53 protein-coding genes and 1 tRNA gene (2 of these 54 only partly in view) are annotated in these 57,671 nt (G+C 62.9%); 14 read left to right on the forward strand and 40 right to left on the reverse strand.

Annotation, left to right across the window (positions count from 1 at the left end; translation table 11 throughout):
* Positions 1 to 504 carry the 3' end of a GGDEF domain-containing protein gene (locus BN3789_RS07225; protein WP_066832172.1) on the forward strand. It extends 609 nt beyond the left edge of the window, so 504 of the gene's 1,113 nt are visible here — the last part of the coding sequence; its start codon lies off the left edge, out of view; it ends in the stop codon at positions 502 to 504.
* Positions 505 to 620: 116 nt separating this feature from the next.
* Here the strand turns inward: BN3789_RS07225 and ppdK are convergent, their stop codons facing one another.
* The 9 genes from ppdK to rpsP form a co-directional block, all read right to left on the reverse strand.
* The gene (gene ppdK, locus BN3789_RS07230; protein ID WP_066832175.1) at positions 621 to 3,356 is read right to left on the reverse strand and encodes a pyruvate, phosphate dikinase; all 2,736 of its coding nucleotides are present in this window, start codon (positions 3,354 to 3,356) and stop codon (positions 621 to 623) included.
* Between the two features lie 345 nt (positions 3,357 to 3,701).
* Positions 3,702 to 4,559 carry a pyruvate, water dikinase regulatory protein gene (locus BN3789_RS07235; RefSeq protein WP_066832178.1) on the reverse strand — a complete coding sequence of 286 codons (858 nt, stop codon included), beginning with the start codon at positions 4,557 to 4,559 and terminating at the stop codon, positions 3,702 to 3,704.
* 114 nt (positions 4,560 to 4,673) lie between these two features.
* Positions 4,674 to 6,767 (reverse strand): glycine--tRNA ligase subunit beta, encoded by a 2,094-nt coding sequence (gene glyS / locus BN3789_RS07240; RefSeq protein WP_066832180.1) that lies wholly within the window; start codon positions 6,765 to 6,767, stop codon positions 4,674 to 4,676.
* 1 nt (position 6,768) lies between these two features.
* Positions 6,769 to 7,671: a glycine--tRNA ligase subunit alpha gene (locus BN3789_RS07245; RefSeq protein WP_066832182.1), complete on the reverse strand. Its 903-nt coding sequence runs from the start codon at positions 7,669 to 7,671 to the stop codon at positions 6,769 to 6,771.
* Positions 7,672 to 8,323: 652 nt separating this feature from the next.
* Positions 8,324 to 8,884, reverse strand: coding sequence for a signal peptidase I (gene lepB / locus BN3789_RS07250; RefSeq protein WP_066832184.1), 561 nt, complete (start codon positions 8,882 to 8,884; stop codon positions 8,324 to 8,326).
* Between the two features lie 9 nt (positions 8,885 to 8,893).
* Positions 8,894 to 9,664 carry a tRNA (guanosine(37)-N1)-methyltransferase TrmD gene (trmD, locus tag BN3789_RS07255; RefSeq protein WP_066832186.1) on the reverse strand — a complete coding sequence of 257 codons (771 nt, stop codon included), beginning with the start codon at positions 9,662 to 9,664 and terminating at the stop codon, positions 8,894 to 8,896.
* The gene (rimM, locus tag BN3789_RS07260; RefSeq protein WP_229254253.1) at positions 9,655 to 10,167 is read right to left on the reverse strand and encodes a ribosome maturation factor RimM; all 513 of its coding nucleotides are present in this window, start codon (positions 10,165 to 10,167) and stop codon (positions 9,655 to 9,657) included. Before rimM ends, trmD begins: the two co-directional genes overlap by 10 nt.
* Before the next feature lie 32 nt (positions 10,168 to 10,199).
* Positions 10,200 to 10,469 carry a KH domain-containing protein gene (locus tag BN3789_RS07265; RefSeq protein ID WP_066832593.1) on the reverse strand — a complete coding sequence of 90 codons (270 nt, stop codon included), beginning with the start codon at positions 10,467 to 10,469 and terminating at the stop codon, positions 10,200 to 10,202.
* A 38-nt stretch (positions 10,470 to 10,507) separates the two neighbouring features.
* Positions 10,508 to 10,861, reverse strand: coding sequence for a 30S ribosomal protein S16 (gene rpsP / locus BN3789_RS07270; RefSeq protein WP_066832190.1), 354 nt, complete (start codon positions 10,859 to 10,861; stop codon positions 10,508 to 10,510).
* Positions 10,862 to 11,159: 298 nt separating this feature from the next.
* Between rpsP and dinB the strand changes: the two genes are divergently transcribed.
* Complete coding sequence (gene dinB / locus BN3789_RS07275; RefSeq protein ID WP_066832192.1) at positions 11,160 to 12,431, forward strand: DNA polymerase IV; 1,272 nt, start codon at positions 11,160 to 11,162, stop codon at positions 12,429 to 12,431.
* An 81-nt stretch (positions 12,432 to 12,512) separates the two neighbouring features.
* On the opposite strand, the gene rsfS is transcribed toward dinB, so the two are convergent.
* The 19 genes from rsfS to BN3789_RS07370 all read right to left on the reverse strand — a co-directional run bounded on the left by rsfS (position 12,513) and on the right by BN3789_RS07370 (position 32,684).
* Complete coding sequence (gene rsfS, locus BN3789_RS07280; protein ID WP_187119131.1) at positions 12,513 to 12,920, reverse strand: ribosome silencing factor; 408 nt, start codon at positions 12,918 to 12,920, stop codon at positions 12,513 to 12,515.
* 71 nt (positions 12,921 to 12,991) lie between these two features.
* Positions 12,992 to 13,609, reverse strand: coding sequence for a bis(5'-nucleosyl)-tetraphosphatase (symmetrical) YqeK (gene yqeK / locus BN3789_RS07285; protein ID WP_066832198.1), 618 nt, complete (start codon positions 13,607 to 13,609; stop codon positions 12,992 to 12,994).
* Between the two features lie 17 nt (positions 13,610 to 13,626).
* Complete coding sequence (gene nadD / locus BN3789_RS07290) at positions 13,627 to 14,319, reverse strand: nicotinate-nucleotide adenylyltransferase (protein WP_066832201.1); 693 nt, start codon at positions 14,317 to 14,319, stop codon at positions 13,627 to 13,629.
* 4 nt (positions 14,320 to 14,323) lie between these two features.
* On the reverse strand, positions 14,324 to 15,691 hold the full coding sequence (gene obgE, locus BN3789_RS07295) for a GTPase ObgE (protein WP_066832203.1): 1,368 nt from the start codon (positions 15,689 to 15,691) through the stop codon (positions 14,324 to 14,326).
* A 141-nt stretch (positions 15,692 to 15,832) separates the two neighbouring features.
* Positions 15,833 to 16,093: a 50S ribosomal protein L27 gene (gene rpmA, locus BN3789_RS07300; RefSeq protein ID WP_066832207.1), complete on the reverse strand. Its 261-nt coding sequence runs from the start codon at positions 16,091 to 16,093 to the stop codon at positions 15,833 to 15,835.
* 35 nt (positions 16,094 to 16,128) lie between these two features.
* Complete coding sequence (rplU, locus tag BN3789_RS07305; protein WP_066832210.1) at positions 16,129 to 16,482, reverse strand: 50S ribosomal protein L21; 354 nt, start codon at positions 16,480 to 16,482, stop codon at positions 16,129 to 16,131.
* Between the two features lie 98 nt (positions 16,483 to 16,580).
* Complete coding sequence (locus tag BN3789_RS07310; protein ID WP_066832213.1) at positions 16,581 to 17,399, reverse strand: TIGR03936 family radical SAM-associated protein; 819 nt, start codon at positions 17,397 to 17,399, stop codon at positions 16,581 to 16,583.
* The gene (locus tag BN3789_RS07315) at positions 17,396 to 19,273 is read right to left on the reverse strand and encodes a TIGR03960 family B12-binding radical SAM protein (RefSeq protein ID WP_066832216.1); all 1,878 of its coding nucleotides are present in this window, start codon (positions 19,271 to 19,273) and stop codon (positions 17,396 to 17,398) included. The genes BN3789_RS07310 and BN3789_RS07315 overlap by 4 nt, the downstream gene beginning before the upstream one ends.
* Positions 19,270 to 20,202 carry a hypothetical protein gene (locus BN3789_RS07320; protein WP_066832219.1) on the reverse strand — a complete coding sequence of 311 codons (933 nt, stop codon included), beginning with the start codon at positions 20,200 to 20,202 and terminating at the stop codon, positions 19,270 to 19,272. The genes BN3789_RS07315 and BN3789_RS07320 overlap by 4 nt, the downstream gene beginning before the upstream one ends.
* 20 nt (positions 20,203 to 20,222) lie before the next feature.
* Positions 20,223 to 21,419 (reverse strand): FtsW/RodA/SpoVE family cell cycle protein, encoded by a 1,197-nt coding sequence (locus BN3789_RS07325; protein ID WP_066832221.1) that lies wholly within the window; start codon positions 21,417 to 21,419, stop codon positions 20,223 to 20,225.
* Between the two features lie 16 nt (positions 21,420 to 21,435).
* Entirely contained in the window at positions 21,436 to 23,493 is a 2,058-nt protein-coding gene (gene mrdA, locus BN3789_RS07330) for a penicillin-binding protein 2 (protein WP_066832222.1), read from the reverse strand.
* A gap of 12 nt (positions 23,494 to 23,505) precedes the next feature.
* Positions 23,506 to 24,060 carry a hypothetical protein gene (locus BN3789_RS07335; RefSeq protein ID WP_066832224.1) on the reverse strand — a complete coding sequence of 185 codons (555 nt, stop codon included), beginning with the start codon at positions 24,058 to 24,060 and terminating at the stop codon, positions 23,506 to 23,508.
* 12 nt (positions 24,061 to 24,072) lie between these two features.
* Positions 24,073 to 25,023 (reverse strand): rod shape-determining protein MreC, encoded by a 951-nt coding sequence (mreC, locus tag BN3789_RS07340; RefSeq protein ID WP_079989173.1) that lies wholly within the window; start codon positions 25,021 to 25,023, stop codon positions 24,073 to 24,075.
* Positions 25,024 to 25,112: 89 nt separating this feature from the next.
* Complete coding sequence (gene mreB, locus BN3789_RS07345) at positions 25,113 to 26,144, reverse strand: rod shape-determining protein (RefSeq protein WP_066832225.1); 1,032 nt, start codon at positions 26,142 to 26,144, stop codon at positions 25,113 to 25,115.
* 120 nt (positions 26,145 to 26,264) lie between these two features.
* On the reverse strand, positions 26,265 to 27,761 hold the full coding sequence (locus tag BN3789_RS07350; RefSeq protein ID WP_066832227.1) for a tetratricopeptide repeat protein: 1,497 nt from the start codon (positions 27,759 to 27,761) through the stop codon (positions 26,265 to 26,267).
* Positions 27,761 to 28,303, reverse strand: a complete 543-nt coding sequence (locus BN3789_RS07355; protein ID WP_066832229.1) for a peptidylprolyl isomerase — start codon at positions 28,301 to 28,303, stop codon at positions 27,761 to 27,763. Before BN3789_RS07355 ends, BN3789_RS07350 begins: the two co-directional genes overlap by 1 nt.
* A gap of 204 nt (positions 28,304 to 28,507) precedes the next feature.
* Positions 28,508 to 29,623, reverse strand: a complete 1,116-nt coding sequence (locus BN3789_RS07360; protein WP_066832231.1) for a zinc ribbon domain-containing protein — start codon at positions 29,621 to 29,623, stop codon at positions 28,508 to 28,510.
* Between the two features lie 122 nt (positions 29,624 to 29,745).
* A complete protein-coding gene (locus BN3789_RS07365) occupies positions 29,746 to 32,526 on the reverse strand; it encodes an HAD-IC family P-type ATPase (protein ID WP_066832234.1) in 2,781 nt (926 codons plus the stop codon).
* Positions 32,527 to 32,607: 81 nt separating this feature from the next.
* Positions 32,608 to 32,684: transfer RNA gene (locus BN3789_RS07370), tRNA-Arg, on the reverse strand.
* Between the two features lie 259 nt (positions 32,685 to 32,943).
* On the opposite strand from BN3789_RS07370, the gene aroF reads away from it, so the two are divergent.
* Genes aroF through BN3789_RS07415 form a run of 9 tightly spaced genes read left to right on the forward strand, consistent with a single transcriptional unit; the run spans position 32,944 to position 43,240 of the window.
* The gene (gene aroF, locus BN3789_RS07375; protein WP_066832236.1) at positions 32,944 to 33,969 is read left to right on the forward strand and encodes a 3-deoxy-7-phosphoheptulonate synthase; all 1,026 of its coding nucleotides are present in this window, start codon (positions 32,944 to 32,946) and stop codon (positions 33,967 to 33,969) included.
* The gene (locus BN3789_RS07380) at positions 33,966 to 34,865 is read left to right on the forward strand and encodes a prephenate dehydrogenase (RefSeq protein ID WP_066832238.1); all 900 of its coding nucleotides are present in this window, start codon (positions 33,966 to 33,968) and stop codon (positions 34,863 to 34,865) included. The genes aroF and BN3789_RS07380 overlap by 4 nt, the downstream gene beginning before the upstream one ends.
* 18 nt (positions 34,866 to 34,883) lie before the next feature.
* Entirely contained in the window at positions 34,884 to 35,987 is a 1,104-nt protein-coding gene (aroB, locus tag BN3789_RS07385; RefSeq protein ID WP_066832240.1) for a 3-dehydroquinate synthase, read from the forward strand.
* Entirely contained in the window at positions 35,981 to 37,300 is a 1,320-nt protein-coding gene (gene aroA / locus BN3789_RS07390) for a 3-phosphoshikimate 1-carboxyvinyltransferase (RefSeq protein WP_066832247.1), read from the forward strand. The genes aroB and aroA overlap by 7 nt, the downstream gene beginning before the upstream one ends.
* Positions 37,301 to 37,303: 3 nt before the next feature.
* The gene (gene aroC, locus BN3789_RS07395; protein ID WP_066832250.1) at positions 37,304 to 38,407 is read left to right on the forward strand and encodes a chorismate synthase; all 1,104 of its coding nucleotides are present in this window, start codon (positions 37,304 to 37,306) and stop codon (positions 38,405 to 38,407) included.
* Positions 38,408 to 38,458: 51 nt separating this feature from the next.
* Complete coding sequence (locus tag BN3789_RS07400; RefSeq protein WP_066832252.1) at positions 38,459 to 39,604, forward strand: bifunctional chorismate mutase/prephenate dehydratase; 1,146 nt, start codon at positions 38,459 to 38,461, stop codon at positions 39,602 to 39,604.
* Positions 39,605 to 40,843 (forward strand): shikimate kinase, encoded by a 1,239-nt coding sequence (locus BN3789_RS07405; RefSeq protein WP_066832259.1) that lies wholly within the window; start codon positions 39,605 to 39,607, stop codon positions 40,841 to 40,843. It abuts the gene before it with no gap.
* Between the two features lie 35 nt (positions 40,844 to 40,878).
* The gene (aroQ, locus tag BN3789_RS07410; RefSeq protein ID WP_066832261.1) at positions 40,879 to 41,319 is read left to right on the forward strand and encodes a type II 3-dehydroquinate dehydratase; all 441 of its coding nucleotides are present in this window, start codon (positions 40,879 to 40,881) and stop codon (positions 41,317 to 41,319) included.
* 19 nt (positions 41,320 to 41,338) lie between these two features.
* Positions 41,339 to 43,240 carry an FUSC family protein gene (locus BN3789_RS07415; protein WP_066832264.1) on the forward strand — a complete coding sequence of 634 codons (1,902 nt, stop codon included), beginning with the start codon at positions 41,339 to 41,341 and terminating at the stop codon, positions 43,238 to 43,240.
* A 96-nt stretch (positions 43,241 to 43,336) separates the two neighbouring features.
* On the opposite strand, the gene recN is transcribed toward BN3789_RS07415, so the two are convergent.
* The 9 genes from recN to BN3789_RS07460 all read right to left on the reverse strand — a co-directional run bounded on the left by recN (position 43,337) and on the right by BN3789_RS07460 (position 52,025).
* Positions 43,337 to 44,956: a DNA repair protein RecN gene (gene recN / locus BN3789_RS07420; protein ID WP_066832266.1), complete on the reverse strand. Its 1,620-nt coding sequence runs from the start codon at positions 44,954 to 44,956 to the stop codon at positions 43,337 to 43,339.
* Entirely contained in the window at positions 44,949 to 45,809 is an 861-nt protein-coding gene (locus BN3789_RS07425; protein ID WP_066832269.1) for an NAD(+)/NADH kinase, read from the reverse strand. The genes recN and BN3789_RS07425 overlap by 8 nt, the downstream gene beginning before the upstream one ends.
* Complete coding sequence (locus BN3789_RS07430) at positions 45,806 to 46,609, reverse strand: TlyA family RNA methyltransferase (protein WP_066832271.1); 804 nt, start codon at positions 46,607 to 46,609, stop codon at positions 45,806 to 45,808. The genes BN3789_RS07425 and BN3789_RS07430 overlap by 4 nt, the downstream gene beginning before the upstream one ends.
* Positions 46,609 to 46,866, reverse strand: a complete 258-nt coding sequence (locus BN3789_RS07435; RefSeq protein WP_066832274.1) for an exodeoxyribonuclease VII — start codon at positions 46,864 to 46,866, stop codon at positions 46,609 to 46,611. Before BN3789_RS07435 ends, BN3789_RS07430 begins: the two co-directional genes overlap by 1 nt.
* Positions 46,859 to 47,380, reverse strand: coding sequence for a transcription antitermination factor NusB (gene nusB / locus BN3789_RS07440; RefSeq protein WP_066832279.1), 522 nt, complete (start codon positions 47,378 to 47,380; stop codon positions 46,859 to 46,861). Before nusB ends, BN3789_RS07435 begins: the two co-directional genes overlap by 8 nt.
* Positions 47,381 to 47,385: 5 nt before the next feature.
* Positions 47,386 to 47,748, reverse strand: a complete 363-nt coding sequence (locus BN3789_RS07445; protein ID WP_066832597.1) for an Asp23/Gls24 family envelope stress response protein — start codon at positions 47,746 to 47,748, stop codon at positions 47,386 to 47,388.
* 167 nt (positions 47,749 to 47,915) lie between these two features.
* Positions 47,916 to 48,479: an elongation factor P gene (efp, locus tag BN3789_RS07450; protein ID WP_066832283.1), complete on the reverse strand. Its 564-nt coding sequence runs from the start codon at positions 48,477 to 48,479 to the stop codon at positions 47,916 to 47,918.
* Positions 48,480 to 48,721: 242 nt separating this feature from the next.
* Positions 48,722 to 49,303, reverse strand: a complete 582-nt coding sequence (locus BN3789_RS07455; RefSeq protein WP_147569603.1) for a hypothetical protein — start codon at positions 49,301 to 49,303, stop codon at positions 48,722 to 48,724.
* 115 nt (positions 49,304 to 49,418) lie between these two features.
* Positions 49,419 to 52,025 carry a LuxR C-terminal-related transcriptional regulator gene (locus BN3789_RS07460; RefSeq protein WP_161938987.1) on the reverse strand — a complete coding sequence of 869 codons (2,607 nt, stop codon included), beginning with the start codon at positions 52,023 to 52,025 and terminating at the stop codon, positions 49,419 to 49,421.
* A 404-nt stretch (positions 52,026 to 52,429) separates the two neighbouring features.
* Between BN3789_RS07460 and BN3789_RS12725 the strand changes: the two genes are divergently transcribed.
* The 3 genes from BN3789_RS12725 (at position 52,430) to BN3789_RS07465 (ending at position 54,021) form a co-directional block, all read left to right on the forward strand.
* Positions 52,430 to 52,885: a hypothetical protein gene (locus tag BN3789_RS12725; RefSeq protein WP_147569605.1), complete on the forward strand. Its 456-nt coding sequence runs from the start codon at positions 52,430 to 52,432 to the stop codon at positions 52,883 to 52,885.
* A gap of 87 nt (positions 52,886 to 52,972) precedes the next feature.
* Positions 52,973 to 53,419, forward strand: a complete 447-nt coding sequence (locus BN3789_RS12730) for a hypothetical protein (protein ID WP_147569606.1) — start codon at positions 52,973 to 52,975, stop codon at positions 53,417 to 53,419.
* Positions 53,420 to 53,436: 17 nt separating this feature from the next.
* Positions 53,437 to 54,021 (forward strand): hypothetical protein, encoded by a 585-nt coding sequence (locus BN3789_RS07465; RefSeq protein ID WP_066832291.1) that lies wholly within the window; start codon positions 53,437 to 53,439, stop codon positions 54,019 to 54,021.
* A gap of 990 nt (positions 54,022 to 55,011) precedes the next feature.
* Here BN3789_RS07465 and BN3789_RS07470 read toward each other — a convergent pair.
* The 3 genes from BN3789_RS07470 to BN3789_RS07480 all read right to left on the reverse strand — a co-directional run.
* Entirely contained in the window at positions 55,012 to 56,142 is a 1,131-nt protein-coding gene (locus BN3789_RS07470; protein ID WP_066832295.1) for a M24 family metallopeptidase, read from the reverse strand.
* A gap of 93 nt (positions 56,143 to 56,235) precedes the next feature.
* Positions 56,236 to 57,354, reverse strand: coding sequence for a hypothetical protein (locus BN3789_RS07475; RefSeq protein WP_066832298.1), 1,119 nt, complete (start codon positions 57,352 to 57,354; stop codon positions 56,236 to 56,238).
* Positions 57,351 to 57,671: the 3' portion of a shikimate kinase gene (locus BN3789_RS07480; protein WP_066832301.1), read on the reverse strand. Its footprint extends 213 nt past the window's final position; the window shows 321 of its 534 coding nt (coding positions 214–534); the start codon falls outside the window, past its right edge — the gene reads right to left on this strand; it ends in the stop codon at positions 57,351 to 57,353. The genes BN3789_RS07475 and BN3789_RS07480 overlap by 4 nt, the downstream gene beginning before the upstream one ends.

Genomic DNA, 57,671 nt, shown 5'->3' on the forward strand with positions numbered 1-57,671 from the left:
AGTGTGCGCGATACGCTGTCCAACCTGTACAACAAGCGCGCGTTCTACGAGAAGGCGCATGCGTACCTGGAGCGCACGAACCCCTCCTCCACCTGCGCGATCGCGTTTATCGACCTCGACGACTTCAAGGCCGTGAACGACACGCTGGGCCACCGTGCGGGCGACGAGATCTTGATCGGCATGGGCAATATCCTAAGCGAGCTGTTCCGCCCGAACGACATCATCTGCCGGTTCGGCGGCGACGAGTTCCTGATCCTGTTGGATGGACTCGTCGATGAGCGGATCATCCGGCGCCGCTTCAGCTTGGTGCTCGACCGGTTCGCCATGAAGAGCCGGGAGCTCGCGGGCAGAAAGCTCACCTGCAGCGTCGGCGTCGTGTGCGCCGAGAACATCGACGTGAAGCTCGACAACATGGTCGCCATGGCGGATATCGCCCTCTACGAGGCGAAGCACGCCGGCAAGAACAACATCGTCATCACCTGGACCACGTCGCTTTCCAACTAGCGATCATTCGGGGACGGAGTAAATCTGATCACAGCAGCGCTGTGATCAGATTTACTCCGTCCCCGAATGATCAGCCCAGGGCCCCTCTGTGGGGCCCTGGGCGAAAAGGGGGAAGGCTAGCGCTTCAGCTTCGCGTGGGCGGCGGCGAGACGCGCCACGGGCACGCGGTAGGGTGAGCAGGACACGTAGTCCACGCCGGCCACGTTGAAGAACTTCTCGATGGACGCCGGGTCACCGCCGTGCTCGCCGCACACGCCGAAGTGCATATCGGGGTTCGCCGCACGGCCCTTCTCCACCGCCATGCGGACGAGCTCGAGAACCGCGTCGTCGATCGTCTCGAAGGGGTTGGCCTTGAGGATCTTGCGGTGCAGGTAGATGGGGATGAACTTCGCCTCGGCATCGTCGCGGGAGAACCCGAACGCCGTCTGCGTGAGGTCGTTGGTGCCGAAGCAGAAGAAGTCGGCGTGGCGGGCGATATCGTCGGCAACCAGGCAGGCGCGCGGAAGCTCCAGCATGGTGCCGACCGGGATGTCGAGCTTGACGCCGCAATCCCGCTCGACCTCTGCGATCACCTGTTCGATGATCTCACGCGTCTGCACGTGCTCTTCGGTGATGGCGACCAGCGGGACCATGATCTCGGGCCGCGGATCATAGCCATCCTTGATGAGCTGAGCCGTGGCCGTCGTGATCGCGCGCACCTGCATGAGCGGCAGATCGGGATACACGACGGACAGGCGAACGCCGCGAAGGCCCAGCATGGGGTTAGACTCCGACATGGCGTCGATTCGACGCAGACGGTCGCGAAGAGCGGCCAGCTCCGCCTCATCGGCTCCATCGGATTCGCTCTTGGCTATCGAGATCTCAAGCGCGCGCGGATCATCAAGGAACTCATGCAGGGGCGGGTCGATGAGTCGGATGACCATCGGTCGCCCGCTCATCGTCTTGAGCATCTGGACGAAGTCCTCCGTCTGCACGCGCAGCAGCTCCTGGAGCGCCTCGGCGCGCTCGGCATCATCATCGGAGAGGATGTAGGTCTGGATGATGTTCTTCCGATCTCCGAGGAACATGTGCTCGGTACGGCACAGGCCGATGGCCTCGGCACCGAAATCGAGCGCGAGCTTGGCATCTGCGGGGTTGTCGGCGTTGACGCGAACATGGCAGGGACGTCCGCCATCCTCGGACAGGCGAATCTCGTCCGACCACGCGAGAATTGTCTCGAGGTCTCCGGTCAGCTCCGCGGAGACCAAGGGAACGGCTCCGGCAACGACGATACCCGTCGCACCATCGATGGAGATGATATCGCCCTCATGCAGCACGATTTCCGTGCCGGAGACGCGAACCTCCTTCTTTGCGGCATCAATCTGGAACGCCTCGACACCGCAGACGCACGGCGTGCCCATGCCGCGCGCGATAACGGCGGCGTGGCTCGTCTTCCCACCATGGCTCGTGAGGATGCCCTCGGCCGCCACCATGCCCTTGAGGTCGTCGGGATTGGTCTCCCAGCGCACGAGCACGACGGGATGCTCCTCGGCAGCACGGGCGACGGCATCATCGGAAGAGAAGACGATCTCGCCCACGGCGGCACCGGGGCTTGCGTTCAGGCCGCGCGCCAGGATGTCGAGCTCGGCGCTCGCATCGAACTGCGGGTGCAGCAGCTGATCGAGCTGCGCGGGATCGACGCGCCCGACAGCCTCCTCGCGCGTGATGAGCCCCTCGTCGACCATGTCGATGGCGATCTTGAGGGCAGCGGTCGCCGTGCGCTTGCCGACACGGGTCTGGAGCATCCACAGGCGCCCCTGCTCGATGGTGAACTCGATGTCGCACATGTCGCGGTAATGGTTCTCCAAGACCGTGAAGACGCGCTCGAGCTCCGTACCCGCCCTCTCGAGGCCTTCAACCGTCTTCAGGTCGGAGATGGGCTCGGTGTTCCGGATGCCTGCCACGACATCCTCGCCTTGAGCGTTGACAAGGAAGTCTCCGTAGAACTCACGTGCCCCGTTGGCGGGATTGCGCGTGAAAGCGACACCGGTCGCAGAGGTCGCGCCCTTGTTGCCAAACACCATGACCTGGACGTTGACGGCCGTGCCGAGGTCGTCGGGGATGCCGTTTTGCTTGCGGTAGAGGATGGCGCGCTCGTTCATCCAGCTGCCGAAGACGGCCTGGATCGCCAGGCGGAGCTGCAAAGTGGGATCTGCCGGGAAGACGATCTCGCCGTCGACGAGGAGCTCCGGATGGTCGGTCGCGTCCACATGCTCGGAGAAGATCTGCTTGAACTCGGCGACGAGCTCTTCGAGATCCTCGGCGGAAAGCTCGGCATCGCTTCGGACCCCTGCGATGAGCTTCTTCTGCGTGATGGCGTTCTCGAACAGCTCGGCATCGACGCCGAGCACGACATCGGAGAACATCTGGATGAAGCGGCGATAGGAGTCCCAGGCGAAGCGCGGGTTTTCGGTCTGCGCGATGAGGCCCTGGACGGATGCATCGTTGAGCCCGAGGTTGAGGACCGTGTCCATCATGCCGGGCATGGAGAACGGCGCGCCGGAACGGACGGAAACTAGCAAGGGGTCGGCCGGATCGCCCAGGCGCTTGCCCATGCGGCGCTCGAGATCCGCCTCCGCCTCGGCGATCTCATCGAGAGCGCCTTCCGGCCACGTGTTGCCGGCAGTTGAATACTCCACGCAGGTCTGGCACGTGATGGTGAATCCCGGAGGCACGGGGAGCCCGATGCGAGCCATCTCGGCCAGGTTGGCGCCCTTGCCGCCCAGGATGTAATTCATGCTTGAGGAGCCCTCGGTCACATCGCGTCCATGCTCGTCCGTGCCAAAGCGATAGATTCGCTGCTGTGCGCTCACGATAATCCCCTTTCTCGCGTACCCCCGTACGCACTATCGTGGTATCTGCCGGACGCCCATCCGCATCCGGTACCGGATATCCTAGCCGTTCGAGGGACTGCGCAATACGGCACGACGCACGTTTAGCCAACTGCGTAACTGGTTTAGTACCAGTCGATAACGGTAAAAGGTTTAAGCATGGAGTCTTAGTATGTGTACCATGGTGATACCATGCAGCGATTGTTTCACAATGGTTTCCGTACCATCCCAGGCAATGCAAATCGGGGACGTGCAAATCGGGGAGGTACCTGTTTCTTGCATGCATGTGCAAGAAACAGGTACCTCCCCGATTTGCACGCACGACGGTTAACGGTTGCGGCGTTTCGCTCGGGCTTCCTGGACCGCTTCCAGGCGCCCGATGATCTCGGAGGCTGATTCCTCGATCGCCTTGTTGTCCGTTCTAACGACAAAGCAGCCGAGGCGCTTCATGAGCGCTCGCGCCTCCTCGAGTTCATGCGCGATGGCCTCGGGGTCCGCATAAGACGAAGCGACGGCCCGGGTCATGTCGTCCCCGAGCCGGCTGTCGCGGATGCTCGCGATGACATCGGTCGTCGACAGCAACCCGAACAGCCTCATGGGGTCGACGGCGTAGATCGAAGACGGCGGTTCCATACCGTGCGCCAAGGGGATGTTCGCGACCTTGTAGCCCTGGAACGCGAGGTACATGGACAGCGGCGTCTTCGAGGTCCTGGAAACGCCGAGCAGCACGATGTCGGCATCGGAGAGGTCCACGGCTCCGCGTCCATCATCATGTTCGACGAAATACTCCATCGCCTCGATGCGATGGAAGTAACGCTCGTCGGTCCGATGTATGGTGCCGGGAGTACCAGCGGGATCCATGCCGAGCAGATCGGAGATGGTGTTGAGCGCCGATCCCAGCAAGTCGACCGATGGCACTCCGAGATGTTGGAGGGTGAAGGCGAGGTTGTCTCGCAGGCCGGGGTCGACGATCGTATAGAAGACGGCTATGGGCTCACCCGAAGCGATGCATGGCGCGATATAGCGTTCAACCTGGCCGATGTCAGAAACTTTGGGTAGACGGGCGATGCGTATCGATCCTTCAGGAAACTGGCCCGCGGCTGCAAGCACCATCTCGCAGGCGGTGTCTCCGAGCGAGTCGGAGATGACGTGGACGGTGGCGGATCTCGTCGGCTCTGTTCCCATGGCGCTACCTTTCCGAAAACCAGTGGACCACCAGTATCGCACGGCCGGAAAGAAAAGCGCGGCGGACACCCGTGAAGGGTATCCGCCGCGCTGGGAGGATTCGTGCCGAGACGCTTACTTCTTCTTGGCGAGCGCGCCCATGTCGGCGATGTCGGTGAAGACGGCCTCGAAGCGGTTCAGCAGGCGCAGGCGGTTCTCGCGGAGGGCCTGGTCGTCATCCATGACCATGACGTCATCGAAGAAGCGGTCAATGGGCTCACGCAGGGCCGCGAGCCCGGAGATGACCTCCTTGAAGTCCTTGTTGCCCAAGGCGATTCGCACGTACTCGAGCGCAGCGTCGGTTGCATGCATGAGCGTGCGCTCGGCATCGCCCATGATGGACTCGTCGACATCGATGCCGAGGTCCGAGTCCGAAAGGTGGCTTGCACGCGCGTACGCGGTGGCAAGGTTCTCGAACGTATCGGGATCGCTTTCGCGCGCGTTCTCAAGCTCATGGGCCAGGGCGAAGTAGTCGACGGGCGCCGACACGGATCCGGCGGAAACCGCAGCGACCGTATCGGGGGCGATCTTCTCGTCACGAGCCATCTGCTCCATACGGCCCTTAATGAAGGCGCACACGGCGGCGCAGACGGCGTCCTTGTCGAAGGCGAGGCCCTGTTCGGCGTAGGCGTCGAGCGCGGGGCCCACAAGCTCCTCGTAGCCGCAATGCAGGCGCTCGCGGAGGATGTTCAGGATACCGATGGCACTGCGGCGCAGGGCGAAGGGGTCCTTGGAACCGGTCGGCGGCTCGTCGATGGCGAACATGCCTACGATGGTGTCGAGCTTGTCGGCCACGGCTACGATGCAGCCCGCGATGCCCTCGGGCAGGTCGTCGCCGGCGAAGCGGGGGCGGTAGTGGTCGCGGATGGCGGAAGCGACCTCATCGCTCTCCCCTGCGGCCTTGGCGTAATAGCCTCCCATGACGCCCTGCTGGCTGGTGAACTCGACGACTGCGGAGCTGACGAGGTCCGCCTTGGCGAGATGGGCGGCGCGCTGGGCGTCGGATGCCGCATGGGCCCCGATGTGGGCCGCGCTGGCGATGGCGAGCGCAAGATCCTCCATGCGCTCCGATTTCTGCAGGACGCTGCCGAGCTTCTCCTGGAAGGCCACGTTTGCGAGGCGCGCGCGGAACTCCTCCATTGGAACCTTGAGGTCCTCGTCGTAGAAGAACTTCGCGTCGTACAGGCGGGCGCGAACCACGCGCTCGTTGCCGTCGACGATGCGCTCGGCGTTCTCGGGCCGGCCGTTGCCGACGACGACGAACTCGCGAGTCAGCTGGCCCTGCGCGTCGTAGATGGGGAAATAGCGCTGGTTGGACAGCATGGACTCGCAGATGATCTCGTGCGGGACGTGCAGGAACTCCTCGTCGAAGGTGCCGACGAGCACGGTCGGCCACTCGCAGAGGTTCACGACCTCGTCGAACACCTTCTTGGGCATGTCGACGCGCGCTCCACCACGCTCGGACTCGATGGCCCGGACGCCCTCGAGGATGACCTCGCGGCGGCGCTCCTCGGACAGCACGCCGTTCTCCTCGAGCACCCGCTCGTAGGACTCGGGATTCAAGACGACGTGGTCGCCGGGGCCGAGCACGCGATGGCCGCGCGTCGTGTTGCCGCTCTCCACGTCGGCGTAGCTCACCGGGACGACCTCGTCGCCCAGCAGGGCGCAGATCCAGCGGATGGGCCGCACGAACGTCTCGTGAGTGGAGCCCCAACGCTGGCTGCGGTAGTTCGGCCACTCGAGGTCGGAGATGATGGAGCGGCAGAGATCGGAGAGCAGCGGCAGGGCCGGCGCGGCGGGAATGTCCTTCTCGGCGAAGACGTACTCACGGCCGTCGGTGTCGACGCGGCGCGCGAGCTCGGAGGCGGCCAGCCCGCACTTGCGGGCGAAGCCCTCGGCGGCCTTCGTGGGGTTGCCGTCCGCGTCGAAGGCGATGTTGGCGGCAGGGCCGCGCTTGACCTCGTGAATCGCCTCGGTCTCGGTCGCAACGGTAGTGAGGATGGCGAGGCGGCGGGGTGAGGAGATGACGCGAATATCGCCATGAGCGAGGCCGGCTCCGTCGAGCCCCGCGGCAGCCAGCTTGGGAAGCTGCTTGACCGCGTTCATAAGCGGCGCCGAGGGCATCTCCTCGGTGCCAATCTCGAACAGGAAACTGCGGGTTTCAGCCATGTTAGGCGACCTCCCCTTCCGTAGTGTCGGCGCCGGCGACCTCGGCGAGGTACGCCTCGCAGCAGGCCTTGGCGACCGTGCGAACGCGCAGGATGTAGTTTGCGCGCTCGACGGCGGACAGCGCGCCGCGCGCATCGAGGATGTTGAACGCATGGCTGCACTTCATGACGCAGTCATAGGCCGGAAGCGGGAGCTTGGCCTCAAGGCAGCTGTGGCACTCGCGCTCGTAATCATCGAACTTCTCGCGCATCATCTCGACGTTGGCGACCTCGAAGTTGTATGCGGAGAACTCGCGCTCGTTCTCGAGGAAGACGTCGCCGTAGGTCATGGGCGTGCCGTCGGGCAGGTAGCTCCAGACCAGGTCGTAGACCGAGGTGACGTTTTGGACGTACATCGCCAGGCGCTCGAGACCGTAGGTGATCTCGACGGGAACGGGATCGACTTCGATACCGCCGACCTGCTGGAAGTACGTGAACTGCGTGACCTCCATGCCGTTCAGCCAGACTTCCCAGCCGAGGCCCCAGGCGCCGAGCGTCGGGCTCTCCCAGTCGTCCTCGACGAAGCGGACGTCATGGTCCGCGGGATCGAGGCCGATGGCCTTCAGGGAGTCCAGATAGAGCTCCTGGGAGTTGGCGGGACTCGGCTTGATGAGGACCTGGAACTGATAGTAGTGCTGCATGCGGTTGGGGTTCTCGCCGTAGCGGCCGTCAGCGGGACGGCGGCAGGGCTGCGCATAGCAGGTGCGCCACGGCTTGGGACCGAGGCTGCGCAGCGTCGTTGCGGTGTGGAACGTGCCGGCACCGACCTCGGAATCGTAGGGCTGCATGATGACGCAGCCATGGCTTCCCCAGTACTGCTGGAGACGGAGGATAATCTCCTGGAAGGAGAGGGCGGAATTTTCCATCCTTACATTCCCCTCGACGATACTGTTCATACGGTCAAGATGATAGCTTATACGCCTGGCTGTAGATGGAAAAATAGGAGCTGGCACCTTATTCCCACGCGTTCGGGTTCTAAGGCGGAGCCGATCAACGGTACCGTCCTTCCTTCTATGGGGCCAGAGAGCCACCGGATGCCTGCGTCCCCGAGGAAAGTGGCTGAAAATTTCTGTTTTGCTGTAAGCAGACTCAGCTGAAGTCGTTCGTTCTGGCCGTAATGCCCATATTGGCCGCTTATGGCGAGGGCGCCATGACTCAGAATGACTCATATGTGGCATAGGCAAAGGGTAGGATGGTCCCGACGACGGGTTTCAGGCCCGATCGCACGGCATCGCAACAGCAAAATAGAAATATCCAGCCACTTTCGCCTGAAGGAGGGATCTACGCGGGGCGAGCAATCGCTGAGCATCGTGGGGCCAGGCCTCTGTGGCAAAGCTCGATCACCGCCTTTACCAGGCCACCCGCTAACAGGGCCCAGTAACAGTACCCCGAACTGCGAGAGAGGGTCCCTTGAATGGCCCTCTCTCGCAGTTCGGGGTACTGTTACTGGGTACCGTTGCCGGGTAATCCCGTGGATTTACCGATGGCCGGGGCACATCGGAGCATTAATCAACAGTTCTACAGGATGCCGATGCGGTTGAGCGGCCAATAGCGGAAGACGACGACACCGATGACCTCGCTTTGCTCAACGGGCCCGAAATACCGGGAATCGGCGGAGTTCTCGCGGTTGTCCCCCATAACCCAGACGCAGCCGTCGGGCACCGTATAGGGATAGGACAGCTGGACGCCTTCCGCCTGGCTTGCGAGCGGGTAGGACGAACCCTGCGTGTAGGGCTCATCGAGCTGCTGCCCATCGACGTACACGCGCCCCTCGATCAGATCGACGGTCTGGCCCGCCGTCGCGATGACGCGCTTGACGAGGATGTCGTGGTCCGAGCTCGCATCGGGGTTCGAGAACACGATGATCTCACCGGGCTGCGGCATCTGGCCGAGCTCGGTGGTGACCTTTTGCGCAAAGACCTGGTCGCCGATCTCGATCGTATTCTCCATCGATCCCGTGGGGACCATATAGGGCTCGATGACGAACGTGCGGACGAGCATCCACGCTGCGAGCGCGATCGCGAATACGACGACCCATTCGATGATGTCGCGGACTGTTGAGTTGGCGTGCGGTGTCACGAGCGCTCCCTACTCGGTAGATGATGGTGCTTCCGCACTATGATAGCGTTCGATGCACTCCTGCGCGAAAGCGCGTTCCTTGTCAGTGAGGCCGGCGCCTTCGATGAGGTCGGGACGCCACCGACAGGTGCGCTCGATCGCGTTCGCGCGTCGCCATGCGTCGACCTTGGCGTGGTCTCCCGAGAGGAGCACGTCGGGAACGCCCTTGCCGCGGAAGTCGGCGGGCCTGGTGTACTGGGCGTACTCCAAAAGACCCCCCTCGACACCGCCCGAGAACGATTCGTCGACGTTGGACATCTCGTCACCCAGCGCGCCGGGAAGCAGGCGCACGACGGCGTCGGCGACGACCATGGCGGCGAGCTCGCCGCCGGTCAGCACGTAGTCGCCGATCGAAATCCGCTCGTCGGCATAGTCGTAGGCCCGCTCGTCCATGCCCTCGTAGCGGCCGCAGACGAGCAGGATGCGATCATGTGCGGCCAGGCGCTCGGCGGTGCGCTGCGTGAACGGCTCGCCGCAGGGCGTGAAGAAAATCGTATGGGGATGAGGCCCCGTCGATGCGATGTCCTCGATGGCCTCAGCGAGGGGCTCGACCTTCATGAGCATGCCCTGTCCCCCGCCATAGGGCTCGTCATCGACGGTGCGATGGTGGTCGTGCGTCCAATCGCGCAGGTTGTACGCCTCGAACTCGAAAATGCCCGCCCGGCGGGCGCGGCCCAGGATGGAGGTCGACATGACGGGCTCGAACATCTCGGGGAACACCGAGAGGGTCTCTATGCGCATGGGTCATCCTTTGCCAAGTGTGCGATGGCGTCGATCAGGCCGTCCATGATGCGCACGGAGATCGAACCCGTATCGGAAAGGTCGACGATGACATCTTCGATAGCGGGGATGAGCACTTCCCCATAGCGACCGCCTTGAACGACCCACACGTCGTTCGCTGGCGTCTCCATGACCTCGCTCAGCGTGCCGAGCTCTCCGTAGCGCTCATCGACAACGGGGCGTCCCACAAGGTCGTCAAACGCGCGGTCGAGCAGCCCGAGGTCCAAGTCGGCCTCACGGGCGAGCACGTAGCAGCCGGCAATCCCCTCTGCAGCGTCCAGGTCGTCGATGCCCGAGAACTTCGCGAGGCCGGATACCTCGTCGGCCTTCTCGATCGTGCAGAACCTGTCGCGCTTGAGCGCGGGCGGGGTAAGGGCGACGGTCATATGTTCATGTAAAAGGAAGGGAAGGCCCCGCAGAGCTTCTACGGAAACCTCCCCCTTGATGCCGTGCGGAGATACCACACGGGCGATGTTCCTATATGCGGTCGTCAAGGTTATCCCAGGACCTCCACCTCAACCGACGTGCCCAGTCGCGCTGCAAGAGCACGGGCGAGCGTGCGGATGGCCTTGATGGTGCGACCGTGACGGCCGATGACCTTGGCGACGTCATCGGTGGCTACGGAGACCTCGATGGTCGAGGATGCCTCACCGTCAATAACCTCAAGGCTGACAGCATCGGCGTCATCGACGATGTTGACAACTAGGTACTCGACCAGATCTGCGATGCGGTCGGAGATCATCTCCTCGCCCTCGAGATCCGTCATCTCATCGTCGATGCGCTCAGTGAGCTGATCGGACAATGTTACTCCTCGGTGGCCTCAGCCTCGGCGGCAGCAGCCTCAGCAGCACGCTTGGCCTCCTCGGCCTCCTTGGCAAGCTGCTTCTTGGACTTCTTGACCACGGTCTCGGTCTTGGGACCGGCCTCGGCGGCGCGAACGAGAGCGGCGACGGCGTCGGTGAGCTGAGCGCCCTTGGACTGCCAGTCAGCGATCTTCTCGAGGTCGAGGTTGATGGTCTTGGGGTTGGTCAGCGGGTTATAGCGGCCGACCTCCTCGATGAAACGGCCGTCGCGGGGCGAACGGGCGTCGGCGACGACAACACGGTAGTACGGACGCTTGTGAGAACCGTGACGAGCGAGGCGGATCTTAACAGCCAATGAAAACTCCTCCATCTTATGCAGCACGTGCTGCACCAACAAACAAACAGTATGGAATAATACGCCAACAGCCCGAGCAGGTGAAGCCCGTGAGAGCGACTTCTTCGGTATGGCCGCAGGCAAATTCATATTTTGACCACTCAAGCGGATATTGCAAGCCCTCCATGCAAAATCAAGATGATACCGCTCGAAGTGAACTTTTGGGGACAGTCCCTTTTGATTCGCGATGGCGCACATGCGCCATCGCGAATCAAAAGGGACTGTCCCCAAAAGTTCACTCGCACGGTATACTGAACCCATGAAAGGCGAACAGACATACGATTCCGAAGCGTTCGCCTCCGCGCTGCTCGGCGCTTGGAGGGGACCGGCTATCGGGTTGCTCGACCTCGATGCGTTCTTTGCAAGCGTGGAGCAGCTCGATCATCCCGAATGGCGCGGAAAGCCGGTCATCGTGGGCGGCAGCCCCGAGGAGAGGGGCGTGGTCTCGACGGCCTCCTATGAGGCGCGGCCCTATGGCGTGCACTCTGCCATGCCCTCCGCCCAGGCCAAGCGGCTCTGCCCCCATGCGATCTGGACCAGGGGCCATTTCGATCGCTACCGTGAGATGAGCTCGAAGGTCATGGCGATCCTGTCCGACGAGACGCCGTTTGTGGACCAAGTATCCATCGACGAGGCGTTTTTCGACATATCCCCGGGAAGATACTCAGCTGAAAGCCCCGTGGAGATCTGCCGGCGCATCTCGCGACGCGTCAGCGAGCTCGGCGTGACGTGCTCGATCGGGCTCGGCTGCAACAAGACGGTGGCGAAGATCGCAAGCGAGCGCGACAAGCCGCGGGGCCTGACCGTCATCGTCCCCGGCACCGAAGAGGGATTTTTAGCCCCCTTGCCCGTCCGGGCCATGAGCGGCATCGGCAAGTCAGCGGAAGCGTCGCTTGCGCGCATCGGCATCCATACGCTCGGGCAGCTCGCGCGCGCCGACGTCCGCATCCTTCGTCAGGTATTCGGCGTCAACGCGGAGATGATGCAGCTTCGCGCAGCCGGTAAAGAGCACAGCTCCGTTACCCCGATCGATGCGCCCGACGAGGTGAAATCGGTCAGCAACGAGAGGACCTTCGGCGAGGACCTGACCGATCGCGCCGACGTGAACGCCGCGATCGCCCTACTCGGGGAGTCGGTCGGAAGGCGTCTTCGCAAGCGTGGGCTCGCGGGGCGCACCGTGACGCTCAAGATCAAGTTCTCCTACGGCAAGGGCAGGACCATCCAGCGCAAGCTCCCCCATCCCACCGATGACGAGAACGTGTTCGTCCCCGTCGCTTTAGAGCTGCTCGATTCCATCTGGACGCCCGGCATGCATATCCGCCTGGCCGGCTTGGGTCTCAGCGACTTCGATATGTCGGGAGGCGTCCAGACGGACCTGTTCTGCCCGGTCGACGAGCGCGGCGTCCAGACCAGCGATCGACGCGAGCTGTCCGTGACCATGGAGAAGGTGCGGGAGAAGTTCGGCAGGGACGCCGTCGGCTTCGGTCGCGCCGCCCGCTTCCACGACGCTGTCGTGCGCCGGGACAAGTAGCACAGGGACCCTCCGGACGATGCGCATCCATGAAGGGCTGCGTCAACCGAGAAAAAAGGCCGGCTCGTGGCCGGCCATGAATCAGTCCTCGTAGCGGGTGATGGGCGCATCGCCCCAAAGCTTTTCCAAGCGATAGTACTCGCGCGCCTCGGGCGTGAAGACGTGCACGAGAACCGAGCCGTAATCCATGAGGATCCACGTGCCCTCCTCACGGCCCTCGATGGAGAACGGGTGCTCGCTGAACGCCTTGGCAACCTTCTCCTCAACCTCATCGACGATGGCGTCCACGAGACGGTTGTTCGAGCCGGTGGCGATCACGAAGTAGTCGCACACATCGGAAAGCTCGGTGAGGTCGAGGACGCAGACGTCCTCGCCCTTCTTATCGGAAGCCGCCTGGGCGGCGACGGCGGCAACCTCCGCCGCCTCGATACCGGAGGAAGAGGCGGAAGCGGCCGTGCGATCGGAGGACAGGCCGAAGCCCTCGAGCATGGCGTCGGCGTCGGCCGCAGAGACGGCCTCGGGCGTATCGATGATCTCGGTGTCAGACATACCGTGCCTTTCTAGCGCGCCAATTCAAGCGCATAGTGGTTGTAGATGGTGATAGCCGTCGGATACAGATATCTCCTCGTATCAATAACATACACGAGACCGCCGGCAAAGCACTCAAAGAACAGATGCGCAAGATCGAGTTTTCCGACCTGGGCGCGAAGCCTCTCCGCGTACGCGCCCTTGCGCATGGGCTCGATGGCGTCTGCCACGAACACGACCATGTCGAGGTCGGTCATGTCCTCGGCGCCGACGGTGTGCCGAGCGATCGCCTGGAACACGCAGGAGGGCAGCTCCCCAAACAGCTGGGGCAGCTCGATCGCGGCGACGGGACCGTGCAGGAGGGCGACGCTGTTGGCGGGAGAGCCGGCGACCTCGATGCCGTACTGAGCGGCGCGCGCGAGCAGTTCGGCCTCGTCGAGCACCTTGTCCCAATCGTGCACAAGGCCCGCCGCCTCGGCGAGAAACGGATCCACACCGTAGGTCTCGGCAAGGGACGCCGCCGTGCGCGCGACGCCGAGCGAATGGTTCCGGCGCTTGCGGTGGTCGGCCATGCGAACGTCAAGCATCTCGCGCATGCGGGCAAGATACGCCTGGCGGTCTTCGATCTCGTAGAACTCTGATGAGGACAAGGCCCCTCCTCTTTTCCTTACATCTTCGCCACGCCGTCGACGCGCTCGACGACATGCCTATTGTACAGGCCGTTTTTCCGGATATACCCGATGACTGACTCGCTCGTCAGATATCGCACGCTCTTTCCGCGGCTGACGCGCTCGCGGATGTTCGATGAGCTGATGGCGAGTGCCGGGATCTCGATGTAGCGGACATCGAACGGCACGCCCGAGGCGGATATGCGGGAGCGCGCCGTATCGATATCGTATCCGGGACGAGTCGCCGCGATGAACGTCGCGAGTTCGGCCATCTCGGATGCATCGTGCCAGGTGACGAGATCGGCCACGGCATCGGCGCCCGTGATGAAGAACAGCTTCACGTTGGCCGGGTAGTGCTCGCGCAGCGCACGAAGCGTATCGATCGTGTAGGTGACACCCTCCCGGTCGATCTCGAAGCGACTCGCATCGAACGCCGTGTTCGCCGCGGTCGCCAGCACGGTCATGGCGTAGCGGTCCTCGGCGTCGGTCACGTCGAGGTCCTGCTTGAACGCCGGCTTGCCCGCGGGCATGAAGAGCACGAGATCGAGCGCGAGCGCCTCGCGCGCCTGCTCGGCGGTGACCAGGTGCCCGTAATGGATGGGGTCGAAGGTGCCGCCCATGATGCCGAGACGGTACTCCCGCTCGGGGTCGGCCCCCATCTCCGGCAGCCGCGGCAAAGCGCTTTGAACCATGTCGCTACTCCCCCGCCAGCTCGTCGTCCTCGTACTCCTCGTAGACGCTCTCGTCCGCCCCCTCGTAGGCAAAGGAGTACCCCGAGATGCGCACCTCGTCTCCGGCTTCGCAGCCCGCGTCCTCGAGCGCCTTGTCGACACCGATGCGCGAGAGGCGATGCTGAAGGTAGATGACGGCCTCCTCGTTCTCCCAGTCAGTCTGCACGCAGAGGCGCTCGACGCCCGTGCCCATGACGCGCCAGATTCCAGGCCCCTCGCCGACCACCTGGAACTGGCGGTCGCGCTGATGGCGCCTGCGCTCCCACAGCTCGCTGAAATCCTCGGTGGGCTCGTCGGTCTCGGCGAGCTCGCGGCGCAGCTCGGCCACGCGTTCGCCGACGGCGAGCATAAGGGTCTGCAAACCGGCTCCGGTCAGCGCCGACACCGCGAAGAACTCATGGCCGTCCTCCAGCACCGCCTCCTTGAGGCGCGCGACGCGCTCGGTCATGCCGCTCATGTCGCACTTGTTGGCGACGACGATCTGCGGGCGCTCGGCGAGCGCGGAGGCGTATGCGGCTAGCTCGCTGTTGATGATGCGGTAGTCCTCGACGGGGTCGCGGTCCTCAAAGCCGCCGGCGATGTCGATGACGTGCATGATGAGCGCCGTGCGCTCGATATGGCGCAGGAACTGGTGCCCCAGGCCGCGGCCCTCCGCGGCGCCCTCGATCAGGCCGGGGACGTCGGCGACGACATACGAGTAATCGCCGGCGCGGACGACGCCGAGATTGGGCACGAGCGTGGTGAACGGGTAGTCGGCGATCTTGGGGCGGGCGGCGCTCATGCGCGCGATGAGCGATGACTTGCCGACGCTCGGCATGCCGACGAGCGCCGCGTCGGCCATGAGCTTCATCTCGAGCTCAATCCAGTGCTCCTCGGCGGGCTCGCCCTTCTCCGCGAACGCGGGGGCGCGCCGGGTCGGCGTCACGAAATGGGTGTTGCCTCGTCCCCCGGTACCGCCGGGAGCGACGATGACGCGCTCGCCGTCATGCGTGAGGTCCGCGATGTCGAACATGACCTCCTGCGTGTCGGGATCGAGCTCGCGGACGACGGTGCCCATGGGGACCTTGAGGATCAGGTCCTCACCGTTTTTGCCGTCACGCCTAGAACCCTGGCCGTGCGTGCCGCGCTCGGCACGGAAATGGTGCTTGAAGCGGTAGTCGATCAGCGAGGAGAGCTGCGCGTCCGCCTGGATGACGACGTTGCCGCCGCGACCGCCGTCGCCGCCGTCAGGACCCCCTTTGGGCACATAGGCCTCTCGGCGAAACGACATGCAGCCGGCGCCGCCGTCGCCGCCTTTGACGTTGATGCGGCAGATATCTGTGAACTGGGACATCGCGGCCCCCTTTCGGGTCGATCTATCGATGCGTAGGTGCGCCGCGCGCCCGCGCGGCAGAAGCTGACACCATGATAAAAGAAGACCCTTGGAACTCAGTCCAAGGGCCTCCCTGAGATGCGTGATAATGAAGGGCAGCGGTTACGCGGTGACCTCGGTCGGACGGACGCTGACGCGGTGCTTGACGCCACGCGTGTACTCGACGGTGCCGTCGACGAGAGCGAACAGGGTGTCATCCTTGCCGCGACCGACGTTGGCGCCCGGGTGGATGTGGGTGCCGCGCTGACGGACGAGGATGGTGCCGGACGTCACGACCTGGCCGGCATAACGCTTGCAGCCAAGACGCTGGCCGCGGGAGTCACGACCATTACGGGACGAACCAAGGCCCTTTTTGTGTGCCATGTTGAACTACCTTCTTTCTACAGTTCGCGACTGCGCTACTCAGCCGTGGCCTCGGTCTCGGCAGCCTTCTTGGCGCGCGAGGTGGCCTGGACCTTCGTGATCTTGATACGGGTCAGCTGCTGGCGATGGCCCTGGGTGCGACGATAGCGCTTACGCTTGTGGAACTTGAAGACAAGCACCTTCTCGCCCTTGAACTGCTCGACGATCTCAGCAGTGACCTTAGCCTTCGCAAGCTTGGCAGGATCCGTGATGATCTTCTTGCCATCGTTCAGGAAGAGCACGGGGAGCTCGATCTTGGTGCCGACCTCGCCCTCGATCTTCTCGACGTTCAGAACATCATCGGTGGCGACCTTATACTGCTTGCCGCCGGTTGAAACGATTGCGTACATTGTTTTGCCCTTCATGCATCAGTTAGTGCAACAGCCGAATATCCTAACAGGTGGTGTATTGCGCGTCAACAGAGCACGTCAAGATATGCCCTGCTAATTCACAAGGACGGCACAGACGAGACGGTCAGAGGAGCAGCGGGTGTCTCGTCGGTACGTATCGGACTCAAGAGGGATCCGTCAGAATCTTCAACGTACTGGGCAGTCCGGCAGATAGCATAACGCGAAATCGCCGCCAAATCCTGGATTCCCGTCGAAACGATAGGACCTTCACGTTTAACCTGAGGTGTAAGGCTTCTATCGAGCGCCGCGAGCAGGATCTCGGGCCTCAAGGACCCCTCGTTGCTGATACGCGTGTCGAGGAGAAGCTCGATGCCCCCTCCCTCGAGGTCGACGCAGGTGAATCCGACGAGCGTTCCGGCAAGATCGAGCACCTTGCGCTTCTTGCCGCGGGCATAGGGGATCTCGCCGAGCCCGACGATGCCGTCGAGAAGCGCGCGGACCTCGTCGGCGTCGAATGAGAAGCCGTCGGCGCGCGTCAGCTCGATGCGGTACATGGCGCGCGTGATCTCCGCGGTCAGCGCGGGGGCGCGAACGTCGAGGTAGCATGCGCGCTGCGCGGCCAGGTCCGCAGGGGCCGACGCCGTCAGACGGGCGAGCGCTTCTCCGGCCGACACGTACTCCGTCATGAACAGGTCGAAGTACTCCGCCTCGGACGAGGTGCCCACCGGCAGCGCCGAGGTGACCCCCAGGCGCATATGGGGTGAGAAGCCCTGCGTGACCGCATAGGGCAGCTGGGCGCGCCGGACGATGCGCTCGAGGGTGTGGAGCACCTCGAGATGGCCGAGATAGGCCAGGCGCCCGCGTTTGACATATTCGGTGCGAAGCCTGAACAGACTCGCGGCGTTGGGATCGCTCATGCGCGCTCACCTGCCAGGATGTTGTCTGCGTGCAGGGTCGGGCAGACGCCGCAGCCCGTGCAGGACGTGCGCGAGCAGTCTGCCGTGGTCGTGCCCTCGAGGGCCTTGCGATACTCGCGGAGTAGGTACCCGCGCGAGACGCCGGGGCTCACATGCTCCCACGGCAGCCGGGCGTCCAGATCGAACGGCTCGGTCGCCACCTCGCGCAGGTCGATGCCCGCCTCCGCAGCAGCTTCCTCCCAGCGGGAGAGGTCGAACTGCTCGGTCCAGGCGTCGAAGCGCGCACCGCGCCTCCAGGCGCCCAAGATCACCGGCGCGATATCGCGACCGCCGCGCGAGAGGACCGCCTCGAGCAGCGAAGTGTCGGCGTCATGGTAATGCACGCGCACGGCGCGGTTGCGCACGCTGCGCAGAAGCAGCTGCTGGCGGCGCTTCACCTCGTCGTCGGGGGTCTGCGCGCACCACTGGAACGGCGTGGCGGCCTTGGGGATGAAGACCGAGCAGGAGATGGACACCGAAACGCCACCGCGCTGAGCGGGCGGAACGACTTCGCGGGCGATCTCATAGGTGCGGTCCGCGAGGTCCGCGATGGCCACGATATCCTCATCGGTCTCGCCGGGAAGCCCCATCATGAAGTAGAGCTTCACGCGGCGCCAGCCGGCCTCGAAGGCCGCGCGCGTCGCGCGCTCGAGGTCGTCCTCGGTGACGTTCTTGTTGATGACGTCGCGCAGGCGCTGGCTTCCCGCCTCGGGCGCGAACGTCAGGCCGCCCTTCTTCTCCCCCGCCACCTGCAGCGCCATATCGATGCCGAAGGAGTCGAGGCGCTGGGAGGGTATGGAGATGCGGATGCCCGTGTCGGCAAGCCGACGGTTCAGGCGGGAGAGGACCTCGGGGCAGCACGAATGGTCGGTGGTGGACAGCGAGGTCAGCGACACCTCGTCGTATCCGGTCTTCTCCAGGCCGCGCATCACCGCGGAGACGATCTGGTCGGGCGTGCGCTCGCGCACCGGGCGGTAGGTCATCCCCGCCTGGCAGAAACGGCAGCCGCGCGCGCAGCCGCGCAGGACCTCGATGGACAGGCGGTCGTGGACGAGCTGGGCGAAGGGGACCACGGATTGGGGAACCGGGTCGGTGGCGCCGAAATCGGCGACGACGCGCTTGTGGACGACCTCGGGAACATCCTCCCCTGCACGCGGGACGGTATAGCCGTGCGGCGTGCAGGCCTCGTCGTGCCGCACCTCGTAGAGGCTGGGGACGTACGTGCCGGGAATCTTGGCGAGCTCGCGCAGGATCTCGAGGCGCGTGGCGCCCGCGTCGCGCAGGCGCTCGTGGGCGCGGCACACCTCGACGATGTGCTCCTCGCCCTCCCCGATCAGGAACGCATCGATGAAGGGGGCGAGCGGCTCGGGGTTGTAGACGGAAGGGCCGCCGGAGATCACCAGCGGGTCGTCCTCGCCGCGGTCGGCGGCGTGCAGCGGGATGCCCGCAAGATCGAGCGTCTCGAGCATGTTCGTGCAGGCCATCTCATGGGGAAGGTGCAGGCCCACGACATCGAACGACGACAGCGGCGCCGCGCCCTCGAGGGACAGCAGCGGCACGCCGGCCTCGCGCATGGCGTCCGCCATGTCGATCCAGGGAACGTATCCGCGCTCGCAGGAGATGCCCTCCTGCTCGTTCAGGACGGCGTACAGGATCGCGATGCCCTGGTTGGGCAGGCCGACCTCGTAGACGTCGGGATACACGAGGCAGACGCGGTAGTCCGCCTCGGCAGACGAGCGCGTACCCCACTCGTGATCGATATAGCGGCTCGGCTTCTCCACGCGCGCGAGCAGGGGCTCGAGCTCAGGGAAGCGGTTCTCGTACGGTGTTCTCACGCGACCTCCGGATTCCAGTCGGTATCGATGTCGGATGCATCCGCACCCGTTCCAGCGACCCCCGAAACGACGCTGCGCGCGCCGCTGACGATCTTGCCCATGAGGTCGTTGACGGGCGTGTAGTCGACATCGTGCTCGTAGACCGCCATGAGCGCGCGGCCGATGGCGACGGTGCCTCCCGCGGCGACAAGGCCCTTGACGACAAAGCCCATGCGCGGCACCTGCTTGGTCGCCGCGCGCGCGGCGGCGCGCAGGATGAGCCCGGACCCGAGGACGCCCGCGACCTCGTAGGCGCGCTCGATGCGCAGCGGCTTTCCGAACACGGAGGCGAGGTCCAGCAGCATGCCGATCTGGGCGAGCGTCATGACCGGATAGTCGGCACCGGGAATGAAGACGAGCGCGCCGGTGGCGAGGTTCGTCAGGGCGCAGGAGGTGATGATGCGGTTGGACGCGGCGACGCGCATGAACGCGAAATTGGAGGCGAACGCCGTCATCTTCTCGGTGCGGTCGAGGATCCAGCGCGCGAGCGTCTCGAGCAGATGCGTCTTGTTCGTGGACGCGATCATGCCGAGCATGGGCGTGTCGGCCTGGATGAAAGGCGCCTCGACGCTGGACTCGCACACCACGACGGTCGGCGCGCCCGCGACCACGATCGCCTGGACCGCAGCCTGCAGATCGGCCGAACCGCACGTCAGCACGATGGAGATGTCCGTGTCGGACTTGACGGACGTGGAGCCGGCGGAAAGCCTGGAGACGCGCACGATGGCGGACGTCGTCTGGGGAACGAAGGCCTCGCGGATCGTATCGATCAGAAACGGCGTCGCCGTGTCGTCGACGAAAACCGATACGCGCACCGGCTCATCGGAATCACGCAGGGTCGACACCCCCATCTTGAGCGCCTCTCCGATTCGATTGATGGGAAGGTGCATGCTTAAACCTCCTTATTGGTCTAGGCGGCCTTTGAGCGGGTACGCCAAATGGACTGGACGATGCCGACGTTGGCCATCTGCATGAGCATGGAGCTCGAGCCAAAGCTGATGAACGGCAGCGGGATGCCGGTGATGGGCATCAGGCCGATGCACATGCCGATGTTCTCGAGGATCTGGAACAGCCAGATACCCACGATGCCGACGGCGGCCAGCTTCAAGAATAGCGAATCGGTGCGATAGGCGACGCGGATAGTGGAGAAGATGAGGACCGCGAACAGGGCGAGCAGGATGAGCGCGCCCGCGAAGCCGAACTCCTCGGAGAGCAGCGCGAACACGAAGTCGGTGTGCGCTTCGGGCAAGAAGCCCTCGCCCGCCTGCGAGGCCGCGCCGATGCCCTTGCCGAAAAAGCCGCCGGAGCCGACCGCGATGAGGGACTGCATGAGGTTGTAGCCGGCGCCGGAAGTGTCGGCGGTGGGGTCGATGAAGACGAGCAGGCGGTTCATCTGGTACTGCTTCAGCAGCATGTCGCGGCCGAAGATGCTGTCGACCACAGAGTCCGCGGCGAGGAGCAGCGCGACCAGACCGATGAGGATGGCTATGGTCGACAGGACCCATTCCTTCTTGGGACCGCTCATCATGATGACGACGGCACCCGAGAAGAACACCACGAGTCCGCTGCCGAGGTCGCCGGCAAGCAGGATGCAGCCGAAGGGCACCGCGAGCATGCCGCAGAGCTTGACGTACTCGCGCACCGAGTCGATCTGGCCGTTGTACTGCGCACCGAGCGCCGAGATGATGAACACCGTGAGGATCTTCGCGAGCTCGACGGGCTGGAACGTGAGCCCGATGAACGGGATCTGAATCCATCCGGTCATGCCCATGGCGTTATAGGACAGGCCGGGGATATAGGGAGAGAAGATGATCGCGATGTCGAGGACGAGCAGCGCGGTCGAAAGGTTCGCAAACCCCCTGAAATCGAACTTCCAGCATATGATGCCGAGGATGGCTCCCAAGCCGATGCCGAGCAGATGACGCGAGAAGGACGCGTCGGCGATGGTGAGCGAGGCGGTCCAGATGACGACCGCTCCGTAGGCGATCAGGGCGATCGCGGAAAGTAGCACGGGGATGTTGATGGAGCGCTGAAACGAGCCGCGGGTCGCCGTCAGCGACTTGTTCACGCGCTTCAGGGATTCGGTTGAGGTGGCAGCCTGAGCCATAGTCCCTCCTTACTCGTTAGCGTGAGCCGTCGCCGGCGGTGGCGGCCGCCGTATCGGGCTGGTCGTATATGGCGCCGAGCACGTCGCGGACGCCGTACAGCGAGGAGTTGGAGCCGAAGCCGCCCTGCTCGACGAGGCAGGCGACGACGTATTTCGGGTTGCCGGCAGGCGCATAGGCGACAAACCAGCCGTAGTCGTCCTCACCGGTCTTCTGGCCAGTGCCCGACTTTCCCGCGACCGTCACGCTCAGGTTCGTGAAGTGGGAGGCCTGGGACGCGGACTCCTCGTAGATGACGCCGACAAGGCCGTCTTGCACGAGGTCGAGATCGGACTGCTGGCGGAACTCGCCCGTCAGGCGCTCCCTGGGCTCGTAGGTCACCGCGTCTCCCGAGCCGTCGCGGCTGACGGCGGACAGGAACACATGCGGCACGAACTCCTTGCCTCCGTTGGCGATGCCCGCGTAGGCGCAGGCGATCTGCAGGGGCGTCACGAGGATGTCGCCCTGGCCGATGACGATGTTGCACATGTCTCCGGGGTTCCAGGTGCGGTCGGCATCCTCCCAGTTGGAGAAGTAGTCGTACTTCCACTGCGCATCGGGGACGCGCCCGGAGCTCTCGCCGGGCAGGTCGACGCCCGTCGACTCTCCGAAGCCCCAGCGGCGAAACACCTCCTGCAAGCCCTCGGAGTTGTTCTCGGAGTAGTAGAAGCCCTTGCCGATCTCGTAGAACACCGTGTCGCACGACATGACGATGCCGTTGCGCAGGTTGATGGTGCCGTGGCCCGAGTGGTCCCAGCACCAGCGGCCGTTGCCCTCGCCCATGCCGGTCCACCAGCCCACGCAGTCGGTCGTCTGCGTCGAGGTGAAGATGTCGTACTCCAGCGCGGCGAGCGAGGAGAAGGGCTTGATGGTCGATGCGGACATGTACTCGCCGGCGATGGCGCGATTGATCATGGGGTGGCCGCCGTCGTCGCTGTTGAGCGCGCTCCAGTCGTCATTGGACACGCCGCCGATGAAGACGGACGGGTCGAACTTGGGCGCGCTCGCCATGCCGAGGATCTCGCCGTTCGTGCAGTCGAGGCACACGCAGGCGCCGCGGGTACCGTTCTCGTTCCCGAACTGCTTGGCCATCTCCATGGCGTGCTGGAGGCCGTCCTCGCACGCCTGCTGGATCTTGAGGTCGAGGGTGAGCTTGATGTCGCTGCCGGGCTCGGGGGGCACGGCGCCGGTGGAGCCGGTCACGTTGCCCGAGGCGTCGACCTGGACGGTCTGCTCGCCTCGGATGCCCTGCAGAAGACTCTCGTACTGGATCTCGACGCCCGCTTGGCCGACGATATCGCCCGATTCGTAGGTGATGGTCCCGGGGGACTCCTCGCCGGCCTCCTGCGCCTCCTGCTGCGCGGACAGCTGCTCTTGCGTGATAGTGCCCGTGTAGCCGAGCACGTGCGCGGCGAGCTCGCCGTGGGGGTACAGGCGCTCGGTACGCTCGACGACCTCGACGCCGGCGAAATCCGCTGGATGCTCCTGGATGTAGGCGACCGTGGAGCGGCGCACGTCGGAGGCGATGGTGTGCAGGCTCTGCGCCCCCTGGTTGTAATCCTGGATGTTGCGGCGCACCGCGATGTAGGGCATGCCGAGGACGTTGGCGAGGTGACGGACCAAGACGGTATCGTCGGCAAGGTCGCGGTAGGCGGCGACCGTCAGGCTCGCGCGGTTCGTGACCAGCGGCTCCCCGTTGCGGTCGAGGATGCGCCCGCGCGGGGCGGGCGTGGTGACGGTTCGGGTCTGGTTCTGGACGGCGAGCTCCTCGTAGTAATCCGAGGAGACCATCTGCATGCTCCACAGCTTGGCGATGATAGCGGTGAAGATCGCGCCCGCTCCCGCGGCGAGCATGGTGAAACGGCCCTTGAACGCCGTTCCCTGGGTGTTGCCCTCCCCTTCCGTGGCGCGCGGGCGCGTGCCGTGCTGGGTGTCATAGGTGAATTTGCCGCCGGCGCTCCTCAGATACAGCAGCGATGCGATGATCACGACGAAGAGGATGATTCCGGCGATGATGACAACGATCTGCGCATCCATCGCGAGGTCTCCTTACTTCAGTACCTTGTAGCGCGTGCTGCGGCCGGGACGCGTGCGGGCCGAGAACCCGCGCTGGGAGGACCCGGATCCGCTCGCCATGAGAAAGAGCACGGCGACGAGGGCGTCGAGCACGGTCGAGGCGATCCCGTGCCCGAAGAGCGCCCAGATCAAATCGGTCTGCACGCCCATGAGAAACAGGCAGAGCCCGTAGAGAAGGTTGACGGCCATGATCGCGATGACGGCGAAGCGCACCGATTCGCGCGTGAAGCCGCCGAGGGCGCCATGCGCCGCGGAGGATACGCCGAAGCTCGTGACCGTCAGCAGCAAGGACATGAGGCCCACGGGAGCCGACGAGGTCAGGTCGAAAAACAGGCCGGAGAAGAACCCGATGAACACGGCGCTGTGCGGCTCGAAGGTGAGCGAGAGCACGATGGCGAGCGCCAGCATGAAGTTGACGGTGCCGCCCGCAATGCTGATCTGCGGGGCGAGGGCGATCTGCAGAAGGACGGCCACGACGGCGAGGGCGCGATAGCGCGAGGGCGAATAGGAAGATTCTCTCAGTTGCATCGTCGCGCCTCCCTACTCTTCAGTCGATTCGTCCGTGGTATCTGAGCTATCTTGCCCGTCTGTGGAGCCATCTTCCCCTGTCTGGTCGGACTCCTGAGAATCACCATCGCCCGTGCTCGTCTGAACGCTGTCGATGTCGTTGGCGGCGGCGATATCCTCGTCGGTGGCGCGCTGGTCGTCGGACAACGCGGTGATGACGAGCACCTCCTCGTTGTTCTCGGTCGATGCGCTCGTGCGCACGACGATGTCGTAGTACACGTCGTTGTCGCGCCGCTCGACCGAGGAGACGGTGCCCAAAGGCAGGCCCTTGGGGAAGACGCCGCCGAGTCCGGAGGTGATGACGATGTCGCCCACCTGGACGTCGTAGTCGGTCGAGACGTATTCGAGCCGCAGGCTGCCGTCGGCCTGGCCGCGCAGCATACCCTGAGCCCGAGAGCTCTGGACCATGGCGGACACGCCGGACGTCTCGTCGTTGATGAGCAGGACCGTGGAGGAAGACAGCGCGACCTCGGTGATCTGGCCGATGACGCCGTAGGCGTTGCAGACGGGCATGCCGATCTCAAAGCCGTCGAGAGAGCCCTTGTCGATGGTGACGGTCTGCGACCACGCGTCGGAAGAGCCGCCGATGATGCGCGCCGCGGTAGACTGCAGGTTGTAGGTCGACTGCAGGCCGAGCAGGCCCTCGAGCCGCTCGGCGGTCTCCTTGGCCTCCGCAAGCTGGGCGACCTGCCCGGTCAGCTCGGCGTTCTGCTGCTTGAGGTCGCTTAGGGTCTCCTGCGACGCCGTGAGGTTGGAGAAGATGTTGCCGAGGGCGTTGAACGGGGAGGCGACGACTGAGCCGACGTAGCGCACGGGGCTCGTGGCGGTGACGACGCCGGAGCGGACGGCGTGGATGGGCCCCGCCTCTCCCTCACGGATGTAGAACGTGAGCAGCAGGACCGACAGCACGCAAAAAACAATCAACGGGGCGAGTCCCGTTGATTGCTTCTTTGTATTCAAATGGGATGATGGGTACTTCTGAGTACGGGGCAAACGAAGTCAACCTTCCGACGTTAAGCGTTGCTCTGAACAAATCCGCCATCGAACGCGTTGGCCTCAAGCACGCGCGCGCAACCGTTCACGACGTTGTCGAGGGCAGTCGGGCTCACGTTGACGGCGACGCCGGTCTCATCGCGCAGGCGAACGTCGAGACCGCGCAGCAGCGCACCGCCGCCGGTCAGCAAGATGCCGTAGTACATGAGGTCGCTTGCCAGGTCGGGCGGCGTGGCGTCGAGCGCCTCCTTGACCGCCTTGGTCATCTCGTCGAGCGGCTTGTTGAGGGCGCGGCGGATCTCCTCGCTCTCGATGCGCACCGTCTTGGGAAGACCGGAGATGACGTCGCGACCGTTGACCTCGACGTCGAGCTCGTCTTTGAGCGGCACGGCGGAACCGACCTTGATCTTGATATCCTCGGCCGTGCGCTCGCCGATGGCGAGATTGTAGGCGTCGCGGACGTGGGACAGGATCGCCTGGTCGAACTCGTCGCCCGCGATGCGGATGGACTGGGACACGACGATGCCGCCCATGGCGATCACGGCGACCTCGGTCGTGCCGCCGCCGATGTCCACGACCATGGAGCCGGTGGGCTCTTCGACGGGCAGGTCGGCGCCGATGGCTGCTGCCATCGGCTCCTCGATGAGGTATGCCTGGCGCGCGCCGGCCGAGATCGTGGCCTCGAAGACCGCGCGCTTCTCGACGCTCGTCACGCCGGACGGCACGCACACGACGACGCGCGGACGGGGCGTCCAGGGATAGCGCTTCTCGCTCGCCTTGTCGATGAAGTAGCGCAGCATGGCCTCGGTCACGTCGAAGTCGGCGATGACGCCGTCCTTCAGGGGTCTGACGGCGACGATATTGCCCGGCGTGCGGCCGAGCATGCGCTTGGCGTCGATGCCGACGGCCAAGATGCGCTCGTCGTTTTTATCGATGGCGACGACGGACGGCTCGCGGATGACGATGCCCTTGCCGCGCACGGATACCAGCGTGTTGGCCGTGCCCAGGTCAATAGCGAGGTCTCCCCCGTACTGACCAAATAACATGTCCATCAAAGAAAACAAAACCGCTCCTGTAGGTCTTGTGGTACGTGCAGTGCCGTGGCACACGTTGTATGAAGTGTAGTGCAGAGCGGCGCGTGCTCGGGGGCACAGACGCCGCTCTAGCAAATATTACATGGTATCGGCGGTGCCGTCCGCGGCGTCCCCGTCGGTCGCGCCTGCGGTGTCATCGGCGGACTGATCGGTCGAGGAGGAGTCGTCGGTGCCGGTGGCGTCAGGCGCGACGTCGGTGGAGTCCAGGTCGGTGGACAAAGAGCCCGTATCCGAGCCGGTCGCATCTGTGGCAGTGCCGGTCGTGTCGACCGCCTGCTGGTCATCGGTGCCGAAGTCCATGGTGAGCGACTCGACAGCCCATCCGATGTGGTTGGAGCTGCGGACGAGGTGGACCTGATAGGTCACCGTGCCGCCCTGGGGCATGGTGACGTCGACCGTGGCGTCGCTTTCGGTCATGCCGGCATCGAGGCCCGTGACGGTCGCCGTCGCGTCGCCCAGGCCCTCAAGGGACGAGGTGATCATGGACTTGGCGTCATCGGACAGGTTCGGCGAGAGGTACTGGTTGGCATCCTCGCCGCTGTTGACCGCCTGCAGCAGGCCGGAGATGGCGTCCTGCTGCGAGGGGAAGCCGAATCCGCGGGTGTAGGCGAAGCCAAGGCCGCCTGCCGCGATGATGATCAGCAGGAGCAGGACGATGAAGACCTTCAGGCCCGTGTGGCGCTTCTTGCGGCGGATCTTGGTCTCGCGACGGTCCTGCTGGATCATCTCGGACTCGGTCATGGTGAAAAAGCCGGTGTCGGAGGGGTCGGGCATGAAGCCGCCGGTGCTCCCCGTGGGATCGAGCGGGTCGACGGGCTGCGGCGCGCCAAAGGCCGCAGCCGGGGCGGCAGCCTGCCTCTGCGCCACGATGGCGGCGCGGTTGGCGACGTCCTCCTTGGCCTGCTCGAAGGCGGCCTGCTGATCGGAATCGAGCTGATAGATGCCATCGGATGTCGCGCGGTTGAACGCATCGACGGCGTCGTTGGAGCGACCGGCCGCGGCGTACGCGATACCGAGGCCGGCCTCGATGGCACGCGGGTCGTCATGCGGGCTCACGTAATCGAGCGCCGTGAGGTAGGACTCGACCGCATCGGCGGGACGGCCCAGCTTGACGAAGCAGTCGCCCAGGCTCGCCAGGGCGGAAGCCGGGGCGGGATTCGCCCCGTCGATGGCAGCCGACCGGAACGCGACGCCGGCATCGGTCACGCGGTCGAGCTTGAGCAGCGCGTTCGCAAGACCGAGGTAGGCCTTGTACGGGGTCGCGTAGGAGGCGTCCTTGGTCGCGGCGGTGAAGGACTCGACGGCCGCCTCGTAGTCACCGCGGGCAGCCTGGGCCTTGCCGCGGTTGGTGAGCAGCGCGCCCGCTTTGCCGTATGCGGCGTCCTCGAGAGCCTCGGTGTAAGCGGCCTCGGCATCGGCGTACAGGCCGAGCTTCATCAGGGCGTTGCCGCGAAGGTGGTCGACCTCGCCGGCCACCTCGCCGGGCTCCTTGCATGCCAAAAACATGCTCGCTGCCGCGGAATAGTCACCCGAGCGCAGTGCTGCACGGGCACGATCGAAATACTGTGCGTTCACTAGAGCTCCTTATGGACGATGTCGACGTGGACGATCTCGTCGCCTGCACGCAGCTGGGAAATGACCTCAAGGCCCTCGAGGGTCTGGCCGAACACGGTGTAGCCCGAGTCAAGCCCGTGCTGGGGACCAAGGCAGAAGTAGAACTGGGACCCGGCGGAATCGGGATCCATGGAACGGGCCATCGCAAGCGCACCGTCATCGTGGCTGTTGTTGGGATTGGTGGTGAACTCGCCTTTGATGCAGTATCCGGGGCCACCCGTGCCCGGGCGTCCGGAGGGTCCGGCCTGGCCGGCGGCGACCTGCTCGGGCGTCATGTCGCGCGTGTTGGGGTCTCCGCCCTGGATGACGAAACCGGGGACATAGCGGTGGAACTTCAACCCATCGTAGAAGCCACCCTGCGCGAGCTCGCAGAAATTGGCGACGTGGATGGGGGCGCCGGCGCCATCAAGGCGAACGCGGATAGTGCCCTTGGACGTCTCGATCACCGCTACTTCGTCACCAGCAACTTCGTAAGCGGGGGTATACAGCTTCTTTCCGAACATACGGAGACCCCTTCTGCTCAAATTGACAACGTATCCCGTCAATTCTAGCAAATACCGCTGGATTCATAACAATGGCAAGGAAATTGTGAGGTTCAGGGTCGCGCGGAGGCGAACCGAAGCGGCCATCGCGCGGCAAGGATGCGTGCGTCGGAGCCTCCACTCATACTAAAAATGCACCCCGGCGAATAACCGGGGTGCTGCGAATCACTCGTTTGCGGCCTCCTCGGGCGGGAGGGGACGCCATTCGTTGACGTAGGCATCGAAGTTCTCGAGGTCCTCGTTGCCGGCGCGGCGCATAGGCGCCAAGATCTCGTCTTGCTGCGCGGTCGTCGACTCCCCTTCGGGTATCGCAAGCGATACGTCCCAGGACTCGCAGATCTGGTTGACGCGGCCGTACATCCATTCGGCGAGCTGGCGCAGATGGTCGATCTCCTCGGTGTAGACGGTCGTCTCGGACACGTTGAGGTTGTCGAGCTCATCGATCGTGGCCTGGATGGAATCGCGCAGCGAGTATGCGGATTTCGAGCGCTGCTGGCGAACGGACAGGTCGGGGTCGAGATACCACCCGTTGAACGCGTCGATCACCTCGCCGATCGCCTCTGCGGAATCGTAGGAGACGATGCGCTCGTAGATCGTCGTCAGCTGGATATACACCTCTTCGTCGGTCAGCGTGCGCTGCTCGGAAGCGTCGTCGCCCGCGGCGTCTCCCACCGTATCGGTCGGCAGTTCGCCGTTCTCGCCCACCTGCCTGCTCGGGAACGTATCGCTTGCGGCCTGTTGGAACGCATGGTAGAACCCGGGCATGACGCCCAGGGGGTCCTTGATGATGAAAACCGCCGCGCCGCCGATCAGGGCGAGCACCACGAGGGTGATGATGAGGCCCTTATACGAGCGCTTATGCGGATGATAGGGGTCCTCATCTGCGGGACGGGCCTTCTTGGCGCGCCGTTTGCCCTGCGCCTCCTCAAGATCGCTCCTGTTGAGCACGTTCGTCTCGGAGGGGTCGACCGAATCGTCGAGCGCGCGCGCGACGGAGACCGGCTCGGCCCCCGGAACCTCGGTCTGGATGAGGTTTTTCGTCAAGCGGGGAAAGCTCGCCGTCTTGCCGGCGGCGAGGTCGGATGAGGAGGACTCGGTGGACAGGATGCCCGGGGCCGGACGGCCGCACTTGGGGCACGTGCGGTCATGGACGGACAGGCGGGCGCCGCATCCTTCGCAGAACACGAAATCGGAGCTCGATGATCCGCCGACATACCCATGGCAGTGCGGGCAGAACGTCTCCCCGTCATCGATTGTCTTCAGGCAGTGCGGACAGATCACAGCATCCCCATTTCGCGTACGTTCATCAGGTGATCAGGCGTCGCGCATCAGCGCGACTGTGTACTAGGATACCACCTCGTTGTGCAGACCTTGAGCCGGCGGGAGCATGCACGAAAGATATGTTACCGGCCGGCTTGCGACGTATCGTCGCGCGACGCCGGGCGCGAGCGCTTCCCCATCGAGACCTTGATGCCCGAGGAGGATTGCACCACACGGCGCTGGCGCTTGCGGCGCGCGGCGTCAGACTCCGATTTGACCGCCTTCGAGGCGGACACCTGGGCACGAGACAGGTCGCGCTGCTCGCGATGGCGCGAAACCATGCTGGTCACGGTGCGAATCCCCCTGCGCGCGCTCGACCCGGTCGATGTCACCCTGTGGGAACCGCGGCCCAGCGACATCTTGACGCCGCGCCCGAACCCCGTGGCGGAACGGCTGCGCTTGGCGGCCGCCCGGTCGACGACGCGCGCCACGGTGAAGAACAGGACGATGCCGACGAGGGCTGAAACAAGCGTTGAGGCGATAATGGGCACCGAGAGCGCCGCGATCGAGAAGAACTCGGGGAACAGCACGATGGCGCACGCGAGGCCCACGACGACGAAGATGAAGACCGCGAGGCGCAGCCGCGTGAAGGGATAGGAGATGCGCCAGATCAGGCTGCAGCCCACCGCCGCCGTCGAAATGAGGCACATCGTCGAGAGCGCCTGCTCGCCAAGGCCGAAGTTGCCGGCGACGAGCATGCACAGGCAGCACGAGACGAGCACGGCGAGCGAGGCGGGACACGCGCGCTTGAGCACGTTCGTGAGGAACTTGCCCTGCACGCGCGCACGGTTGGGCTCGAGGGCGAGCACGAAGCTCGGGAACCCGATGCAGAAGAAGTTGATGACCGTCATCGTGATGGGCTGGAACGGATAGGGCGGGAAGAAGATGCAAAGCGCCGCGAGGCCCATCGAGAAGAGCGTCTTGGTGAGGAACAGCGCGGCGGATCGCTGCAGGTTGTTGATGGAGCGGCGGCCTTCCGCCACGACCTCGGGCATCGAGGCGAAGTCGTTGTCGACGAGCACGATCTCGGCGACGTTGCGCGCCGCGTCGGAGCCGGCGGCCATCGCGACCGAGCAGTCCGCCTCCTTCAGGGCCAAGACGTCGTTGACGCCGTCGCCGGTCATCGCCACCGTGTGGCCGCGCTCCTTGAGGGCGACGACGAGCTCGCGCTTCTGCTGGGGCGTCACGCGCCCGAACACGTGGTAGCGATCGATCGCCGCCTCGATCTTGGCGGGGGTGTCGAGCGAGGTGGCGTCCACATACGACTCGGCCCCCGGCACGCCGACCACCTTGGCGATAGAGGACACGGTGCGCGGGTCGTCGCCGGAGATGACGTTGAGCGTGACGCCCTGCTGGCAGAAATAGCGGATCGTGTCCGCGGCGGAGGATCGGATCTCATCGCGGATGGTGACGAATCCGATCGGCTGGGCCTCCCCGATCATATCGCCCTCATCCGTGAAGCCGTCGACCCTGGCGATCACCAGAACGCGGCAGGTCTCCGCGAGGGCGAACACCGCGTCGCGCACGACGCCGAACGCGCGCTCGGGCAGGCAGAACTGCGCGGCGCCCATGATATAGGCCCCCTCGGCAAAGGAGGCGCCGCTCCACTTCTTCGTCGACGAGAACGGAACGACGGCGAGGGCCTGGAGCTCGCCGGACGTGCGCTTGGCGTAGTAGTCGAGGATGGCGCGGCAGGTCTCGTTCGCGTCGGCAGATGTCGCGCGCGCGATGCCGGCAAGCGCCGCGTCGATGCCGGCGGCGCGCTCGGGCTCGATGTCGGCGAGCGGGACCGCCTGGCCGTTGTCGCCCACGGCGTAGACGCCCTCGACCTCCATGCGCCCCGACGTGATGGTACCGGTCTTATCGAGGCACAGCACGTCGACGCGCGCAAGCGTCTCGATGCAGTACAGCTGCTGCGCGAGCACGTTCCGCCTCGCGAGGCGGAACGTGGCGATGGCGAGAACCGAGGAGGTGAGCAGCACGAGGCCCTGGGGAATCATCCCGAGAAGGGCGCCGACCGTGGAGAGGATCGCCGCGCTGACCTCGCCCCAAGCCGCAGAGCCGGAGAACAGCCAGGTCAGGATGGAGGCAGCAGACCCTCCCGCCGCCGCGGCCCAGCGCGCGTACGACTCGTAGGCGCTCGACAGGAAGAGCGCGATGCCAAGCGGGAGCATGATGGCGCTCGCGAACCGCACGATGGCGTTCAACGCGTTCATGATCTCGGAGTTGACCTTCTTGACGTACTTCGCCTCGTTGTTGATGCGCGCGACGTAGTTGTCGGCGCCGACGTGCTCGACACGGGCGCACACGACGCCCGAGTCGACGAAGCTGCCGCTCATGAGATGGCTGCCGGGGATCTTGCGGATCAGGTCGCTCTCGCCGGTCAGCAGGCTCTCGTTGACCTGGGCCTCGCCTTGGACCACGACAGCGTCCGCGGGAATCTGGTCTCCGCGCCCGAGGCGGACGATATCGTCCTTGACGATCTGCTCGAGATCGATCTCGGACTCCTCCCCGCCGCGGATGACGCGGGCCCGCTTGCTCACAAGCAGGGTGAGCTTGTCGACCATCCGCTTGGAGCGCAGCGACTGGAAGATCCCGATGCCCGTGTTCAGAATCACGATCAGCAGGAAGGTGAGGTTCTTGAACGACCCCGTGATGATCACGAGCACCGCGAGGATCACGTTGATCAGGTTGAACAGGGTGAGCGTGTTCTCGATGATGAGCTCGCGAACCGACTTGGTCTTGAGCTCCATGTTGACATTCACCTGTCCGGCATCGATGCGCTGCTGGACCTCGTCGAGGGAAAGGCCGGAAAGCGGCTCTCCCGCCGCTGCGGCGTATGAGTCGGGATCGTGGGTTGCCATGGCGCTCCTTGAACATCACGGTCGGCCAATATGAAAAGAGAACCAGCGCCGTCATCCGACGCGGTTCTCAACAGACTCGCTTGGTGCCCCATGTTGGATTCGAACCAACGGCCTTCTGCTCCGGAGGCAGACGCTCTCATCCCCTGAGCTAATGGGGCGCAACGCAATCGATTATAGCGACCGAGCGCGGGGCGCGCCACTATCCACACAAGTCCCATGCGTGAACTTTCGGCGGCGAACTTTTAGGGACAGTCCCCTTTGGTTCACGGCGGCGCACGTGCGCCGCCGTGAACCAAAGGGGACTGTCCCTAAAAGTTCGCCCCGGAGGCTACGAACAGATTAAAGTTGAACACTGCAGTGCAGCAGAGCGAACGTTTGGTATACACTGCCCTATTACCCTGACCGGAAAGGAGCGCCATGATCGCCATTCTGCGCAAAAGCGCATCTGACGACGCCGTCAACCACCTTGTCTCTTGGATCGAGAAGAAGGGTCTTCAGACCAACGTGTCCTATGGCGAGAACGAGATCGTTATCGGACTCGTCGGCGACACGACCAAGATAGACCCGTTTCTGCTGGAGTCCATGGACATCGTGGAGCGCGTTCAGCGCGTCTCCGAACCGTTCAAGAAGGCGAACAGGAAGTTCCATCCCGCCGACACCGTGGTCGACTGCGGGCACGGCGTGAAGATCGGCGGGGGCAACTTCCAGGTTATCGCGGGCCCCTGCTCCGTAGAGGGCAAGAACCTCCTGACCATCGCCCGGCGCGTGAAGAAGGCGGGCGCCACCATGCTGCGCGGCGGCGCGTTCAAGCCCCGCACCTCGCCCTACGCATACCAGGGCATGGGGACCGAGGGTCTCGATTTGCTCATCGAGGCGGCAGGAGAGCTCGACATGCCGATCGTGACCGAGGTCATGGACCCGCGCGATGTCCAGCTGTTCGTGGACCGCGGCATCGACGTCATGCAGATCGGCGCGCGCAATGCGCAAAACTTCCCCCTGCTCAAAGAGGTCGGAAAGACCACGACCCCCGTCCTTTTGAAGCGCGGCATGTCGGGCACGATCGACGAGCTGCTCATGGCAGCCGAGTACATCATGAGCGAGGGCAACGAGAACGTGATCCTGTGCGAGCGCGGCATCCGCACGTTCGAGACGCGCACGCGCAACACCTTCGACCTGAACGCGGTCCCCGTCCTCCACTACCTGTCCCACCTGCCGGTCGTGGCCGACCCGAGCCACGCGACCGGCTACACCCGCTACGTGGAACCCATGGCGCTCGCCGCCTGCGCCGCCGGTGCCGACGGCCTTGAGATCGAGGTGCACGACTGCCCGGAGAAAGCGTGGTCGGACGGCTCCCAGGCGCTCACCCCGGATCAGTTCGACCGCACGATGGACCGCATCCGGGCCATCCGAGCCGTCATCTCGACGGGCGATGATCAATCATGACCACCCGGGCGCAGGACATGCGCATCGGCATCGTCGGCCTGGGTCTCATCGGGGGCAGCTTCGCCCGCGCCTACCGCGCGGCCGGGGCGACGGTCTTTGCATACGACACGAGCGCCGACACCATGGACGCCGCGCGCATAGAGACGATCGCCGGCGAGCTCGACGAGCGGACCATCCCCGAATGCGACCTGATCGTGCTCGCCGCCTACCCCGGCGCCTGCACCGCATGGCTTAAGGAGCACGCCGAACTGCTCGGATCCTGCTCCGACCCGGCTGCCGGAACGGGCCCGGTGGTCATCGACACCGCCGGCGTCAAGACCGCCGTCTGCGAGCGCGCCTTCGAGCTCGCGCGCGACCATTCGTTCGCGTTCGTGGGAGCCCACCCCATGGCAGGAACCGAGAACTCGGGTTTCGCCTTCGCGCGCGCCGACCTCTTCTGCGGGGCCCCCATGGTGCTCACGCCGCCGCCCGTCGACGACATCTCACGCCTGACGCTTCTCGACCGCGTGAACACGCTGCTCGCGCCGCTTCGCTTCGGCACGTTCAGCGTCACGACGCCCGAGGCCCACGACGCGGTCATCGCGTTCACGAGCCAGCTCGCGCACGTCGTGTCCAACGCGTACGTCAAGAGCCCGACCGCGCAGGTCCATCATGGGTTCTCGGCGGGGAGCTATCGCGACCTCACGCGCGTCGCCCACCTGAACCCGTCCATGTGGGCAGAGCTCATGTGCGACGACGCGAAGAACCTGAGCCAGGAGATCACCTGGCTCATCGATGCGCTCTCCGCGTATCGCGACGCGCTCGATGCGGGCGACCGGGACCGGCTCCGCATGCTGCTCGCCGAGGGCGACCGCATCAAGCGGAGCCTCGACGACGCCAACGAACGCGCATCGTAATCCACCGAAAGGCCGAATATGTATATCCTCGACATCGATACCAAGCAGCCCTATCGCGTCTATATCGGCACGATGCTGCTCGAGCAGGCCGGCACGCTGACGCGCGAGGCGTGCGGCGGCGAGCGTGCCGTGATCGTCACCGACACGAACGTGGGCCCGCTCTATGCGCTGCCCGTGCGCAAAAGCCTGGAAGAGGCCGGCTACGCGGTCGACGTGTTCACGTTCGAGGCGGGTGAGGAGCACAAGCGCGCCGACACGTACGTCTCGATCCTCGAGTTCATGGCCCGCCATGAGATGACCCGCTCCGATGTGGTCGTCGCCCTGGGCGGCGGCGTCACCGGAGATATGGCCGGCTTTGCCGCGGCAACCTATATGCGCGGCTGCAGCTTCGTGCAGGTTCCCACCAGCCTGCTCGCCATGGTCGACTCCTCGGTCGGCGGCAAGTGCGCCATCGACCTCGCGGCGGGAAAGAACCTCGCGGGCGCCTTCTGGCAGCCCAAGCTCGTCATCGCCGATATCGGCTGCCTCGCCACGCTCGAGCGCGAGCAGTTCGCCGACGGCTGCGGCGAGGTGATCAAGCACGCGGCCATCGCCGACGCCGACCTGTTCGAGGAGCTGGAGCGCACGCCGCTCACGCTCGACCTCCTGATGGAGGACGTCTCGCGCGTCGCTTTGCTCGTTGCGCGCAACATCGACATCAAGAGGGCCATCGTGGTGGCCGACGAGCGCGAATCGTCCGTACGCAAGCTGCTCAACTTCGGGCACAGCATCGGCCATGCGGTGGAGGCGTCCGAGAGCTACCGCCTCGGGCACGGCACGTGCGTTGCCATCGGCATGAACCTCATCGCGTCGGCGTCCGCGCACCGCGGGTACTGCGACGCCGAGGTGCCTTCGCGCATCCGCTCCCTGACTGCCGCCCATGGGCTCCAGAACACCTGCAGCCGCAACGTCGAGGAGATCTACGCCGCGGCGCTCCATGATAAGAAGCGTCGCGGGGATTCGATCGACCTGGTCATCCCGCATGCCATCGGCGCGTGCTCCATCGAGCCCACCGATCTGGAGGAATTCCGCTCGATCATTTCCGAAGGACTCGAGATGCAGGAGGGTGACATCGCATGCTAGCCCGCATTACCCCGACCCCGCTCGCCGGATCCGTCCCGGCTATCGCCTCGAAATCCATGGCGCACCGCCTCATCATCGCGGCAGCGCTGTCGAGCGGGACGACGCATGTCGTCTGCAACACCACGTGCGCGGACATTGACGCGACCGTGCGCTGCCTCACCTCGCTCGGGGCGCGCATCAACGTCGTCGACGACGGATATGAGGTCCACCCCGTTCCCAAGAGCATCGAGCTCGGCATCCTCAAGGCGTTCCAGGGCGCCAAGCTCGACTGCGGCGAGTCAGGAAGCACGCTGCGCTTCATGCTGCCCGTCGCCTGCGCACTCGGGGCGCAGGCGACCTTCGTCGGCGCCCAGCGCCTCGGCGAGCGCCCCCTCACGCCCCTCACCGACGAGCTCATGGCGGCAGGCTGTACGCTGTCCGCCGACGGCGGCTTCCCGCTCGTCACGTCGGGACGGCTGCGCCCGGGGCGTTTCGTGCTCCCCGGTACGGTGAGCTCGCAGTTCATCTCGGGTTTGCTGCTGTCGTTCCCCCTGCTGCCCGGCGACTCGGAGATCGAGGTGCACGGCCGCATCGAGAGCAGGCCGTATATCAACCTGACCGTGCAGGCGCTCAAGCTGTTCGGTGTCGACATCGCCATCGAGCGCATGACGGCTCCCAACGGGATCGACGACATCACGCGCTTCCGCTCGAGCGGCAACGTCTACCGCACGCCCGGCGAGGTCAAGGTCGAGGGCGACTGGTCGAACGCCGCCTTCTGGCTGTGCGCGGGAGCGCTCGGAAACGAGCCCGTCGAGGTCCGCGGGATCTCCCTGACCTCCGCCCAAGGGGACCGCAACGTGCTCGCCGCCCTCTCTCGTTTCGGCGCGCGCACGAAGCGCGCATCAGAAGCCGCCATCGTGCAACCGGACAACCTGCACGCCTTCTCGATGAGCGCGCAGGACATCCCCGATCTGGTGCCCGTCATCTCCGCCGTCGCGGCGTGCGCCGACGGCACGACTATCATTCGCGACTGCGCCCGTCTGCGCATCAAGGAATCCGATCGCCTGGCCACGACGGCATCCGAGCTCGCCGCGCTCGGCGCGCATGTCACCATCGATCATGACAGCCTCGTCATCTACGGGCAGGAGCGCCTGTCCGGCGGCGAGGTCGATTCGCACAACGATCACCGCATCGCCATGATGGCCGCCATCGCCGCCATCCGCTGCGACGGCGAGGTGCTCATCCATGGCGCCGAGGCGGTCCGCAAGTCGTACCCGGCGTTCTTCGACCACTACCGCATGCTCGGCGGACGCGTCGAGCTGACCGAGGAGTAGCGCATGGCATCGGTATTCGGCAACGCGGTCACGCTCTCCATATTCGGCCAGTCGCACTCCCCCGCCATCGGGTGCTCCCTCGACGGGATCCCCGCGGGGATCCCGGTCGACGCTGACGAGCTGCAGCGCTTCCTCGATCGGCGCGCGCCCGGCCATGCGCCGACATCGACCGCGCGCAAGGAGGCCGACCGGCCGGAATTCATCGCCGGCATCACCGACGGGCACACCAACGGCGCCCCGATCGCGGCGATCATCCGCAACACCAACACGAGATCGGTCGACTACGCCGAGCTCAGGCGCATCCCGCGCCCGGGCCATGCCGACTATCCGGCGCGCATCAAGTACGCGAACAACCACGACGTCTCCGGCGGCGGCCATTTCTCCGGAAGGCTGACCGCCCCGCTGTGCATCGCGGGCGGCATCGCCCTGCAGGCGCTCTCCCTGCACGGCATCCGCATCGTCGCCCACATCGCGAGCCTGGGGCCCGAGCCCGTCGTGGACATGCCGCTCGACCCGATGAAGCTCAACGAGGCCCAGACGACCCTGATTTCGGCCAATCCGCTGCCGTGTATCAGCTCCATGGCGGCAAGCCGGATGCGCTCGTGCATCCTGGAGGCGAAGCAGCAGATGGACAGCGTCGGCGGCGTGATTGAATGCGCGGCCTACGGGGTCCCCGTGGGAGTCGGCGACCCCATGTTCGACGGCCTGGAGAACCGCATCGCCCGCATCGCGTTCGGCATCCCCGCCGTCAAGGGCGTCGAATTCGGCGCCGGATTCGCTGCCGCGCGGATGCACGGCAGCGAGAACAACGACCCCTACCGCATGGAGGCCACCGAGGTGCGCCCCCAGACCAACAACGCCGGGGGCATCCTGGGCGGCATCTCCACGGGAGCGCCCGTCATCTGGCGCATGGCCGTCAAGCCGACGCCATCGATCGGAACCCCGCAGCGCAGCGTCGACATGGACGCGGGCGCGGACGCGGACCTGACCGTCCGCGGGCGCCACGACCCGTGCATCGTGCCGCGCGCCATACCCGTCGCCGAGGCCGCGTGCGCCCTCGCCCTGCTCGACGCCATGCTGGAAGACGGCTTCCGCTTTCCCGCCTGATCGAGCCCGTTTCTAGATACGCCCCATCTACCGTACCGTTGAGGAACAACCATGGAACTAACCGACATTCGCGCCCGTCTCGATGAGATCGATGCCGGCATCCTCGATCTGTTCGTCGAGCGCATGGGCCTTGCCGCCGAGGTGGCCGCGTCAAAGAAGCGCACCGGCAAGGCGGTGTTCGACCCCGCCCGGGAGCGCGACAAGCTCCACACGCTGGTCCATGCGGCGCCCGAGGAGCTCGCCCCCGAGGTCTCGAGCCTGTTCTCGCTGCTGATGAGCATGAACAAGGCGGCTCAGCTCAAGATTCTGCACGAGGGCGACCCCGAAAGCGTGACGTCGCGCGCCCTCGCATCGCTCATGCCGGTCGACCAGCCGTTCCCCACCACGGCCACCGTCGCCTGCCAGGGCGTCGAGGGAGCCTACAGCCAGATCGCTGCCTGCAAGCTGTTCAAAGTGCCCAAGATCACGTTCATGACCTCGTTCGAGGGCGTGTTCCGCGCGGTGCGCGACGGCCTGGTCGAGTTCGGCGTCCTTCCCATCGAGAACTCCACCGCCGGATCGGTGAACGCCGTCTACGACCTGCTCGCGCAGTACCGGTTCTCCATCGTGCGCTCCCTGCGGCTCAAGATCGATCATCAGCTGCTCGCAAAGCCCGGCGTGCGCCTCGAGGACATCCACGAGGTCTATTCCCATGAGCAGGCCCTCGCGCAATGCTCCGACGCGATCGAGGAGCTCGGCGTGCGCGTGCACGTGTGCGAAAACACCGCGAAGGCGGCGGAGCGCGTCGCCACCAGCGAGCGTCGCGACATCGCCGCGCTCTCCTCTCGAGACTGCGCCTCGCTGTACGGGCTCGATGTCCTGTGGGAGGACATCCAAAACGAGGGGAGCAACTTCACCCGTTTCGTCGTCGTGTCCGCAACCCCGCGCATCTACCCCGGCGCCACGCGCACGTCGCTGATGCTGACCCTGCCGCACGCCCCCGGCTCGCTCTACCGGGTGCTCGAACGGCTCTACGCGCTCGACATCAACCTCGTCAAGCTCGAGAGCCGCCCCATCGGCAACCGGGACTTCGAGTTCATGTTCTACTTCGACCTCGACTGCCCCTTCGGCACGCCGGCGCTCAACACGCTGCTCGACGCCCTCGACGACGTGTGCGAGCGCTACACCTACATCGGATCGTACACGGAGGTGGTCTAGATGGCGACGCGCCCCTACGGCGTGCTCGGACGCACACTCAAGCACAGCTACACCCCCGCCATCTACCGCGATCTCGCCGATATGGACTACGTACGCTTCGAGCGGGAGCCCGAGCAGCTCGAGGAGTTCCTGCGCGGAGACGAATGGGAGGGCGTCAACGTCACGATCCCCTACAAGCGGGCCGTGATGCCCTATCTCGATGAGCTCGCCGAAGCGGCCGAGCGCCTTGGGAACGTGAACACGATCGTGCGCCTTGCTGACGGGCGCCTGCGTGGAGACAACACCGATTACTTCGGGTTCAAGTTCCTGGTCGAGTCGCTGGGCATCGATGTGGCCGGAACGACCGCGCTCGTGCTCGGGGGCAGCGGAGGAGCCGGGACGACGGCGCGCACCGTCCTGTCCGATATGGGCGTGCGCGCGATCACGGTCGGACGCAGCGCTGAGGTGACCTACGACGATCTCGACGCGTACCGCGACGTCGAGCTCATCGTCAACTGCACGCCCGTGGGCATGTACCCCAACTGCCCCGCCTCGCCCCTCGATCTCGAGCGCTTCGACAACCTCGACGCCGTCATCGACATCGTCTACAACCCGGCGCGCACCGGCATCATGATGCAGGCCGAGCGCCTCGGCATCGCCACCGCGGGCGGCCTGCTGATGCTCGTCGCGCAGGCGGCGCAGGCCGTCGAGCGCTACACGGGCGCGCAAATCGACGACGCGCGCATCGTCGAGGTGACCGAGCGGCTCTCGGCCTCGACGCAGAACATCGCCCTGATCGGCATGCCGGGCAGCGGGAAGACCCGCGTCGGGCAGAACCTTGCGCGCATGCTCGGTCGCGAGCACGTCGACGCCGACGCCGCATTCGCCGCGCGCACCGGCCGCAGCTGCGCGGAGTTCATCACCACGTCGGGCGAAGAGGCCTTCAGGCAGGAGGAGACCGCGTGCCTGCGGGAGCTGGGCGCACGGTCGGGCCTTGTCATCTCGTGCGGCGGCGGCGTGGTCACGCGTCCCGAAAACTACGAGCTGCTGCATGAGAACAGCCGTATCATCATGCTCGACCGTCCACTCGGCGAGCTCTCGTCCGCAGGCAGGCCGATATCCGCACGCGACGGCGTGCAGAAGCTTGCCGACCAGCGCATGGGCCTGTACCGCGCCTGGGCGGACCTCATCGTCAAGTCGCGCGATTGCGCCGAGCGCACCGCCGAGGCCGTCATTGACGAACTCGGGCTTGCGCACTGAGCCCCATCGAACGCAACGCGTAAGGAGGAAGCGCCGTGAAAGCACTTGTCCTGAACGGACCGAACCTGAACATGCTCGGCGTGCGCGAGCCGGATATCTACGGTCGCGAGACCTATGAGGACCTGGTCGCCCTCTGCAAGAAGGCGGGGGCGGACGCCGGATTCGATGAGGTCGCGGTATACCAGTCCAACCACGAGGGAGACCTCATCGACCAGATCCAGCATGCGCTCGGCACCTACGACGGCATCGTCATCAACCCGGCCGCCTACACGCACACGAGCGTCGGCATTCTCGATGCGGTGAAGGCCGTCAGCCTGCCGTGCATCGAGGTGCACATCTCCGCGGTCGAGGATCGCGAGGAGTTCCGCCAGATCTCGTATGTGCGCGCAGCCTGCATCAAGACCATCACCGGCGAGGGCCTGCAGGGGTACGCCCATGCGCTGAGGCTGCTTGCCGACCACCTGCAGCACGGCTGACGGCGGCGAACGGGCAGCGATGGTCGACATACGGCATGCGGGACAACAGGCCAAAGAGCGCCTCTCAGATGCGCTTTCATCCGGCGCGCTCTATACGCTGCTGTTCGCCTCGATCATCGCCCTGTTCGGCAGCACCTACACGATGATCATCTCGCCCATCATCGTGATCTTTCGCACCAAGCGCAACGTCGCCTTCTCGACGTCCCTGCTGGGGCGCATCCTCATCACGCTCCCCTTCTTGAACATCCTCTCCTACCTAGCGACGCTCAACATCCTCTGCTGCATCGCGCTGAACATCATCGTGCCGTTCCTGCTCGTCGTGATCCAGTCGAACCAGTTCGACCAGAAGGCGTACTTCGGGTACGTCATGGCCTTCGTGTTCCTCGAGCTGATCCCGCACTCGCCCGACGAGTTCTTGATCCAGCTGGCGTCCACGGTCTACGCCACCGTCGTGCTGGTGGTCGTGCTGTATTTCACGCGGTGGTACAAGGGCCGCTCGCGCGATCCGGAGCGCGAGCTCGATGAGAGCCTCGGGCACCTGGCGGAGCTGCTCGACCGTCTCGCCGACGGAGAGTCGCCCGCCCTGCTGTCCCAGGAATTCCTCAAACTCGAGAAGACGTTCGACCGGCTCTGCTTCAGCAGCCGCAAGCTGTTCCAGGAGCCAAACCGCACGACGCTGAAATACTATCTGTACGCCACGCTCTTCCAGCGTGCCATCTACCTGCTTTCGGACCCCGCCTGGCGCTCCGGCCGCGAGCACGATGTCGACCTGTCCGTCTTCCATCACGTCGCCGCGATGGTCAGGCAGGTGCGCGCCGCGTCGACGCCGGCCGAATGCGCGGCGGTCCACCGCATGCTGAAGATGATTCTCAGCATGGTCGACCTGCCCGAGGGACGGACGCGCATCTTCTTCCACAGCGTGCTGCACACGCTGATGCTCATCACCTCCCAGGCCCCCGAGCGCCGCCGGCATCTCCCCTGGCGCGTGGCCCCGCTGCGCGACATCGCGGCCAACTTCATCCACCACCTCGACAGCGATTCCTTTGAGTTCCGATTCGCCACGCGCCTTTCGGTCGTTCTGGTCATCACCTGCTCCATGAGCATGCTGTGGGGCGCGAACCATGTCTACTGGGTGCCCCTGAACGCGTTTCTGCTTCTCATGCCGAGCTACGAGGAGAGCACGCATCGCATGCGCACGCGTCCGCTCGGCACCGCCATCGGCTGTATCGTGGTGTTCGCGGCGTCCCATATCATCCACGACCCGCTCGCCGTGTACTGCTTCTGCATGGTCATGATCCTGCTGGTGTACGCCTGCACGCCGGGCAGCTGGGTCCAGGCCATCTTCGCCACCTCGTTCGCGCTGATGATGACATCGCTCACGATCGACGAGACGACGGCGATGGCGCTGCGCCTCTTCTATGTGCTGATGGCCGTCGGTATCGTGCTCGTCATCAACTACCTCGTGCTCCCTTCCAAGCGGGAGAAGATCTTCGAGTGCAACAAGCGCCAGCTGAACGGCATCATCAAGGCGTACTGGGGGTTCGTCGAGCGCAGCGTGACCGAGCATGTGGAGCTCCGCATCTCAGGCGAGATGCTCTCGGCCTATCATCTCGTCTACGACGAGGCGATCGCGTACGTCCGCGCCATCGATGACGAAGAGGTCCGCGATTACGAGGAATCACGCCTGGTGACGCGCTGGCACATGTTCTCTGAACTCGAGCAGATCGAGTACCTTGTCCAAGCGGGCGAGCTCGATGACGAGGACCTGGCCCTCATCCGCCATATCGCGCTGACGCTCAAGGACCGCACGATGCCCATGTCGCGCAGCTATCTGCCCGGCAAGCTCATCCCGCAAATCCACTCCGAGGATCTGCGCTACGCGCTCGAGCACTACATGGCCAATCGCATCAAACTCAAATAAGCTCGCATGGTCTTTTGGGGACAGGTGATTTTTATTCATGCCGGCGCGGAGGCGCCGGCATGAATAAAAATCACCTGTCCCCAAAAGACCATGCGACTAACGGTTGAGCATCTCCCGTGCATGGTCGAGCGAGGCCTGGGTGGCATCGCCGGAAAGCATGCGCGCGATCTCCCGCACGCGGTCCTCCCCCTCGACAGGGATGAGCTGCGTCTCGGGAACGTCATCGCCCGTTTTGGAGACGACGTAGTGGCGATCGCCCATGACGGCGACCTGGGCCAGATGCGTCACGACGATAACCTGGTGCGTCCGCGCCAGGTCGGCGAGCACGAGCGCCAAAGCGCGTGCAGTGGAGCCGCCGACGCCGGCGTCGACCTCATCGAACACGAGGGTGTCGACGCCGTCCGCCTCGCCGAGCACGACCTTGGAGGCGAGCATCACGCGGGAAAGCTCGCCGCCCGAGGCGATGCGCCTGAGCGGACGAGGGGTCAGGCCGGCGCCGCTGCGATACAGCAGCTCGCAGGCGGCAGGACCCGCCTCCGTCCACGAGGCGCGCGGAAGATCCCTGCTCTCCCAAACGAGCTCGGCGCGCCCCATCTCGAGGCGCATCATCTGCTTGCCCACCTCGCGGCAAAAGCGCGGAGCCGCGGCGTTGCGCGCACGCATAAGAGCGCGCGCCGCCTTGGCGAGCTCGCCTTCCGCCTTGTCACGGGCCTCCTTGGCACGACGGACCCGCTCGTCGGCATCGTCGACCAGGGAGAGCAGCTCAGAGGCCTCCTCGCGCCTGGCGAACACATCTTCCATGCGCGGACCCCACTGACGCATGAGGCCGCGCAGCTCCGCCATGCGATCCTGCGCGGCGGCAAGCTGCTCGGGATCGAAATCGATATCCTGGGCATAGCGACGAAGCTCCGAGGCGACGTCTTCGAGCGTGATGGCGGCCGATGCCAACGAATCGGCGAACTCGGCGAGCTTGGCATCGACCGAACCCATGCGGGAAAGCTCGGCGATCGCCGCGTTCAGGGCGTCGAGCGACCCGTCCTCGCCCGAAAGGTACCGATCCGCATCGAGCGCGCACGCGATCAGCGATTCAGCGTGCTCCGCACGCGGCAGCGTCTCCTCGAGCTCTTCGAGCTCGCCTTCGCGAGGATCGACCTCGCAGATGCGCTCGTAGGCAAAACGCGCCTCCTCGAGCCTCGACCCCTGCGTGCGCGAGGCGGCCTCCACGCGGTCGAGCTCCCGCTGCGCCGCACGTGCCGCCGAAAGCGCGGCGCGGTACGCCTCGAGAGGCCCCGTAACCGAGGGACCCGCCCACGCATCGACCATCTCGACATGAGTAGAGGGATCCAGCAGGCGCTGGTGCTCGTGCTGTCCGCACAGGTCGATATTCGAGCCGACGCGCTCGGCGAGCTCGCGCACGCTGGCAAGCGAGCCGTCGATCTTGACGCGGCTGCGCCCATCGGAAGCGAGCCGGCGCAGCACCACGGTGCCCTCGGTATCGCGCGCGCCCAGAAAGAGGCGACCCTCGACCGTAGCGGAGGATTCTCCCTCACGGACCATGGACGAGTCGGCGCGCTCCCCCATGATGAGCTTCAAGGCGGACAGGAGCGCGGTCTTGCCCGCACCCGTCTCGCCGGTGAGTACCGTCAGGCCCTCGCAGGGATCCAGCGTCGCCTCGCGGATCAGGGCGAGATTGGAAACGCGCAGCTCATCAATCATTGCGACGCACTCCGTAAAAGACGCGGGAGACGGAATTGTAGAAGCTCTCGGGACCGTAGTCGAGCAGCAGGACATCGGCCTCACCGCGACGGGAAACAAGGCGCTCCACAACGCCCGTCGGCGTCAAGAACCTGCCGTCGACCGCGATAGCGGGCACGGAGGGCCGGTCATGGGACATCGTCACCTCGACGATGTCGGAAGGCGACGTCAAAAATGCGCGCGCCTGGATGGTGTGCGGGGCGATGGGCACGCACACGAGCCCGGTGTATTCAGGGCTCACGATGGGGCCGCCGGCCGACAGGGCGTAACCGGTCGATCCGGTCGCCGTCGACACGACGACGCCGTCGCCGCGCAGGCGGTCGATATGGTGCCCGGATACCGAGATGTCGAACTCGACCATATCTGAGAGCGGGCCACGGGTGAGGGCGATGTCGTTGAGGCCGAATGCGCTGATGGTGTGCTCCTCCCCGCGCTCGTCGACGGAATACACGTCGCAATGGATCGTGGCGCGACGGCTCACATGCATCTCTCCGGCAAGGGCATCGGCAACGACGGGCAGGATGTCGCGCTCCTCTGGGCTGGCGGCGGTCAAAAAGCCGAGATGCCCGTACGAAAGACCGAGGATGGGAATCTCGCGGGACCCCACGATGCGCACGGCGCGCAGAAGGGTGCCGTCGCCGCCGAGGGAAATGACGAGATCACTGCCATCGATGTCGGGTTCGGCGGCGATCTTCGACTTCTGGTCCGCCGCCCACGCCACCTCGTAGCCCTGACGGCTCAGCCACAGCTCGAGCGTGAGGCCGCTTTGAACCGCCTCGCTCTTCTGATAGTTGGGGACGAGAAAGATCTTCATAGGTTCACCGCCTTAACGTTGAGGTGCGTACACTGGCAAGCCAGCTCCTCAGAGCTGCGGGCATGGTACAGGCTGCAGTCTCCGAGCAGGAAGAACTCACGGTTTCCCTTGGTGCCCGTGATGGGGGATGCGCAGATGTCGACGGGATACAGGCCGCTTTCGGCGAACAGCGCGACGGTCTGTTGAAGCACGCGGGCGTGCACGCGGGGGTCGCGCACGATGCCCCCCTCGCCCACCTCGTCGGCAGACGCCTCGAACTGCGGTTTGACGAGGGTGAGGAAGCGCCCTGAGTCGCGCAAGAGCTCGAGAACGGCGGGAAGGATGACGCGGATGCTCGTGAAGGACACGTCGCACACGGCGAGATCGAACGAGCGCACATGGCCCATATCGGGGACATCGACGATATTCGTGCGCTCGAGCAGCGTCACGCGCTCATCGTTTCGTAGCGACCAGGCGAACTGGGCGCGACCGACGTCGACGGCCACGACATGGTTGGCGCCGCGTTGGAGCAGACAGTCGGTGAATCCGCCCGTCGAGCATCCGATATCCAGGCAGGACAGGCCGCTCGGATCGACCTGGAACGCATCGAGGGCGCCTGCGAGCTTGAGCCCGCCGCGTCCCACATAGGGCAGGTGGCCTTTGACGTGGATCTCGACCCCGGGGACGACGCGCGTCGCCGCCGACTCCAGCCTCTCGCCCGCGCTAGAAACCAGGCCGGCCATGCATAAGCGCAGGGCCTCCGCGCGATCCGCGCACAGGCCCTGCGCAACCATCTCTTCGTCGAGGCGCACTCGCTTCATCAGTGCTGCTGCTCCTCTGCACCAGACGTGCCGCCGTGGGCGGCATCCTCATCCATGCTCTCGGCCAGCTGCTCTTCCTCACGGGGCGAAAGCTCGAACGTATCGACCATATCAACGGCCTTGGAGCCGAGCCCGATCGCCTCGTCGAACAGGTCGAGGCAGCGCTCCAGCGAGGTGTCCTTGGACCTGACGGTGGCGATAATCTCATCGAGACGGCCCGTCAGGTCGTCAAACGAGTGAAGGGTGGAATCACTCATGGGACTCGTCGTCTTGATCGACGGCATCGGTCACGACGACATCAACGTCGACATCGGCGTCGGAATCGTCCTCGGGCTCAACATCGTGGCCGGGCAGCTCGTCTGCACGGGCGATGCGGCCGAGCACGCCGTTCACGAAGCGAGCCGACTCATCGGTGCCGTACGCCTTGGCGACCTCGACGGCCTCGTTTATGACAACGGCGTCATCGATGGGGTCGTCGGTCTGCAGGCGCATCTCGTACACCGCGATGCGCAGCAGGTTTCGATCGGCGCTCGGCATGCGGTACAGGCTCCAGTTATCGGACACCTCGTGCAGCGCGTTGTCGATGCGGTCGAGGTTGGCGTAGCAGCCGCGAGCGAGCTTCTCGGCGTACTCGTTCAGCGGGCCCTTCGACAGCAGGAAATCGCCGTCGAGCACCTGGTCCACAGGCTTATCAAGCGCCTCTGCCTGAAACAGGATCTGCAGCGCCTGGCTGCGGGCAAGGGTGCGCCCGCGTTCAACTTTAAGACTCACGTATGTTACTCCTTGGGAAACACCAGACCGTCGATGCAGACGTCGACCGCAGCGACCTCGACGCCGATCTGAGCATCGATGGCCTTGACCGTAGCGGCGCGGATGGCTTCGGCGAGCTTCTTGAAGGGATAGCCGAAGAACACCGTGACGCGCACGGTCAGGTGCAGCTTGTTGTCCTCAACCTCGGCCTCGATGGGCGGCAGCGCGGGTGCGGCGCTCTTGGCGGAAAACATCGACACGAGATTCGTGGCCAGATCCCTCACGCCAACGGAGGCGACGCCCTCGACCTCCTCGACAACATGGGAGACGATAATGGACAGCACCTCGGGCGCGATGGCGATACCGTCGATCTTGATCTCTTCAGACATGTTCTCACCCATTTCATGCAACGGAATGCGGGCAGGTTCCACGTTACGAACCAGTGTACACGATACCCCATATCGACACCGTTGGGACGCGGACATCGGCCACGCAACGAAAAAAGGGCGGGGTGCGCGACCCCGCCCTCGTGCAATCTGGCTGATCGGACGATCGACTAGACGCGGGAGACGAACTTGCCGTCGCGGGTGTCGACCTTGATCTTCTCGCCGACGTTGAGGTACATCGGGACCTGAACGGTGGCACCGGTCTCGATGACGGCCGGCTTGGTGCCGCCCTGGACGGTATCGCCCTTGAAGCCGGGGTCGGTCTCGGTGACCTCGACCTCGATGAACATCGGCGGATTCACGCCCATGAGCTCGTCATCGGCGTAGAGCAGCTGGCAGACGTCGTTCTCCTTGAGCCACTTGGAGTTGTCGCCGATGAAGTCTACGGGCACGGGGACCTGGTCGTAGGTCTCCATGTTCATGAAGTAGTAGTGATCGCCGTCGTTGTAGAGATACTGCATCTCGGTGGTGGTCAGCGTCACGCTCTCGAACTTGGAGCCGGCGTTGCAGGTGTTCTCGACGACGCGACCGGTCTTGATGTCCTTGGTCTTGTAGCGGACGAAGGCGCCGCCCTTGCCCGGCTTGACGTGCTGGAACTCAACGATGGTGCAGACCTTGTCCTTGATGCGAAGGCCGAGGCCGTTCTTGAAATCGGCAGTGGTGATCGAAGCCATGGATATGAGCCTTTCTCATGTGATACAGCGAACTGTAACAGTATACGCCCAGTCACAGCCCTGCGCAAAAAGTCCCAATAAGAGCTGTGCATATCGGGGACGTACCCTCCGCATGCACTTGTTGCAAATTGAGGACACCCTTGGGCGAGCGCTTTTGGAACATGTTCGCATGTCTCATATCAAGCATCCCATTTAGAATCATGCCAGTTTGGGACGCGTTCCTACTCGTGGCTACGAGCCCGTCATCCTACAGAAAACTCGCCAATCACCGTAGTCCCGTCCGCGTCGTATACCGGAATGCAAGTCTCAACAGAGCTCAGAGCATCGTGATAAGCGCGCTCAAGATCGGGATTGTCAACCAATGTGGCCAGGAGCTGCTCGATGTCGCTTGCATCGGCTAAGCCGTCAGTAGAAAGCGCTCTATCAACTTGGGCGGTAAATCCATCTGCCGTCTGCTCAGATATGCTCCCCTCGGACATGAGCGCATCAAGCTCGGAGTCCAAGGCCCGTTCTATCCGCTGTTCACGATCCACTTGCATGGCTACCGCCTCAGAAGGCGTGGATGCCATTCCCTCGGCAGCATGAAGATCTTCCTTTTTGACAAAGCCTTCTTTTCCGTTTGTTGCTTGGACGAGAATCATATCTGGTTCGTTCTCGTATGACGACGCCAAGCTTGCTGAACCGAATGTCTTACCGTCGCTATTGACGGCATAAGATGTTGATGGATTCGCATCAGCTTGCGCGGCTATCGAGCCCAGAAGGGCGCCTGCAACGCCTACGGTAGTTATAGCAGTGGCCGCAACCGATTTCTTAGTCTTAAGCATGACGCACCTCTATTCTTTACGATCGGTTACCATCTCAACAGGAATGATTTCCGAATTTTGCACAGCCTGCTGCAACAGTTTGTATGCTGTTTTGGATAATGGGTGTTGCAGCCTTCTAGCAGCGAAAATCTACATGTTCGGCAAGAAGGATTTTGAGTTCGCCTTTCGAATGCACACCGAGCTTCAAATATGCTTCTCTTCGTGCAGCATTAACCGTTCCAAGCGAATAGGTGAGCTTGCGTGCTATCGTCGGTCCCGAATAGCCGCGCGCTATGAGAACGGTGACTTCAGCTTGCGTGATATTTAGTCCACGCCCAATCAGATAGGATCGCACGCGATCGGCATTTTGAGGTGCGTATTCGGAAACCTCATGCCGTCTTGCTTCTAGGTCGAGCGTAACGATACATGAAAGAACGAGCGTGCTTAATCCGATAAGGAATGCCCTTGCACCCGTGTCGAGCACGAGCGGAAATGTCTGACCGTGTTCGGCACTATAAACAGCTACCACACCCATTGCGTTTTCTAAGAGCGTTCCAAAGAGGATTCCGAACACTAAAGCCCAAATGCCAAGAATTCTAGATGAACAGTGCCCTTCAACACGGTTGGATGTCGATAACACGATGTCGGCCAACAGGACAACCAGCGCCAAACACCCCGTTAACAACTCGCTTTGAACGACGCACAGAGCACAGGCCAGCGCGATGGCAAGGATGCGCAACGATGCGGGAAGCTCAGAGACGTGAATGACACGATCGGCACGACGAAACAAACCGACACCGAAGATGACGATTGCTGGAAATTCGAACAATCTCGAAGAATACGAGCTGAAGAAGTGCCACGATTCCTGGATGAGAAATCCTACGAGAAGACCGCCGGCCACCTGCAAGGCGACATCCCTACGAGGCGTTACTGCACGCGAGCTATGCTGTTGACGTCGTGCATTTTGAATAGTTCGCACATCCACATGAGAATGCATTATGCGAACCACGCCATCCCATATCTCCATGATGCAGAGCAGCGATACTACGAGTGCCCAGGTGATCGAAGAGAGGGATCCGAGCACGAGCGCTGCAAGCGCAAAAACGAAAAACTTTGCCGGGCTCCAGTTGTATCGTGGGGCCTCAATCGTTGATGTGGGAGATTGCACCACGAGACCCAAAAGCGCCGCAGTGCACAGCCCTACGGCAACGCTAGATATCAGCGGGAAGCTCCATGCAAATTGTGGTTGCAAGGAAAACATCACGGTATATGAAACGATGACTGCAATAGAAATGAACAGCACCGCCAGGCACACCATGTGTAACCGGTGGCATACTTGGCCGTTTCGCCATTGAGAAAGGGAGAAGCGGCCGGCACCAAGCGCTGCGACGGCAAGAAGCGCTCCGGCCGCCATCGCATTGCTTACGCACCAGCCTCTCATGACCATCCACGGTGCTGGAATGATGAAAACAAGTACGCTTAACAGTCCGAGCGATGCTGTTCTAACAAACGCAGGAACCAGTGAGGAAGTCCGGCGCGTCTGGTTCGACTCCTGTTGCACCGCCAAAGTTTTCTCGTTATCGATATCATCGATCGCGGCAAGATAGGCCTCCTTCAAGACAGACAGCGATTCAACCCTTAGCTTCTTGTACGCATGGCTGAGATACGAACGAACCGTTGCAGCCTTGATATTCTGGATTGCGGCAGATTCGGATGACGAGAGTCCACAGAGCGCATTGGCTAGGCAGGTGATTTCGCCCTTCGATAACGGTGAGTCCGGAAAGGTGCTCTGCAGCCACGTGCGGGCGCTATCAAGCCGACTGTCCAGTAGTTGATCACCGCGATCATTGCTCGAAAACTCATCTTCCTGGATCCGCGATCGATGGGCTTCATCGTGCGTGAGGTCCCTGCAGCAAATATGCTCATGTTCAAAGGATGCTTTTGTTGTTCGAATTATTAGTGCATCGATAAGTGTGAGCACGATCGACAGGATACTCAACGCCAAACCTTCAGACGCGCTCATCGTGATCAGGGGCATATATGCTACAAGGTAGATCCAACCTGCGACAATACCGGAAAACCGAGAAGCAAACTGCCATCGGAGCACCGACAACGATGCACAGCGTTGACGAACAATCTCGAGAAGGATGATGACCAGGGCAAGTGCGCACTGAGCTATTAAAGCCGTCACATATTGATACCTCGGAATCATTGAAGATCCGATACACAGGGCACACCATCCAACGATGCCGGCAATTCCCGCCGCAAACGATAAACAGATACTGAGAATCTGTCGCCCATTGCGTTGTTCCCTTGCTTCTCGACAAGTATCTGAGTGAGGTCGTATACAACCCGTTCGAAGCCGACTGCATGCAAGAGAGAAGAGGAGAAAGGAGGTGAATGAAAGCGCTGACTGAATATACACGGTGGAAAATGCATCGACATCCCGCCCCAAAAGCACACTACACAATGTTGCGAGCGCATGGAGGGCAGCCATGCAGGTGAACGCAAACATCGCGATAAGCAGAGCTTTGAAATGAGTTCGCAGGAATCTATATCCTTGAGAAGCGTCGATGTGCGAAATGAAGGACCCAAGCGCCACGGCAGTACAGCAGAGCACGGGAAATCCGGGTGCCAGATCAGCGTACATGACGACATCTCGCGAGAAGAGAATCGCATGGTGCGGTGTTGCGAGCAGTATACATGCGCAGAAGAGGATGATTGCCGCTACTTTTGGTCGCATAGCCCCTCCATCCGCCCCATGTTGCCCCATTGCCTCGACTATATCATGCGCCCCAAAAGGAAGCTGACTCCTTATGGAGCATTTCGGGCAAGGAAACAATTTGTGTTCCTTCCCCATTCGGAACTAATCGCAAAAGGAGACTCAGGACCCGGTATCGCTGAAAAACCATCATCCTAGCTTGGAACTATACATGTGTCATGCGGAGAAGCATATCATAAAGCTTGGCACTCATAAGCGGAAAAGCCGATTTCTCTTCAAGGTCTTCATTCAGGTTTTCGCAGTTAAAAGCATACAACAGCCTTATTTGCTTAAATTATATAAGCACTGTTGTATCCACCGCCCCTTTCAGCGGTAATCATTCGAAATACTTTGATCGCTACTGTTCATGCAAAGGGTGAAGAACAATGATCACTGAGTGGAAGTCCATCCAAGCAAAAATCGTTACCGCAGGGTTTATCCTTGCCGCTGGGTGTATGCCGAATGTTGCTACGGCAGCAGATATAACTCAGATTCAAGAAGTAACTGAACCCATGATTCATATGACGCAAATCTCTCCCTACAGCTGGTATGGAGAAAGTTTTTCGATTTCATATGGAAAGAAACAAACTGCAACGAAATACTTTGATGGCAGCAACATTGGAATTGAACTAACTTGCAGTGCACCCATAGCCGGAGTATTCAGGGTTTCTCTAGTTTCATCAACCGGTGTCGAAATGGGTGCGCGCAGCATTAGTTACCAAGGCTATACAAACGTTTCTTGGTTAAATGTTCCTGCAGGAAGATATTATTTTCTTTTTACAAAGCAATCCGATCCACATATAACTGTCACCGCAGATCAGCTAGCTATGTTTAGCTGGTAGGCCAATCAGATCAAAAGAAGGGAGCTACCGATTCCATAGGCCCATCAGCAATATATCCAATCGACATAAGGAAGTGGAGGTGTATGGATGAAACGCTACTTGTATCCATTAGGAATAATCGTGACACTTCTAGCATCATTAACCATTCCGCAAATTGCATTTGCTGGAAGAGCCAACGGAAATGTAACTGCAAAAACGATAAGCGGGAAGACAATCGTTGCCCGCTCGTCGGTAGTAACAAGCAATTGGGCTTGGGCGTTCCAGTCAGCATACTGTGCTACAACCGCGGTTAACGCAGGTCATATCGGTTGCCTTGCAAGACTTTACAACAACTCGGGAGCGCTTATGGACAGTACTGGATGGGGATATAACGCGAATTATCTTTCAAAGGCCGATGAGTTTGTAACAACAGCCGCTTATGACGGTGCAGTAGGAACGAGTTACTACTCTTATGGAATGTCTTCTGGATGGAACGGAAATGGCTATACCTCTTTCACTTCCAATAGATCCCCTAACCAAACCATTGAATCATGATGGAAATGAGGGTAACGATGATTAAGCAGAAGAAGATGGCAATCTGTGCCGTAGGAGCATCGACAGCCATTGCGCTATATGTATTGATGACATCAGTCATGCAACACGCCGATGCAAGCTTCTCTTCAACATATGGAATTAACAACGATGGGCAGACATTTGGATCGGCTACCTTGGCAGCTGACTATGAGAGCGAACCCGACTTAATCCTTGTCCAGGCCTCAAACGGAAAAGAGGGGTATGTAAAGAAAGAAGACCTGCATTCAGCAGAAGGCGTAGCGTCATCACCAGCTGAGGCAGTAGAACAACAAATTGAAAAAGAGCAGAATCAAGTACAAGCGCTGAGAGACCGTCTTGATTACTTGATTGCGGATGGAATCATTTCTAAAGAAAGGGCGGATAGCGTAATCGCACAAGCAGAAGAGCTGTCCAACCCTTATGCAGCACCAGAAGAAGACGATGTCCAAAGGTTCAGCGATACGCTAGCAGTCAATCCCGAACTTGAAAAAGAATTCAATGAGGCCCTGAAAGTTACTGAGGCAACAATTCCAGTTTATGACGTTGACGGCGAAACTGTAATCGGAGAGTTCTCAGTGGGCTAAATCGTCGTACCCATGCTATTAATTGTTTGAATAACTACTAGTGCTCATATATTACAACATAGATTGGTTGACACAATGACCAATAAAGACTATATATCCAACGATATAATCTCAAGGAGAGGAGCATTGGCCCTCGTTACCTTTGGTGCAACATGCGTGCTCAAACCATCCCTAGCATATGCAACAGAAAGACGGGGTATTCAACATAGATCCAGTTGGGAGGACGCGGTACGTGAAGCAGAACGTGAAGGCTCCCCCATACTTACCATCGCTAGTAATGATGTAAGTGGAATTCAGCCACGAGTCGGTGAGACAATGCAGACAACGGTCGATATCGATGTCGGATACGTACTAGCGAAGGCGCGGGTGCTTTTCTATTGTTCTTATAATTCTGATTACTCTGCAAATGGAAAATACGTCGCGCAGGTTTATTCGATAGGTGCTGCACCCGCAAATACCAGCACTACTGTTAGATTAGACAACGTAGAATACACATCCTTGGATATGAGGACTACCATTGCTGCGACGATGAGCATATACCTTACTTTCAACGACGGAGTCCATCATCCCGTTTACAAGTATTTGACTCCGTACGTTGAGTTCTATAGCGATACAAATACAGCTAATGTTAGGATTTAAGAAAGTCGATGTTCGCTAACGAAACTGACTTGGGATAACCGAGAGTAATGCGATTTGAATCAAGGCGGTCTCATCCTCTGATTAGGGTAAGACCGTCCATCTCTAACACGATGAGCAGGGTAGCTTCAGTGGGTGATGGTAATACGATGCTAAATGACATTATGGCTCTAGATCTCAGTGCAATACTTTCAGCGATAAGATGGATACTGGAATGCGCCTTCTTGGTATGCGGTATAAGATACTTCGTGATAAGAGGCCATAAATAGCCTCAAGTTTTAACGAAGTAACGGGAGCCCCTCATCAAAAGACACCGTATGAGGGGCTCCCGTCACCTATATGAACAGAGAAGATTTAGCAGTCGATGATCTGGAGCTCATGCGGGCTTGCGGTGAACGGCTCGAAACCGTCCTCGGTGACCAGGCCGAAGTCCTCCAGGCGAACGCCGCCCACACCGGGCAGGTACACGCCGGGCTCGACCGTGATGACGGCGCCGGCCTCCACGATGTTGGACTTGCGGCCGAAATTCGGCAGCTCATGGATATCGATGCCCACGCCGTGGCCCAGACCATGGCCGTAGTAGTCGCCGTAGCCTGCATCGGAGATGATCTTCACCGACAGGTTATGGATGTCGCTGCCGTCCACGCCGCCGTGGATCGCCTTGACGCACTCCTCATGCGTGCGCTGCACAAGGTCGTAGATCTTGCGCTGCTCGTCGGTGGGCTCGCCCAAAACGACGGTACGCGTCATGTCGCTGCGGTAGTCGCGATACCCCGCACCATAGTCCATCAGGACGAAATCGCCCTTCCGGACCACGCGGTCGCTGGGCACCGCGTGCGGGTTGGCCGTGTTGGGACCGCTCGCAACGATCGAGCCGAACGCCAGCGAATCGGCGCCGTTGTTGAACATGAAGCTCTCGAGCTCGGTGCGGATCTGCTTTTCGGTCAGACCGGGCTTGATGTAGTCGAGCATATGCTGGAACGCAAGATCGGTGATCGACTGCGCATGGCGCATGAGCTCGATCTCCTCGGCATCCTTGATCGCGCGCATGCGGCGGATATCGCCGTGCATCTGAGGCAGCGACGCGGCGATGGAGCGATCTTCGAGACCACGCAGGATGCCCTGGTAGAACGACAGCTGCATGTCGTCCTCGATGGCGATGACACGGCTGCGGGACTCCAGCGCATGCTGGGCGACCCAACCGGGGATATCGAAGCCGTCCATGTCGACCTGCCAGGGACTGCCCTCGGGCAAATTCTCGGCAAAGCTGTTGTAGTAGCGAGAATCGGTGTGCAGATAGCAGGCGTCATGGGTGATGAAGGCCGCGTGGGGAAACTCGAAGGTGTAGTCGAACACGCCCATCGCGCCGGTCAGCCAGCGGAGATTCGCCTCGTCGCGCACGACGACCGCATCATAGCCGCGCTCTTCCATCAGCGAGCGAAGACGAGCGATACGGCCCGCGGGGCCATTCTGAATGTCGGTCATAGACCGCTCCTTTCACGAGTACCGTTACCGCTCGACATACTACACCCTCTGTTGAACGCTTGCACCCGCCAGATTGGAAGAGAGCCCTTGGGGTTACTCCGCATCCTCTTCTTCCTCAAGCAGCTCTGCACGCGACGCCAGATACGCCTCGGCATGGCGACGCAGGATGTCCTCGTCAACCTTGGAGAGGCGGATGGAACCGGGATTCTTCGGCAGGGAGAGCATGAAGCGATTCGAGCGGACGAACCGCGCATCGTGGAGCGCCGCGATGAACCGATCGACGTCGAGCTTGAACGGCAGCTCCTCGATCCCCAGGTCATCCAGGCGGTCGTCCTGCTCGAAAACAAGATCGACGTCGAGACCGCACGCATCATGCGCAAGGCGCGCCTCGAATCGCAGGCCCTCGGCGTACAGGAGATAGTCGGGCACGTCATCCCCCAGGCACGCGCGCAGCGCATGCATCGTCGTCACGCCGTAATTCACGGCGTTGCGCGCCGAGGGGTTTGCCGAGCGAACCGCGGAGGCGCGGGCCGTCTGGGTATTGCACAGCGCGTCGATCAGGGGGATCTCGACGCCGTCGACGATACCGTCGATCTTCTCGGCGAACTGATCCCAGATGCGGCGGGATTGCGCGAACGCGGAGGAAAGCAACAGTGCATACCCCATGCCGACCTGATCGATGGCCTTGCCGACGACAAGATCGATATCGCAGACGATCATGTCCCATCCGGGCTGGATAGAGATCATCTCGCGGGAGGAGCCGGCATCGAGGGCGCGCATGGACGTGGAGATCGTGCACATGGCGTCGAGCGTGAAGGGGATGGCGAGAGCCGAGGTGCCCGAGCACCAGGTCCGCGTGCAGAAGGACACGACCGAGCACACCTCTACCCCGCCGACAGCGACGAGCAGGTCGTCGGCGGTGATGTGACAGGATTCCATCGTGGCGAAGACGCGCTGCGCGGTCTCGATCGATGCGATGGAGGGCACACATGCCAAAGACATGAACTCGACGGAGTACCCGGTGTCCACCAGCGCGCGCCTGACGCACTCGAGGTCCTCCTCGGAGGGAAGCGCATCATGCACCAGCAGCGCGCGTTTAGGCTCCCCCGCGATGCTCTTGATGAGCCGCGGGAGGTCCTCAAGGGCACCGGACCCGATGCGGAAATCGGTGCACGTCTTACCAAAGTTCACCAGCTGACGCCGAATGGTCATAACAATCCACGCTCCAAAAGCATTTCTGCACAGAGATAGGTAACTTCCTTGAACGATTTGCCGCGTATGTCGACCGTGAAGTCCGCGGCCTGCTGATACAGGGGCCGACGATGCTCGAGCAGGCGCGCGGCGTGCTCATCCGAGCGAAAGTCCGGCCTCGTGTCGCGGCGCCTGATCTGTCGCAGGGAATCGTCGATATCGCCATCGAGGTACACGCAGTAGCCCATCTGGTTGATGAGCTCGATGTTGCACGGCGTCTCGACGATGCCGCCCCCACAGGAGACGAGTAGGCTGCGGTCGCATGCCAAAGAACCCAG

The organism is Collinsella ihumii (assembly GCF_900046475.1).
GTDB classification, from domain to species: Bacteria; Actinomycetota; Coriobacteriia; order Coriobacteriales; family Coriobacteriaceae; genus Collinsella; species Collinsella ihumii.

What these genes read in the sequence shown, in the direction of transcription:
- BN3789_RS07475 (WP_066832298.1), bottom strand. Translation starts at nt 57,354, where the DNA reads ATGACCATTCGGCGTCAGCTGGTGAACTTTGGTAAGACGTGCACCGAT.
- BN3789_RS12725 (WP_147569605.1), top strand. Translation starts at nt 52,430, where the DNA reads ATGATCACTGAGTGGAAGTCCATCCAAGCAAAAATCGTTACCGCAGGG.
- BN3789_RS07335 (WP_066832224.1), bottom strand. Translation starts at nt 24,060, where the DNA reads ATGCAACTGAGAGAATCTTCCTATTCGCCCTCGCGCTATCGCGCCCTC.
- BN3789_RS07355 (WP_066832229.1), bottom strand. Translation starts at nt 28,303, where the DNA reads ATGTTCGGAAAGAAGCTGTATACCCCCGCTTACGAAGTTGCTGGTGAC.
- aroA (WP_066832247.1), top strand. Translation starts at nt 35,981, where the DNA reads ATGCTAGCCCGCATTACCCCGACCCCGCTCGCCGGATCCGTCCCGGCT.
- BN3789_RS07405 (WP_066832259.1), top strand. Translation starts at nt 39,605, where the DNA reads ATGGCGACGCGCCCCTACGGCGTGCTCGGACGCACACTCAAGCACAGC.
- rpmA (WP_066832207.1), bottom strand. Translation starts at nt 16,093, where the DNA reads ATGGCACACAAAAAGGGCCTTGGTTCGTCCCGTAATGGTCGTGACTCC.
- BN3789_RS07445 (WP_066832597.1), bottom strand. Translation starts at nt 47,748, where the DNA reads ATGTCTGAAGAGATCAAGATCGACGGTATCGCCATCGCGCCCGAGGTG.
- mrdA (WP_066832222.1), bottom strand. Translation starts at nt 23,493, where the DNA reads ATGGATGCGCAGATCGTTGTCATCATCGCCGGAATCATCCTCTTCGTC.
- trmD (WP_066832186.1), bottom strand. Translation starts at nt 9,664, where the DNA reads ATGCGCATAGAGACCCTCTCGGTGTTCCCCGAGATGTTCGAGCCCGTC.
- BN3789_RS07320 (WP_066832219.1), bottom strand. Translation starts at nt 20,202, where the DNA reads ATGCACCTTCCCATCAATCGAATCGGAGAGGCGCTCAAGATGGGGGTG.
- recN (WP_066832266.1), bottom strand. Translation starts at nt 44,956, where the DNA reads ATGATTGATGAGCTGCGCGTTTCCAATCTCGCCCTGATCCGCGAGGCG.
- BN3789_RS07425 (WP_066832269.1), bottom strand. Translation starts at nt 45,809, where the DNA reads ATGAAGATCTTTCTCGTCCCCAACTATCAGAAGAGCGAGGCGGTTCAA.
- glyS (WP_066832180.1), bottom strand. Translation starts at nt 6,767, where the DNA reads ATGGCTGAAACCCGCAGTTTCCTGTTCGAGATTGGCACCGAGGAGATG.
- BN3789_RS07460 (WP_161938987.1), bottom strand. Translation starts at nt 52,025, where the DNA reads ATGCGACCAAAAGTAGCGGCAATCATCCTCTTCTGCGCATGTATACTG.
- BN3789_RS07400 (WP_066832252.1), top strand. Translation starts at nt 38,459, where the DNA reads ATGGAACTAACCGACATTCGCGCCCGTCTCGATGAGATCGATGCCGGC.
- BN3789_RS12730 (WP_147569606.1), top strand. Translation starts at nt 52,973, where the DNA reads ATGAAACGCTACTTGTATCCATTAGGAATAATCGTGACACTTCTAGCA.
- BN3789_RS07365 (WP_066832234.1), bottom strand. Translation starts at nt 32,526, where the DNA reads ATGGCAACCCACGATCCCGACTCATACGCCGCAGCGGCGGGAGAGCCG.
- BN3789_RS07310 (WP_066832213.1), bottom strand. Translation starts at nt 17,399, where the DNA reads ATGAGCGATCCCAACGCCGCGAGTCTGTTCAGGCTTCGCACCGAATAT.
- rplU (WP_066832210.1), bottom strand. Translation starts at nt 16,482, where the DNA reads ATGTACGCAATCGTTTCAACCGGCGGCAAGCAGTATAAGGTCGCCACC.
- obgE (WP_066832203.1), bottom strand. Translation starts at nt 15,691, where the DNA reads ATGTCCCAGTTCACAGATATCTGCCGCATCAACGTCAAAGGCGGCGAC.
- BN3789_RS07470 (WP_066832295.1), bottom strand. Translation starts at nt 56,142, where the DNA reads ATGACCGACATTCAGAATGGCCCCGCGGGCCGTATCGCTCGTCTTCGC.
- BN3789_RS07380 (WP_066832238.1), top strand. Translation starts at nt 33,966, where the DNA reads ATGACCACCCGGGCGCAGGACATGCGCATCGGCATCGTCGGCCTGGGT.
- BN3789_RS07430 (WP_066832271.1), bottom strand. Translation starts at nt 46,609, where the DNA reads ATGAAGCGAGTGCGCCTCGACGAAGAGATGGTTGCGCAGGGCCTGTGC.
- BN3789_RS07325 (WP_066832221.1), bottom strand. Translation starts at nt 21,419, where the DNA reads ATGGCTCAGGCTGCCACCTCAACCGAATCCCTGAAGCGCGTGAACAAG.
- rsfS (WP_187119131.1), bottom strand. Translation starts at nt 12,920, where the DNA reads ATGCTCGAGGGCTTCGGCCTGTCCTCCGATCGCACGGCCGCTTCCGCC.
- aroB (WP_066832240.1), top strand. Translation starts at nt 34,884, where the DNA reads ATGTATATCCTCGACATCGATACCAAGCAGCCCTATCGCGTCTATATC.
- BN3789_RS07435 (WP_066832274.1), bottom strand. Translation starts at nt 46,866, where the DNA reads ATGAGTGATTCCACCCTTCACTCGTTTGACGACCTGACGGGCCGTCTC.
- BN3789_RS07465 (WP_066832291.1), top strand. Translation starts at nt 53,437, where the DNA reads ATGATTAAGCAGAAGAAGATGGCAATCTGTGCCGTAGGAGCATCGACA.
- mreB (WP_066832225.1), bottom strand. Translation starts at nt 26,144, where the DNA reads ATGGACATGTTATTTGGTCAGTACGGGGGAGACCTCGCTATTGACCTG.
- aroC (WP_066832250.1), top strand. Translation starts at nt 37,304, where the DNA reads ATGGCATCGGTATTCGGCAACGCGGTCACGCTCTCCATATTCGGCCAG.
- BN3789_RS07245 (WP_066832182.1), bottom strand. Translation starts at nt 7,671, where the DNA reads ATGGAAAATTCCGCCCTCTCCTTCCAGGAGATTATCCTCCGTCTCCAG.
- BN3789_RS07455 (WP_147569603.1), bottom strand. Translation starts at nt 49,303, where the DNA reads ATGCTTAAGACTAAGAAATCGGTTGCGGCCACTGCTATAACTACCGTA.
- BN3789_RS07265 (WP_066832593.1), bottom strand. Translation starts at nt 10,469, where the DNA reads ATGACGGATCTCGAGGGCGAGGAGATGATCTCCGACCGCATCGCAGAT.
- BN3789_RS07235 (WP_066832178.1), bottom strand. Translation starts at nt 4,559, where the DNA reads ATGGGAACAGAGCCGACGAGATCCGCCACCGTCCACGTCATCTCCGAC.
- BN3789_RS07415 (WP_066832264.1), top strand. Translation starts at nt 41,339, where the DNA reads ATGGTCGACATACGGCATGCGGGACAACAGGCCAAAGAGCGCCTCTCA.
- efp (WP_066832283.1), bottom strand. Translation starts at nt 48,479, where the DNA reads ATGGCTTCGATCACCACTGCCGATTTCAAGAACGGCCTCGGCCTTCGC.
- dinB (WP_066832192.1), top strand. Translation starts at nt 11,160, where the DNA reads ATGAAAGGCGAACAGACATACGATTCCGAAGCGTTCGCCTCCGCGCTG.
- aroF (WP_066832236.1), top strand. Translation starts at nt 32,944, where the DNA reads ATGATCGCCATTCTGCGCAAAAGCGCATCTGACGACGCCGTCAACCAC.
- nadD (WP_066832201.1), bottom strand. Translation starts at nt 14,319, where the DNA reads ATGGTTCAAAGCGCTTTGCCGCGGCTGCCGGAGATGGGGGCCGACCCC.